The organism is Gordonia sp. UBA7599 (assembly GCA_002477755.1).
GTDB lineage: Bacteria > Actinomycetota > Actinomycetes > Mycobacteriales > Mycobacteriaceae > Gordonia.
This window is the reverse complement of sequence record DLKD01000054.1, coordinates 1-55,681: the sequence shown is the minus strand read 5'-3', so window position 1 is coordinate 55,681 and position 55,681 is coordinate 1. Positions and strand designations below refer to the sequence as shown.

General features: G+C 66.9%; 61 protein-coding genes (1 of these 61 cut by a window edge). 35 read left to right on the top strand and 26 right to left on the bottom strand.

The features are described from left to right. The 4 genes in view from B4L26_RS06945 to B4L26_RS06930 are tightly spaced (each overlapping or abutting the next) and all read right to left on the bottom strand, a layout consistent with a single transcriptional unit that may run on beyond the window. Positions 1-631 carry the 5' portion of a M20 family metallopeptidase gene (locus B4L26_RS06945; RefSeq protein WP_290717414.1) on the bottom strand. 533 nt of this gene lie to the left of the window's left edge, so only the first 631 of its 1,164 coding nucleotides appear in the window; it begins with the start codon at positions 629-631; its stop codon lies off the left edge, out of view. After that, on the bottom strand, positions 628-1,302 hold the full coding sequence (locus tag B4L26_RS06940) for a DUF1028 domain-containing protein (protein WP_290717412.1): 675 nt from the start codon (positions 1,300-1,302) through the stop codon (positions 628-630). The genes B4L26_RS06945 and B4L26_RS06940 overlap by 4 nt, the downstream gene beginning before the upstream one ends. Further along, on the bottom strand, positions 1,299-1,733 hold the full coding sequence (locus B4L26_RS06935) for a RidA family protein (protein WP_290717410.1): 435 nt from the start codon (positions 1,731-1,733) through the stop codon (positions 1,299-1,301). Before B4L26_RS06935 ends, B4L26_RS06940 begins: the two co-directional genes overlap by 4 nt. Further along, entirely contained in the window at positions 1,730-3,139 is a 1,410-nt protein-coding gene (locus B4L26_RS06930; RefSeq protein WP_290717408.1) for a purine-cytosine permease family protein, read from the bottom strand. Before B4L26_RS06930 ends, B4L26_RS06935 begins: the two co-directional genes overlap by 4 nt. A gap of 261 nt (positions 3,140-3,400) precedes the next feature. Here B4L26_RS06930 and B4L26_RS06925 point away from each other — a divergent pair, with 261 nt between their 5' ends. Next, positions 3,401-4,891 carry an aldehyde dehydrogenase family protein gene (locus tag B4L26_RS06925; RefSeq protein WP_290717406.1) on the top strand — a complete coding sequence of 497 codons (1,491 nt, stop codon included), beginning with the start codon at positions 3,401-3,403 and terminating at the stop codon, positions 4,889-4,891. Between the two features lie 21 nt (positions 4,892-4,912). Here the strand turns inward: B4L26_RS06925 and B4L26_RS06920 are convergent, their stop codons facing one another. After that, on the bottom strand, positions 4,913-6,169 hold the full coding sequence (locus tag B4L26_RS06920) for a flavin-containing monooxygenase (RefSeq protein ID WP_290717404.1): 1,257 nt from the start codon (positions 6,167-6,169) through the stop codon (positions 4,913-4,915). Between the two features lie 143 nt (positions 6,170-6,312). On the opposite strand from B4L26_RS06920, the gene B4L26_RS06915 reads away from it, so the two are divergent. Further along, positions 6,313-7,260, top strand: coding sequence for a LysR substrate-binding domain-containing protein (locus B4L26_RS06915; RefSeq protein ID WP_290717402.1), 948 nt, complete (start codon positions 6,313-6,315; stop codon positions 7,258-7,260). A 6-nt stretch (positions 7,261-7,266) separates the two neighbouring features. Here B4L26_RS06915 and B4L26_RS06910 read toward each other — a convergent pair whose 3' ends face one another. The 3 genes from B4L26_RS06910 to B4L26_RS06900 all read right to left on the bottom strand — a co-directional run bounded on the left by B4L26_RS06910 (position 7,267) and on the right by B4L26_RS06900 (position 9,563). Further along, on the bottom strand, positions 7,267-8,043 hold the full coding sequence (locus tag B4L26_RS06910; protein WP_290717400.1) for an amidohydrolase: 777 nt from the start codon (positions 8,041-8,043) through the stop codon (positions 7,267-7,269). Next, positions 8,043-8,912, bottom strand: a complete 870-nt coding sequence (locus tag B4L26_RS06905) for an amidohydrolase (protein WP_290717398.1) — start codon at positions 8,910-8,912, stop codon at positions 8,043-8,045. The genes B4L26_RS06910 and B4L26_RS06905 overlap by 1 nt, the downstream gene beginning before the upstream one ends. Positions 8,913-9,020: 108 nt before the next feature. After that, entirely contained in the window at positions 9,021-9,563 is a 543-nt protein-coding gene (locus B4L26_RS06900; RefSeq protein ID WP_290717396.1) for a TetR/AcrR family transcriptional regulator, read from the bottom strand. Between the two features lie 98 nt (positions 9,564-9,661). Between B4L26_RS06900 and B4L26_RS06895 the strand changes: the two genes are divergently transcribed. Both B4L26_RS06895 and B4L26_RS06890 read left to right on the top strand, forming a co-directional pair. Then, positions 9,662-10,948: a lipase family protein gene (locus B4L26_RS06895; protein WP_290717394.1), complete on the top strand. Its 1,287-nt coding sequence runs from the start codon at positions 9,662-9,664 to the stop codon at positions 10,946-10,948. Positions 10,949-11,006: 58 nt separating this feature from the next. After that, a complete protein-coding gene (locus B4L26_RS06890; protein ID WP_290717392.1) occupies positions 11,007-11,810 on the top strand; it encodes an SDR family NAD(P)-dependent oxidoreductase in 804 nt (267 codons plus the stop codon). Between the two features lie 78 nt (positions 11,811-11,888). Here the strand turns inward: B4L26_RS06890 and B4L26_RS06885 are convergent, their stop codons facing one another. After that, positions 11,889-12,797 carry an alpha/beta fold hydrolase gene (locus B4L26_RS06885; RefSeq protein ID WP_290717390.1) on the bottom strand — a complete coding sequence of 303 codons (909 nt, stop codon included), beginning with the start codon at positions 12,795-12,797 and terminating at the stop codon, positions 11,889-11,891. Positions 12,798-12,898: 101 nt separating this feature from the next. Here B4L26_RS06885 and B4L26_RS06880 point away from each other — a divergent pair, with 101 nt between their 5' ends. After that, on the top strand, positions 12,899-13,570 hold the full coding sequence (locus tag B4L26_RS06880) for a hypothetical protein (protein ID WP_290717388.1): 672 nt from the start codon (positions 12,899-12,901) through the stop codon (positions 13,568-13,570). A gap of 13 nt (positions 13,571-13,583) precedes the next feature. Here the strand turns inward: B4L26_RS06880 and B4L26_RS06875 are convergent, their stop codons facing one another. After that, positions 13,584-14,030: a hypothetical protein gene (locus B4L26_RS06875; protein ID WP_290717386.1), complete on the bottom strand. Its 447-nt coding sequence runs from the start codon at positions 14,028-14,030 to the stop codon at positions 13,584-13,586. Positions 14,031-14,118: 88 nt separating this feature from the next. Between B4L26_RS06875 and B4L26_RS06870 the strand changes: the two genes are divergently transcribed. Then, the gene (locus B4L26_RS06870) at positions 14,119-15,075 is read left to right on the top strand and encodes a calcium/sodium antiporter (protein ID WP_290717384.1); all 957 of its coding nucleotides are present in this window, start codon (positions 14,119-14,121) and stop codon (positions 15,073-15,075) included. Positions 15,076-15,097: 22 nt separating this feature from the next. Here the strand turns inward: B4L26_RS06870 and B4L26_RS06865 are convergent, their stop codons facing one another. Continuing rightward, positions 15,098-15,724, bottom strand: coding sequence for an alpha-ketoglutarate-dependent dioxygenase AlkB (locus B4L26_RS06865; protein WP_290717382.1), 627 nt, complete (start codon positions 15,722-15,724; stop codon positions 15,098-15,100). 73 nt (positions 15,725-15,797) lie between these two features. Here B4L26_RS06865 and B4L26_RS06860 point away from each other — a divergent pair, with 73 nt between their 5' ends. From B4L26_RS06860 to B4L26_RS06845, 4 genes are read left to right on the top strand one after another with little or no spacing between them, the layout of a single operon-like run. Beyond that, a complete protein-coding gene (locus B4L26_RS06860; RefSeq protein ID WP_290717380.1) occupies positions 15,798-16,118 on the top strand; it encodes a 4a-hydroxytetrahydrobiopterin dehydratase in 321 nt (106 codons plus the stop codon). Positions 16,119-16,140: 22 nt separating this feature from the next. Beyond that, on the top strand, positions 16,141-16,785 hold the full coding sequence (upp, locus tag B4L26_RS06855) for a uracil phosphoribosyltransferase (protein ID WP_290717378.1): 645 nt from the start codon (positions 16,141-16,143) through the stop codon (positions 16,783-16,785). Between the two features lie 45 nt (positions 16,786-16,830). After that, positions 16,831-17,103, top strand: coding sequence for a DUF2277 domain-containing protein (locus tag B4L26_RS06850; RefSeq protein ID WP_290717376.1), 273 nt, complete (start codon positions 16,831-16,833; stop codon positions 17,101-17,103). Beyond that, positions 17,100-17,501: a DUF1622 domain-containing protein gene (locus B4L26_RS06845; protein WP_290717374.1), complete on the top strand. Its 402-nt coding sequence runs from the start codon at positions 17,100-17,102 to the stop codon at positions 17,499-17,501. Before B4L26_RS06850 ends, B4L26_RS06845 begins: the two co-directional genes overlap by 4 nt. A 14-nt stretch (positions 17,502-17,515) precedes the next feature. Here B4L26_RS06845 and B4L26_RS06840 read toward each other — a convergent pair whose 3' ends face one another. Both B4L26_RS06840 and B4L26_RS06835 read right to left on the bottom strand, forming a co-directional pair. Then, positions 17,516-18,733, bottom strand: coding sequence for an oxygenase MpaB family protein (locus B4L26_RS06840; protein WP_290717372.1), 1,218 nt, complete (start codon positions 18,731-18,733; stop codon positions 17,516-17,518). A 76-nt stretch (positions 18,734-18,809) separates the two neighbouring features. Continuing rightward, a complete protein-coding gene (locus B4L26_RS06835; protein WP_290717370.1) occupies positions 18,810-19,415 on the bottom strand; it encodes a TetR/AcrR family transcriptional regulator in 606 nt (201 codons plus the stop codon). A gap of 257 nt (positions 19,416-19,672) precedes the next feature. On the opposite strand from B4L26_RS06835, the gene B4L26_RS06830 reads away from it, so the two are divergent. From B4L26_RS06830 to B4L26_RS06785, 10 genes are all read left to right on the top strand, one after another. Beyond that, the gene (locus B4L26_RS06830; protein WP_409563453.1) at positions 19,673-20,389 is read left to right on the top strand and encodes an MlaE family ABC transporter permease; all 717 of its coding nucleotides are present in this window, start codon (positions 19,673-19,675) and stop codon (positions 20,387-20,389) included. Further along, positions 20,389-21,255, top strand: a complete 867-nt coding sequence (locus tag B4L26_RS06825; RefSeq protein WP_290717367.1) for an MlaE family ABC transporter permease — start codon at positions 20,389-20,391, stop codon at positions 21,253-21,255. Before B4L26_RS06830 ends, B4L26_RS06825 begins: the two co-directional genes overlap by 1 nt. Next, positions 21,252-22,130 carry a mammalian cell entry protein gene (locus tag B4L26_RS06820; RefSeq protein ID WP_290717365.1) on the top strand — a complete coding sequence of 293 codons (879 nt, stop codon included), beginning with the start codon at positions 21,252-21,254 and terminating at the stop codon, positions 22,128-22,130. The genes B4L26_RS06825 and B4L26_RS06820 overlap by 4 nt, the downstream gene beginning before the upstream one ends. A 135-nt stretch (positions 22,131-22,265) precedes the next feature. Then, positions 22,266-23,318 carry an MlaD family protein gene (locus B4L26_RS06815; RefSeq protein WP_290717363.1) on the top strand — a complete coding sequence of 351 codons (1,053 nt, stop codon included), beginning with the start codon at positions 22,266-22,268 and terminating at the stop codon, positions 23,316-23,318. Next, positions 23,306-24,322: an MlaD family protein gene (locus B4L26_RS06810; RefSeq protein WP_290717361.1), complete on the top strand. Its 1,017-nt coding sequence runs from the start codon at positions 23,306-23,308 to the stop codon at positions 24,320-24,322. Before B4L26_RS06815 ends, B4L26_RS06810 begins: the two co-directional genes overlap by 13 nt. Then, the gene (locus tag B4L26_RS06805) at positions 24,316-25,419 is read left to right on the top strand and encodes an MlaD family protein (protein ID WP_290717359.1); all 1,104 of its coding nucleotides are present in this window, start codon (positions 24,316-24,318) and stop codon (positions 25,417-25,419) included. Before B4L26_RS06810 ends, B4L26_RS06805 begins: the two co-directional genes overlap by 7 nt. Next, on the top strand, positions 25,416-26,453 hold the full coding sequence (locus B4L26_RS06800; RefSeq protein WP_290717357.1) for an MlaD family protein: 1,038 nt from the start codon (positions 25,416-25,418) through the stop codon (positions 26,451-26,453). Before B4L26_RS06805 ends, B4L26_RS06800 begins: the two co-directional genes overlap by 4 nt. Then, positions 26,450-27,406, top strand: coding sequence for an MlaD family protein (locus tag B4L26_RS06795; RefSeq protein ID WP_290717355.1), 957 nt, complete (start codon positions 26,450-26,452; stop codon positions 27,404-27,406). Before B4L26_RS06800 ends, B4L26_RS06795 begins: the two co-directional genes overlap by 4 nt. Positions 27,407-27,479: 73 nt before the next feature. Beyond that, positions 27,480-28,313: a serine/threonine protein kinase gene (locus B4L26_RS06790; protein WP_290717353.1), complete on the top strand. Its 834-nt coding sequence runs from the start codon at positions 27,480-27,482 to the stop codon at positions 28,311-28,313. After that, entirely contained in the window at positions 28,310-28,846 is a 537-nt protein-coding gene (locus tag B4L26_RS06785) for a hypothetical protein (protein ID WP_290717351.1), read from the top strand. The genes B4L26_RS06790 and B4L26_RS06785 overlap by 4 nt, the downstream gene beginning before the upstream one ends. Here the strand turns inward: B4L26_RS06785 and B4L26_RS06780 are convergent. The 6 genes from B4L26_RS06780 to sfnG all read right to left on the bottom strand — a co-directional run bounded on the left by B4L26_RS06780 (position 28,782) and on the right by sfnG (position 34,697). After that, the gene (locus B4L26_RS06780; RefSeq protein WP_290717349.1) at positions 28,782-29,228 is read right to left on the bottom strand and encodes a hypothetical protein; all 447 of its coding nucleotides are present in this window, start codon (positions 29,226-29,228) and stop codon (positions 28,782-28,784) included. The two genes, B4L26_RS06785 and B4L26_RS06780, sit on opposite strands and share 65 nt — an antisense overlap. After that, a complete protein-coding gene (locus B4L26_RS06775) occupies positions 29,225-29,746 on the bottom strand; it encodes a flavin reductase family protein (RefSeq protein WP_290717347.1) in 522 nt (173 codons plus the stop codon). Before B4L26_RS06775 ends, B4L26_RS06780 begins: the two co-directional genes overlap by 4 nt. Positions 29,747-29,763: 17 nt before the next feature. Further along, complete coding sequence (locus tag B4L26_RS06770) at positions 29,764-30,972, bottom strand: LLM class flavin-dependent oxidoreductase (protein WP_290717345.1); 1,209 nt, start codon at positions 30,970-30,972, stop codon at positions 29,764-29,766. A gap of 36 nt (positions 30,973-31,008) precedes the next feature. Beyond that, a complete protein-coding gene (locus tag B4L26_RS06765) occupies positions 31,009-32,250 on the bottom strand; it encodes an SfnB family sulfur acquisition oxidoreductase (protein ID WP_290717343.1) in 1,242 nt (413 codons plus the stop codon). Between the two features lies 1 nt (position 32,251). Next, positions 32,252-33,460 carry an acyl-CoA dehydrogenase family protein gene (locus B4L26_RS06760; RefSeq protein ID WP_290717341.1) on the bottom strand — a complete coding sequence of 403 codons (1,209 nt, stop codon included), beginning with the start codon at positions 33,458-33,460 and terminating at the stop codon, positions 32,252-32,254. A gap of 70 nt (positions 33,461-33,530) precedes the next feature. Beyond that, positions 33,531-34,697: a dimethylsulfone monooxygenase SfnG gene (gene sfnG / locus B4L26_RS06755; protein ID WP_290717339.1), complete on the bottom strand. Its 1,167-nt coding sequence runs from the start codon at positions 34,695-34,697 to the stop codon at positions 33,531-33,533. A gap of 194 nt (positions 34,698-34,891) precedes the next feature. On the opposite strand from sfnG, the gene B4L26_RS06750 reads away from it, so the two are divergent. Beyond that, positions 34,892-35,887 carry an AraC family transcriptional regulator gene (locus tag B4L26_RS06750; RefSeq protein ID WP_290717336.1) on the top strand — a complete coding sequence of 332 codons (996 nt, stop codon included), beginning with the start codon at positions 34,892-34,894 and terminating at the stop codon, positions 35,885-35,887. Positions 35,888-35,988: 101 nt separating this feature from the next. Then, complete coding sequence (locus tag B4L26_RS06745; RefSeq protein ID WP_290717334.1) at positions 35,989-37,179, top strand: serine hydrolase domain-containing protein; 1,191 nt, start codon at positions 35,989-35,991, stop codon at positions 37,177-37,179. A 49-nt stretch (positions 37,180-37,228) separates the two neighbouring features. On the opposite strand, the gene B4L26_RS06740 is transcribed toward B4L26_RS06745, so the two are convergent. The 5 genes from B4L26_RS06740 to B4L26_RS06720 all read right to left on the bottom strand — a co-directional run bounded on the left by B4L26_RS06740 (position 37,229) and on the right by B4L26_RS06720 (position 41,585). After that, positions 37,229-37,528, bottom strand: a complete 300-nt coding sequence (locus tag B4L26_RS06740) for a DUF503 domain-containing protein (RefSeq protein ID WP_290717332.1) — start codon at positions 37,526-37,528, stop codon at positions 37,229-37,231. Positions 37,529-37,561: 33 nt separating this feature from the next. Next, complete coding sequence (locus B4L26_RS06735) at positions 37,562-38,410, bottom strand: transglutaminase family protein (RefSeq protein WP_290717330.1); 849 nt, start codon at positions 38,408-38,410, stop codon at positions 37,562-37,564. Between the two features lie 2 nt (positions 38,411-38,412). Next, positions 38,413-39,378 (bottom strand): alpha-E domain-containing protein, encoded by a 966-nt coding sequence (locus B4L26_RS06730; RefSeq protein ID WP_290717328.1) that lies wholly within the window; start codon positions 39,376-39,378, stop codon positions 38,413-38,415. Next, positions 39,375-41,027 (bottom strand): circularly permuted type 2 ATP-grasp protein, encoded by a 1,653-nt coding sequence (locus B4L26_RS06725; RefSeq protein WP_290717326.1) that lies wholly within the window; start codon positions 41,025-41,027, stop codon positions 39,375-39,377. Before B4L26_RS06725 ends, B4L26_RS06730 begins: the two co-directional genes overlap by 4 nt. Positions 41,028-41,132: 105 nt before the next feature. Further along, on the bottom strand, positions 41,133-41,585 hold the full coding sequence (locus B4L26_RS06720; protein ID WP_290717324.1) for a hypothetical protein: 453 nt from the start codon (positions 41,583-41,585) through the stop codon (positions 41,133-41,135). Positions 41,586-41,605: 20 nt separating this feature from the next. Here B4L26_RS06720 and B4L26_RS06715 point away from each other — a divergent pair, with 20 nt between their 5' ends. From B4L26_RS06715 to B4L26_RS06655, 13 genes are all read left to right on the top strand, one after another. Further along, complete coding sequence (locus tag B4L26_RS06715; RefSeq protein ID WP_290717322.1) at positions 41,606-42,241, top strand: hypothetical protein; 636 nt, start codon at positions 41,606-41,608, stop codon at positions 42,239-42,241. Between the two features lie 164 nt (positions 42,242-42,405). Continuing rightward, positions 42,406-43,215 (top strand): MlaE family ABC transporter permease, encoded by an 810-nt coding sequence (locus B4L26_RS06710; protein ID WP_290717320.1) that lies wholly within the window; start codon positions 42,406-42,408, stop codon positions 43,213-43,215. Between the two features lie 19 nt (positions 43,216-43,234). Continuing rightward, positions 43,235-44,080, top strand: a complete 846-nt coding sequence (locus B4L26_RS06705) for an MlaE family ABC transporter permease (RefSeq protein ID WP_290717439.1) — start codon at positions 43,235-43,237, stop codon at positions 44,078-44,080. A 3-nt stretch (positions 44,081-44,083) separates the two neighbouring features. Then, entirely contained in the window at positions 44,084-45,409 is a 1,326-nt protein-coding gene (locus tag B4L26_RS06700) for an MCE family protein (protein ID WP_290717318.1), read from the top strand. Further along, a complete protein-coding gene (locus B4L26_RS06695; RefSeq protein ID WP_290717316.1) occupies positions 45,406-46,425 on the top strand; it encodes an MlaD family protein in 1,020 nt (339 codons plus the stop codon). Before B4L26_RS06700 ends, B4L26_RS06695 begins: the two co-directional genes overlap by 4 nt. Before the next feature lie 15 nt (positions 46,426-46,440). Next, positions 46,441-47,478, top strand: coding sequence for an MlaD family protein (locus B4L26_RS06690; RefSeq protein ID WP_290717314.1), 1,038 nt, complete (start codon positions 46,441-46,443; stop codon positions 47,476-47,478). After that, complete coding sequence (locus B4L26_RS06685) at positions 47,478-48,632, top strand: MCE family protein (protein WP_290717312.1); 1,155 nt, start codon at positions 47,478-47,480, stop codon at positions 48,630-48,632. The genes B4L26_RS06690 and B4L26_RS06685 overlap by 1 nt, the downstream gene beginning before the upstream one ends. After that, the gene (locus tag B4L26_RS06680) at positions 48,629-49,726 is read left to right on the top strand and encodes an MCE family protein (protein ID WP_290717310.1); all 1,098 of its coding nucleotides are present in this window, start codon (positions 48,629-48,631) and stop codon (positions 49,724-49,726) included. The genes B4L26_RS06685 and B4L26_RS06680 overlap by 4 nt, the downstream gene beginning before the upstream one ends. After that, positions 49,723-50,958 (top strand): MlaD family protein, encoded by a 1,236-nt coding sequence (locus tag B4L26_RS06675; RefSeq protein ID WP_290717308.1) that lies wholly within the window; start codon positions 49,723-49,725, stop codon positions 50,956-50,958. Before B4L26_RS06680 ends, B4L26_RS06675 begins: the two co-directional genes overlap by 4 nt. After that, the gene (locus B4L26_RS06670) at positions 50,948-51,631 is read left to right on the top strand and encodes a hypothetical protein (RefSeq protein WP_290717306.1); all 684 of its coding nucleotides are present in this window, start codon (positions 50,948-50,950) and stop codon (positions 51,629-51,631) included. The genes B4L26_RS06675 and B4L26_RS06670 overlap by 11 nt, the downstream gene beginning before the upstream one ends. Before the next feature lie 120 nt (positions 51,632-51,751). Next, on the top strand, positions 51,752-52,678 hold the full coding sequence (locus tag B4L26_RS06665) for an oxygenase MpaB family protein (RefSeq protein ID WP_290717437.1): 927 nt from the start codon (positions 51,752-51,754) through the stop codon (positions 52,676-52,678). Positions 52,679-52,768: 90 nt separating this feature from the next. Further along, positions 52,769-53,473 carry a GntR family transcriptional regulator gene (locus B4L26_RS06660; RefSeq protein WP_290717304.1) on the top strand — a complete coding sequence of 235 codons (705 nt, stop codon included), beginning with the start codon at positions 52,769-52,771 and terminating at the stop codon, positions 53,471-53,473. Positions 53,474-53,558: 85 nt separating this feature from the next. Then, positions 53,559-54,188, top strand: a complete 630-nt coding sequence (locus B4L26_RS06655) for a hypothetical protein (RefSeq protein ID WP_290717435.1) — start codon at positions 53,559-53,561, stop codon at positions 54,186-54,188. 3 nt (positions 54,189-54,191) lie between these two features. Here the strand turns inward: B4L26_RS06655 and trxA are convergent, their stop codons facing one another. Beyond that, on the bottom strand, positions 54,192-54,557 hold the full coding sequence (gene trxA, locus B4L26_RS06650; RefSeq protein ID WP_290717302.1) for a thioredoxin: 366 nt from the start codon (positions 54,555-54,557) through the stop codon (positions 54,192-54,194). Positions 54,558-54,564: 7 nt separating this feature from the next. Next, positions 54,565-55,681, bottom strand: a 1,117-nt coding sequence (locus tag B4L26_RS06645; RefSeq protein WP_290717300.1) for a lycopene cyclase family protein, incomplete at its 5' end; no start/stop codon positions are given.

The following is a 55,681-nucleotide window of genomic DNA, read 5'->3' as shown; positions in this document are numbered from 1 at the left end:
ATTGCTGGCGCAGCAGCCCGATGGCGACCTGCGCCAGGGTGAACGCGTCGGCGGCGTTGATGCCCCGGTCGGGGTAGGCGGCTGCGTGGGCGGACTTGCCGAGGTACTCGATGTGGCTGTGGGAGACGGCAAACGGTCGGGCCCTGGCGACGTCGACGGGACCTGGGTGGACCATCGCGACGGCGTGCAGGCCGTCGAATCCACCGCGCTCGAGCATCTCGATCTTGCCGCCCCCGCCTTCTTCGGCGGGCGTGCCCAGGACGTGCAGGGTGATGCCCAGGTCATCGACGAGCGGCGCGAGAGCGCACGCCGCCCCGACGGTGATCGCCGAGATCAGGTTGTGGCCGCATGCATGACCGAGTCCGGGTAGGGCGTCGTATTCGGCGCACAGCCCCAGATGCAGGTCACCGGTACCGATCGTCGCGGAGAACGCCGTCGGCAAGCCGCAATACTCAGTGGTCACCGTGAGCCCGCTGTCGGCGAGCTGGTCGGCGACACGTTGCGCCGAGCGCACTTCTTCCCAGGCGGTCTCGGGATGGTCGTAGAGGTCGCGGGAGAGACGGACGAGGCCGGCGTCTGCCGCACTGATTGTCGTGGTCACGGCGGCATCCAGCGCGGCAGTGGTGCTCATTCGTCCCCCGGAACGCCATAGGAGGGCGCACTCGTCGGGTCGACGCCCCGGACCCGGTAGTCGTCCTTCTGTGGTTTCCACAGCTCCCACAGGGCAACCAGATCGTGGAACGGGTCCTCGCTGTAGTCCACCCGCAGATCAGTCACCGGCCACGGCACATCGTCGACGACGAGCATTCCGGCTGAATGCAGGGGGCCGGCCTCACCGCCGGCGGCCAGTGCGGCGCGGAATCCGTCGAGCAAACGTTCTTCGAATGCCGGTGCCGCGCTCGTCGCGTAGCCGGCGAGCAATTCGGCGATCACGCGCTCATCGGCGAGCAGGTTGCCCGCCGCTACCGCCTGCTCGCCCACCAGATGGGTGTTGATACCGAGGCTGTTGGCACCGGAATGGACCGCAGTGCGACCTGCGGAGTCCACGACGGTTACCTGCCGGAACTCGACGAAGCGCTCTTGCGTCAGAGCGGCGGCCAGTGCGGCGGGTGCATCGGCGCCATCGGTGAGCGCATCAAGCACCGTTGGACCCAGTGCCGGATTGGTCACGTTCTGCGAGGCCACGACTCCGACGCCGGCGCGCGGGTGGGCACATCGCGCCGCCACCGCGGGGCTCGACGAACTGATGATGATTCCGAAGGCGCCGGTCGCAGCGTCGCGGGCCACCAGGGAGAACGTCATGACGATGCTCCGGCAGGACCGCTGAGCACGGCGGTCGCGTCGATCTCGACCAACCATTCGGGCCGTGCCAGCGCCTCGACGACGAGGCCGGTTGACACCGGGTACACGCCTTTGAGCCATCGGCCCATGACGGTGTAGACGGTCTCGCGGTAGCGGATGTCAGTGAGATACACGGTCACCTTGACGATGTCGGCGAGCGAGCTGCCCGCCTCGTCGAGCAGCATGGCGATGTTGGCCATGGCCTTCTCGGTCTGTGCCGCCACGTCGCCGATACCGACCGATTCCCGGGTGTCGAGGTCCTGACCGATCTGACCGCGCAGGTAGACCACGCCGCCGGCGACGACCGCCTGGCACAGGTCGTTGTCCAGGTTCTGTTCGGGATAGGTGTCTTTGGTGTTGAACGGGCGGATCCGCTGGTGGGTCGGGCTCATGCGGTCACCGCCCGAGGCGTCACCGGGTTGTCTTTGACCTTCGATTTCATGAGGAAGTAGTAGAGCGGACAGATCACCGCGAGGCCGACGATCCACGAGATGTCGACGCCGTCGATGGCTCTTGCCGCGAAGCCGGTGAAAATGGTGGTCGACAGGAACGGGATCTGGATGAGGATGCCGAGGAAGTAGCAGGCAATCGCAGTCCAGTTGAAGGTTCCGTACTCGCCGCCGTCACGCTCGAACAGTGACGGGATGTCGTACTCGCCGTGGCGGAGGAAGTAGTAGTCGACGAGGTTCACCGCGGTCCAGGGGATCAACACGCACAGCAGCAGGGCAAGGAAGTTGGCGTAGTTGGCCAAGAAGTTCTCGGCGCTGAGGAGCGCGGGGATCATGGCGATACCGAACAGGACGACAGCTGTGACGGCACGGCTGATGGCGGCGGGTTTCCACCGCGGGACGAGGTTTTGCCCAATGGTGATGGTCGACAGCGAGCCACAGTAGAGATCCATCGAGTTGGTGGCCGCCACGCCGACGGCGAAGATGATGAAGACACCCGTGGTGACGCCGTGGGTCAGCGTCCCCATCCCGTCGAGAGTGTCCGAGTTCGGCAAGGCCGCGCCGACGAGGGCACCGAGCAACATGGGCAGGGTCGAGCCAAGGACGCACCCGGCGTAGGTGGCCCAGAACGCCGCGCGGACCCCGGTGTCCTTGGGCATGTACCGCGTGTAGTCAGAGACATATGGCGCGTAGGCGATTTGCCACAGCGCGGCGACGGAGATCGTGGCCATGAACCCGGCGAGAGTGAAGCCGTTGGTGTGGAAGGTTCCCTCGGGCAGGCCGTTGACCCACACCATCCACACGAGGGCGACGATCAGGGCGCCGCCGGCGACGACTGAGAGGAAGGCTGCGAGTCCGTGAATCAGTTTGTAGCCGATCATGGTCGCGGCCACGCTCACACACCCGATCAGAAAGGTCGCAAGATTGGTGGGCATCCCGGTCACCGAGGCCAGCGCTTTGCCGCCGAGAACGGCGTTGGACGCGAAGAACCCGAGGTACATGAAGACAACGAGGACGACGACGAGAAGGCTTCCGTACGACCCGAATTGGGCTCGAGTCTGCAGCATCTGCGGAACGCCCATCTGGGGTCCCTGGGCGGCGTGCAACGCCATGACGACGCCACCGACGATGTTTCCGATGAGCACTCCGATGACGCCGGCCCACAGTGGTAGGCCGAAGACGGTCGTCGAGAGGGCTCCGGTGATGATGGTGAGCAACATGATGTTGGAGCCGAACCAGACCGTGAAGAGGTCTCGCCCTTTGCCGTGTCGCTCGTCCTCCGGGATGTGGTCAATGGTGCGGCGCTCCACCGTTACATCTGGATGGGGAGCCGGTGAGGTTGTGGTCATGGCGGACCTTTCGCTTGTGGCGGAAATGTACGCCACGACACCGGGGCGACAGGAAAAGTCTGACCGATCAGCGGTGAAAGATAAATCAGAAAGAATGGGTCTAGTGCATCAGTTTTTCTGATGATTAAGTGCTCGTGTCCCGCTGGCTCGCAGCGCACAGGGATGGCCATTCGAAATCCTGATGCAGTGGATCAATAACACAACGCCAGGTTTCACCTTGGTTTTACACATCCCGGTCGATGTTCCGTTCAGTATGGAGTCATGAGCGACCCAAGCGAACCCACCGCCGACCACTGGCGCCGCCGCGCCGCGGAGGCCACCCTCCCCACCCAGTCTTTCATCGGCGGGGCATGGTGTCCTGCGGCATCGGGGGAGAGCTTCACGGTCGTCAACCCGGCCACCGGAAAACCGTTGGTCGAAGTGGCCGCCGGTGACACTGCTGACATCGACGCCGCGGTGGCGGCGGCAGCGGAGGCGTTTCCCGGGTGGTCGGGACTGTCCGCGACCGAGCGTGGAACGCTGTTGTGCCGGTTCGCCGACCTCATCGGCGACCACATCGACGAACTCGCCCTGCTGGTCACGCTGGAGATGGGCAAGCCGATCGGCGACTCCCTCACCGTCGAGGTCCCCGGCGCGGCGGCCGTGTTCCGCTACTACGGCGAGGTCATCGACAAACTCGCGGGAGAACTGCCACCCACCTCCGACGGCAGCGTCGCAATGGTGCGGCGAGTGCCGCTGGGGGTGGTCGGCGCGGTGGTCCCGTGGAACTTCCCCCTCGACATCGCCGCATGGAAAGTCGCCCCCGCGCTGGCGGCCGGCAACACGGTGGTCCTCAAACCCGCCGAGGAATCACCCCTGTCGGTGCTGCGGCTCGCCGAGCTCGCCATCGAAGCGGGGATTCCGCCCGGGGTGTTCAATGTCGTGCCGGGCCTCGGCGCGACGGCGGGCCGGGCTTTGGGTCTGCACCCAGGTGTCGCATGTCTGACATTCACCGGATCAACCGAAGTGGGAAAGATGTTCCTGCGCTATAGCGGCGAATCCAATATGAAGCAGGTGTGGCTGGAATGCGGAGGAAAGAGCCCCAATGTGGTCTTCGCTGATTGCGCCGATTTGGACAAAGCGGCCACCATGGCGTGCTTCGGGATCTTCGGCAATTCCGGTGAAGTGTGCTCGGCCAACAGCAGACTTCTCGTTCAGCGAGAAATCGCCGACGACTTCGTCGCCAAGATTGTCGAACATGCCGCCCGTTACTCCCCGGGCGATCCGCTCGATCCCGCGTCGGCGGCGGGACCCATCGTGTCAGGCAAACAACTCGACCAGATACTGCACTACGCACAGGTGGGTGCGGCCGATGGAACACTCGCAATGGGCGGCAACCGTATCGGGAAGAGCGGGTACTTCATGGAGCCGACGGTCGTGACTGATCTCTCTGCCGACTCGGCGGTGGTGACCGACGAGATCTTCGGACCGGTTCTTGCGGTAATTCCGTTCGACTCCGAGGAGGAGGCCATCGCACTGGCCAATGACACTCCCTACGGTCTGGCCGCATCCGTGTGGACGTCGAACCTCGACCGCGCACTGCGGGTCTCCGAGGCGCTGCACGCGGGCACCGTGTCGGTCAACACCGTCGACGCCCTCTCTACTGGCACCCCGTTCGGGGGCTTTGGGGCCTCGGGATTCGGACCGGACCTGTCGGTTCACGCGATCGACAAGTTCACCGGTCTCAAGACCACCTGGCTCGCCAAGGGTTGACCCCCGCGAGTCCCAGTGGCGCTAGTCGGCGGCCGGCGCCTGGTAGGCGGCGTACGAGCGCTGGATCGCGATCTGATCCGCGAGGTACTTCGCGTCGTGCCAGACCCCCCAGATAAAGCTCGATCCGCGTCGCGACAGCCAGGGCAGCCCGAGGAAGTAGACGCCCGGCTCCGACGACACGCCGCGTTGATGACTGGGTTGGCCGTCGTCGTCGAACGCGTCCACCTGCAGCCAGTCGTAGTCATTACCGAAACCGACGGCCCAGATGATCGTTGTGACCCCCGCTGCGACGAGGTCGAGCTCCAGTATCGGATTGGTCATGCATTCCGGGTCGGGGCCGATCTCGCGGGCGGCCGGCTCGAGGGGCAGATCGAGCCCGTTTCGCTCGATGTAAGCATCGGCGGCATCGAGCATGCCGAGGTAGTTGGCGTCGCCGGCGTCGACGTTGGCCTTGAGGTCGGTACCGAACCGCATGATTCCGGCGTCGCACTCGTTGGCGCGCCCGACGAGGATGACGCCCTCTGCCGCCAGTTCTCGGAAGTCGACGGTGGTGCCGCCATGGGCACCGCTGACCGCGATGGTGACGTGTTCGGCTCCCACAGGCGGGGTGGCGGCGTCCCAGAGTCCGAGGACGCCGAGCCACCAGCAGAAATCGCGGCCGCGGTAGCTGCGCGGCGGACGGTCGTGCGGCCCGACGGCGAGGTAGACCTGCTTGCCGGCACGCTGCAGCTCATCGGCGATCTGCACACCCGAAGACCCGGCGCCGATGACCATCACCGCGCCGTCGGGGAGTTCCTGCGGATTGTGGTAGTCGCTCGAATGGATCTGGGTGATCGGCGCGGACTCGGGGACGAGCGGGGGAATGATCGGCTTCTGGAACGCGCCGGTCGCCGACACGATGAACCGGGCGTCGATCGTGCCGTCGGAGGTTTCGACGTGGAACCCGGGACTGCCCTCGTTCTTGCGCACTTTGGTCACCTCGACGCCGGTGCGGATCGGTGCACCGACCTTCTCGGCATGGGCGAGGAGGTAGTCGGCGACCTCCTCCTTACCGGCGAACGCATCGGGATCGCAGGTGAACTCGGAGCCGGGGAACCGATCGTGCCACGCGGGCCCGTTCGCGACCAGCGAGTCCCAGCGCCAGGAGCGCCAGCGCTCGGCGACGCGGTCTCGTTCGACGACCAGGTGGTCGATTCCCTGCTTACCGAGGTGCTCACTCATGGCGATACCGGCTTGCCCTGCCCCGATGACGAGGACCTCGACTGTCTCGTTGGCCACCGCAACCTCTTTCGCGATTGAAACCTGTTGTGTCGTTCTCGATAATCCCCGGCGACCGAGCATCCGTAAAGCTCATAGTATTGATGCATTGCACAATTTTTGATGATGTAGCCGAGTCCTACCGACGCGACTGAGAGGCGAGCATGACCGGCAAGGATCCCTCCTTCACGCTTGTTCAGCTCCGCTACTTCGCGGCTGCCGCCGACCTTGGCAGCATGACCGCCGCGTCGAAGGTCCTCATGGTGTCCCAGTCTGCCGTGTCGACGGCGGTCGCACAGTTGGAGAAGGAACTCGGGGTGCAACTCCTGATCCGACAGCATGCCCGGGGGTTGGAGCTGACGCCGGCGGGCCGCAACTTTCGGCAGGAACTGCGCAGCTTCCTCAACCATTCGGTGGAACTCGCCGATTCGGCGGCGCGCCTGGGCAATTCGCTGATCGGGGATCTGACCATCGGCTGCTTCTCGACGATCGCACCCTTCGGCCTGCCGACGCTGCTGGCCGCGTTCGAGCAGCAGTTTCCGCAGGTGCGGATGGGCGTGATCGAGAGTGAGCACGCAGATCTCACTCGGCTGCTTCGCGAAGGTCAATGCGAGCTGGCCCTCATGTACGGCTTCGACCGGGAGAGCGATATTCACTACCAGCCGCTGGCCATGGTGCGTCCATACGTGATCGTGGCCCTCGACCACCCGATCGCGCGCGCGGGCCGTCGGGAAGCCACGCTGAGCGAGTTCGCGACCGACCCGATGGTGCTTCTCGACCTGCCGCACAGCCGCGACTACTTCCTGTCTCTGCATCGACGTGCCGGCTTTACCCCGCGGATCAGGTTCCGCAGCACGGGCTTTGAAACCGTGAGATCGCTTGTGGCCCATGGCTTCGGATACTCCATCCTCAACCAGAGGCCGGCGCATGAACTGACCTACGGTGGACGTGCGGTCGCCACGATCGAACTCACCGACAGTGCACCGGCACTCGAACTGGTCCTCGCGAACCTGTCCGGGGTGAGGCTGACCAACCGTGCGTCGGCATTCCGAGAATTGTGCAAGCGCCACTTCACAGCGACCGAACGGGGCACCCGCGGCGCCGGCCGGTAGATGTTCTTAGCGCTCGAACACCATGGTGCCGCCGACCATGGTCGACTGCACCTCCATCTCCCCGATGTCGGGTGCGTCGGAAATATTGCCGTCGAGTACGACGAGATCGGCGTCTTTGCCGATCTCGATGGTCCCGGCCCGCTCAGCGCAATGGGTCACTCGGGCCGCGCCCGAAGTGTAGGCGTCGAGCGCCTGTCGCAGAGTGAGAGCCTGTTGGGCGAGTAGGGGGACGGTCCGTGCGTCGGGGCCGATGGCGTGCGGATCGGCCGTCGAACCGGTGCGGTGGATCGCGGTGTGAAGCGCCCACAGCGGATTCGGGTCGGTGACCGGCCAATCAGAGCCCATCGCCAATTGCGCACCGGCGGCGGCCAGGGAACCGAAGGGGAAATGCCATCGCTCTCGCTCCGGCCCCAGGAGCGGGAGCTTGCGCTCGACGATCTCGATGTCGCGCCGAGCCCACAGCGCCTGGATGTTGGCTGTAACGCCCAACTCGGCGAACCGGGGGACGTCGGCCGGATCGACGATGTCGAGGTGCGCGATCTGGTGATGGAGACCCGGGCGCTCGGCGTTTGCAGCAGTCAGGGCGTCGAGACACTCCCGGACGGCCCGATCGCCGACAGCGTGCATGTGGATGTGAAACCCGTGGCGGGCCAGGAGTCCACACACCTCGTCGAGCTCTTCGGGGTCGATGAAGGACATTCCCCGCGGATCTGCGTCGGTTGGCGCATTGCGATAGGGCTGCAGCATGGCGGCCGTGCAGTTCTCGCAGATGCCGTCCTGCATCACCTTGGCGGTGTCGATGTGGAAGCGTGGACCGCGTGCCGTCGCGCGTCGCTCCAGTATGGAATCGATCTGGTCGGGCCCGTCTTCTGGTGACCACCACAGTGCGCCGCACACCGCGCCGTGAGTTCGCCTGCGGCGTCGGCCGCCAGGTAGGTGTCAAGGGTGTCGGTGAGACCGAACGCAAGAATGCCCACCCCCGCGTCCTGCCAGCCGGTCACGCCCACCGAGTGGAGGCGTTGTTGCGCGGTGAGCAGCGCCTCGCGCAGTCGACCGGGACCGTCGGCCGGGATCAGCGCATTGACCGGGTCGAAGGCCCGCTCGAACAGGACACCGGTCGGTTCGCCGTGCTCGTCGCGGTCGATCCGGCCGCCCGGGGGATCGGGAGTGTGGGCGTCGATACCGGCGTGTTGCAACGCCTTTGAATTCGCCCACATTCCGTGTCCGTCGTGGCTGGACAGGACCACCGGGCGGTCGGCGACGACACCGTCGAGATCCTGCTTCGTCGGCAAACCCCCGGGAAACGCGTCGCCATACCAGCCGCTGCCGCTGATGACGGGTTCATCGGGATGGGTACGCGCGTATTCGGCAATGGCCGCGAGGTAGCCGCGACGGTCGTGGGCGAGTTCGGATAGGTCGCACCGCAGTGCGGCGAGGCCCCCGGCGACGGGGTGGGCGTGGGCGTCGATGAACCCGGGTAGCAGGCTTGCCCCGCCCAGATCGTGGATCTCGGTGCCGGGACCGACGGACTCCCGGGTGACGTTGGTGCCGATTTCCGTGATAGTGCCCCCGGTGACCGCCACGGTGTTAGCGGGCGCCGCGGTGGCCGGCTGCCAGACTGCTGCGTTGGTGAAGATGTGATCAGCGGTCATGTGAATCCCGTCGTGGCCTGCGGTGCGGGGTTGTCGTCCCACCGTATCGCGCCGGAGCTGTGAATGAGGGGCGGAACGATCGCCAGGTGGTCTGGGTGACGGTGCCTGCTATTGCAGCGCGCGCCGCACCAATGCCCAGCCGGTCTCGGCGGCTGCGCGTCGATTGCCCTCCGGGGTTGTGTAGAGCAGCGCGCCGAACATGTGGATCGCGACGATGAGTTCTCGCACGGTGATGTCGTCCCGGTATTCGCCGTGGCGCCCGTCGGCAAGGATCGCGCCGAACAGGTCTGCCACGCGGCTTCCCGGCCCCACCAATCCGGGGTTCGAGGGATTCGCTGCCGGTGCGACGACGGAAAGGAATCCGACCGACTCGACGAGCTGACGGGCTACCAGCTCGGCGACGGATGAGGCGGTGGCGCGCGGATCGGCGGCGGCCCGCTCCAGTTCGTCGACGTTGTCGGCGAAGACGGCGAGGATCAAGCCGGCGCGATCGCCGAATTGCCGGTACAAACTGGCCTTACCCACGCCCGCTTGCTCGGCGATCCGGGCCAGCGGCACCTGTACACCTTCGTCGGCGAACAGCGTGCGGGCAGCCGTCAGCAGGGCCGCACGATTCTCCGGTGCGGCGGCCGGTCCGCGATTGGATGCCATGTGTTCCGTCCTGCAATTGACTCTTCCGGAGGTGCCAGTCACAATCCTAACCGGACTGTCGAGTCCGGTTAGGGATCCACGACGAGGAGCGCAGACGTTTGGCACGCAGAGCAGTGATTGGCGCAGTACTGACCGGGGCGGTCCTGGTGTCCGGCGGCATGGCGGCGACGACGCCGACCGCGTTAGCCGATCCCACTAGCTTCTTCACCTACGGCGGATCGCTGGTGGGAGCGCCAGGGTCGGTGCTGAAGACTCGCGTGCTGTCGAATTCGAGTGTCAACGCCAAGGTGGTCCAGATCGTCTACCGCACCACTGATGCGCTCAAGCGGCCGACGTACAACACCACCACGGTCCTGGTGCCCCGAAGCGGTGCCGATTCGAACAAGGTGGTGTCCTACCAGTCGTTCTACGACTCGTTGGACCCGGCCGACGGTCCGTCGCGCTTCTTCGCGAACGTCCCCGGAGGCATGTCCCAGGCCGTTGAGGCAGACAAGCAGGCGATCGACCCGCTGCTCGACAAGGGCTACACCGTCATCGTCTCCGACATCGAAGGCCGCACCGCCGACTTCGCCGCGGGACCCGAGTACGGCATGGCCACCCTCGACTCCATCCGTGCCGCCGTCTCGACCCCGGTGACCGGATTGCGCAAGGACGCTCGAATCGGGCTGCTCGGTTACTCCGGCGGCGCGATCGGCACTGTGTGGGCGGCGGCGCTCGCGCCGGGATACGCGCCCGACGTCAATCGTCGGCTCACCGGTGCGGCCGCCGGTGGAATTCTCGTCAACCCGGCCCGCAACCTGCGGTATGTCAACGGCAGCCTGGTCTGGGCCGGGGTGATCCCGATGGCCGTCATCGGCGTCGGACGGTCCTACGAGGTGGACCTGATGCCCTACCTCAGCCCCTACGGCAAGCAGATCGTGAACAAGCTCCGCTATGTCCACATCAGCGAGGTGTTGGCGCAGTATCCGGGCCTGACCTGGCAGCAGCTGGCTCTCCCGCAGTACGCCGATCCGAACAAGGTCAAGCCGTTGATGGAGTCGGTGGCCAAGATCAATCTCGGCGCGGCAGGCACGCCGACCGCACCGCTGTATTTCGGGCAGGGTGCCAACGGCACACTCGAAGGCTCCAACAACGCGATCCCCGGCGTGGGGCCGGGAGACGGTGTGATGGTCGCCGGGGACGTCCGCACCCTGGCTCGCCAGTACTGCACCCAGGGCAATCGGGCCGTCAAGTACGTGCAGTACGACGCGCTCAGCCACGTTCCGACGATGGTCGCGTGGCTGCCGACGGCCATCGACTGGATCGCCGACCGCACGGCCGGACGTCCGGCGCCGACGAACTGCGGGCAGATCGCTCCCGGTAATCCGCTGATCCCGCGCTTCTGAGGGACGTGGCATACACTGACCGATCGCGCTACTGCGCTGGTCTGAGAGAGGCAATGAAATGAAGCTGCAAAGCAAGGTGCTCGTCGTCACGGGCGGTGGAGCGGGTATCGGCCGGGCGACGGTACTCGAGCTGCTGTCGCGGGGTGCGGAGGTCGCCGCCGTCGACATCTCCGAGGCGGGCTTGAAGGAGACTGCGGACCTGGCCGACGCCGGAGACCGGCTGAGCCTGCACCCACTCGACATCACCGACCGCGAGCAGGTGCTGGCGCTGCCTGCGTCGGTCGCCGACCAGCACGGGAAGGTCGACGGTCTGGTCAACATCGCCGGCATAATCCAGCCGTTCGTCGACATCATCGACCTGGACTTCGACGTCATCGAACGCGTCATCAACGTCAACTTCTGGGGCACCGTCAACATGGTGAAGGCGTTCCTGCCCATCCTCGTGACGCGGCCGGAGTCCAGCATTGTCAACGTCGCCAGCATGGGTGCGCTGGTGCCGGTGCCCGGCCAGAGCGCGTACGGCGCGTCGAAGGCCGCGGTCAGCCTGCTCACCGAGGGGCTTTACGCCGAACTGCGCGGATCGAACATCAGCATCACCGAGGTGTTCCCCGGCGCGGTGAACACCGGTATCACCGAGAACTCCGGTGTCGAACGGCCGGGCGACGTCAATGAAGGCCTGGCGGAGAAACTCGCCACCAGCCCGGAGGACGCCGCCATCAAGATCGCCACGGCGATCGAGAAGGAGAAGCTCCGCGTGCGCATCGGCAAGGATGCGGTGCTGTTCGACCTGCTCGGCCGCGTGATGCCACAGACCGGTATCAAGCTCGTCGCGAAGGCGCTGGGCTCCTTCCTGAGCGATTAGCACCTACGCCGACTAGCACTTGGGCCGACGGTGGTGACCAATACTTGGTCACCACCGTCGGCCTTGTGCGTGTTTGTCTCAGGTCTGCGCGAAGTGCCCGGTCAGCGTGCCGACGATCTCATCCCACAGTGGCTCGGGTAGGTCGTGGGCCATTCCGTCGACCATGTGCAGCCGGGAACCACGGATGGAGCGGTGCACCGATTTGGCACCGGTGGGCCGCATCAACTTGTCGTGCGTGCCATGCAGCACCAGGGTGGGCGCGGTGGTGCGCTCGTTGAACCGCTGAAGTGAACCGGTGCCCTGGATGGCCGCGAACTGACGGAGGAACCCGGCCGGGTAGTAGCTCCGGTCGTAGTACTCGGTGCTGCGCGCGAGCGCTTCTTCGCGACTGACCGGATAGACCGGGCTACCGATGATGCGGGCGACTCCGGCGGTATGGGCGATGATCGCCTCGCGGTCGGCATCCTTGGGAGGCGCGCTGAGGAGTGCCTGCAGTTGCTTGGGGCCGGGCGGCGGAAGGAAGGCGCGGTTGTTGCTGGACATGATGACCGTCGCAGTCTCGGTGCGGTCGGCATGCTCGGCCGCGAAAACCTGCGTGATCATGCCTCCCATCGAGGCACCCACGATGTGGGCGCGCTCGATCCCAAGGTGGTTCAGGACCGCCTCCGCATCGCCGGCCATGTCGACGAGCGTGTACGGCGCCCCGGCCACGGCGCGACCGACCGCGGACTGGCCCAACCGCAACGGCAGTGCTGGGCCGCCGACGTGGGCGCCATCGAGTTTGGTGGTCAATCCGATGTCGCGGTTGTCGAAGCGGATAACGCGATAGCCGGCATCGGCGATCTGCTGGCAGAATCCCTCGCGCCAATAGACCATCTGCGCGCCCAGTCCCATGATCAGCAGGACCGGCGGTGCATCGACGTCGCCGAACTCGTCGTAACAAATCTCGAGGTCGCCCGCCGGCGCGGTGCCACTGCGTTGAGTCATGTCGACCATCATGCACCGACAACGCGGGGGGATACGCTCCGGGGGCGCGGCGACGCGGGATAACATCGCCGCACCCGATTCGCCGAAGGAAAGTTCGCCAAATGCCGACGACCGATCAGACACTGGCCTTCAGCCGCGTCTTGACACCCACCGCAGTCAAGCAATGCATCGGCTTCATGATCGGATCCGCGCTATTCGCCGTCGGCGCCGGGATCGCGATATGGGGAAACGCCGACCAGGGCACGCTCGCCAACGTCCTCTACTTCATCGGCTCGTGGTTCTTCACCGCAGCCGGAATGGTTCAGCTCGTATTGAGCGGGGCGGTGACGGTGCCCGTCGACTTCGCACCGGGCAAGATGTTCCGGGCTGAATGGCTCGCCGCGTCCACCCAGTCCGTCGGCACGGTGCTCTTCAACGTCAGCACCGGCGCGGCGCTCATGAGCCACACCATCGCCGCGGAGAAGGACTACATGTGGAACCCGGATGCTGCCGGGTCGGTGGCCTTCCTCCTCAGTGGAGTCTTCGTCCTCATCGCGTTCGTCCGCGTCGACCGGTTCTGGGATCCCGGCAAGGTCGATTGGTGGTCGGGGCAGATCAACTTCGCCGGCTGTGTCGCCTTCGGCGTTGCGGCCGTCGCTGCGTTCATCACGGCCGCGGGATCGTCGCTGGACCCGAGTGTGGCGAATTGGGGCACCCTCATCGGTGCGATCTGCTTTTTCTTGTCGTCGGGTGTATCCCTGCCCGGGGCACTGCGGGCGTCGGCATCGTCGTAGAGGGCTCCCTGGCCTAGCCTCGCGCACCCCACAGCACAGCCTCCGTCGACGTCGCCACGAGGTGCGCCACCACGAATTGCGGCTCATCAGCGGACCCGAATTCATACGGTACGAGGAGAGTCACCGCGACGCCGTCGCGATGCTCAAGGTGGACTTGGAACGCATCCCGGCCGTGATGGGCTGCTCCGTCGACGGCGATGGCAAACGCCCGCAGTGCGCTTCGATCGTCCCTTGCCGGATCGTCGCGAACGAGCAACGACTCGCGGACTTGACGATCATCGCCGGACGTCTCGGCCATGCGGGTCACCCTGTTGCCATCTTCCTCAATGGCCACCAAGAAGGGGGTGAACAGACCGAGGCTGGACAGTTTGCCGTGCGCGACTGCCAGCACGTCGTCGAACAACGAGTCCACATCGTCGGTGGCGGTCGCGGGAACCAGATCACGCCATGCCGCGGTCACCTCAACAGGATACGGACGCTCAGTAGTTCCTTCCTGGCGTCGGGCGTATCCCAACCCGCAGCGCTGCGGTCCCGGTAGCGTTCGGGCGGTGAACGCCTACCTCCTCGTCGGCATCGGACTGTTCGCGCTCATCGTCGGCGCCGAAGCGCTGGTCGCGGGCGGGTCGGAGCTGGCCGCACGGATGGGCGTGTCGCCGATGATCGTCGGCATGACTGTCGTCTCCATCGGCACGAGCCTGCCGGAATTGGCAGTGGGCATCGACGCGGCGCGCAGTGGGTCGGGGCCCCTGGCGGTCGGCAATATCGTCGGCACGAACATGGTGAATCTCCTGTTGATCCTGGGCCTGTCGGCGGCGATCGTTCCGCTGGCTCTGCGCCGACGGACGATCAAGATCGACTTGCCGACGATCGTCGCCTGTGCTGTTCTGCTGTGGGTTCTCGCCGCCGACGGCGAGTTGACGGCTCGTGACGGCCTCGTGCTGCTGGCCGTGGCCATCGCCTATACGGCGGTCGTGCTGCGGGTGGAACTGCGCGGCCGGGGCGACCCCGGTGCAACCGACATCGAGATCGAGGAGGATGACCGCCGACATGGATCGGTCGCTTGGGATGCCGGTCGGCTGATCGTCGGGATTGCCATCATCTTGGTCGGCGCCGTCTGGCTCGTCGACGGTTCGGTCCGAGTCGCTACCGACCTTGGGGTCAGCGAAGCGGTGATCGGGCTGACGGTGGTCGCCATTGGGACCTCCGCGCCCGAACTGGTCACGACGATGGTCGCGACGGTGCGCGGCGACCGCGACCTTGCGATCGGCAACCTCTTCGGGTCGAGCATCTACAACGTCGCCCTTATCCTCGGTGTCACCGCGCTGGTGGCGCCGATCGGCGTCACCGATGAGCTCGTCAACGTCGACATCCCGCTCATGATCGCGGTCACCCTGGTGCTGGTACCCGTCTTCATCACCGGCCGTCGCATCTCGCGCGCCGAGGGGATCGGATTCGTCACCGCGTATCTCGTCTACCTCGGCGCGGTCATCCTGTTCCAGGCCTGACGGCGGTCACCCACACGGCGGCTCACCACACGCCTGTCGGCCGGAATTGAATACTGATTCGCGGCGCGCCGGCCTTCTCCTTCGGCACGGCGTGGTCCCAGGTGCGCTGGCAGGAGCCGCCCATTACGAGCAGGTCGCCCGAACCGAGGGGGAACCGTAGCGAAGTGCCACCGCCGCGCGGGCGCAGGTGCAGGGTCCGGGGCGAGCCCAGTGAGACGATCGCGACGAGGGTGTCGGTGTGCGCGCCGCGGCCGAACCGATCGCCGTGCCAGGCGACGCTGTCGGACCCGTCGCGGTAGCAGCACAGCCCCGCCGTAGCGAATCCGCCGGGCAACTCGTCGCGGTAGTGCTCGCTCAATTCGTCGCGCATGCGCACCAGCAGCGGTTCGGGAAGCCGGTCGTTCTCGGTGAAGTGGGCGACCAGGCGCGGCACGTCGACGACTCGGTCGTACATCTGGCGCTGCTCGCGGCGCCACGCCACCCCGTCGAGAAGGGCATCGAACAACCCCGCCGAACCGGTGAGCCATCCGGGGCGCAGATCGACCCATGCGCCGTGGTCGAGGTGGGTGCGCGTCGCCGACGACAAGGGCTGCAGTGCGGGTGCGGTGTCTGCCGCCCCGAAAAGGGTGTCTTGAAATGCCGTGCTCACAGCACCAGACTACTCCATTAATCGAACACATGAGCTATTCCTGGTCGGACGGGTCGCTGGTAGAACGGAGATTATGAGCGGAGCCCGGTACGAGAAGCTGACAACGGCGCAGGCCGACGAGCGTAAGCCCGATTCGTGGCGGATCGTCGACGGTGTGCTCGTCGGTCGGTACCGGTCGGCGACGATGGTCGGCGGACTCGCGTTTATCACCGACGTCGTCGCGGCCGCGGAAGCCGCCGACCACCACCCCGACATCGAATTCCGCTATGGCACGGTCGCTTTCGCGCTGACCACGCATGCGGTGGGGCAGTTGAGTGATGCCGACGTGGATATGGCGCACGCGATCAACGCCATCGCCGACGACCACGGCATCGCCCCGATCGCCTCGGAGTGACGCCGCCGCTAGGGTGCTCGCTATGGACGATGGCGATTTCGACCCGACGGTGGTCACGCATCCGCTTCTGGCAGCCCGACTCACTGCGCTTCGGGACGAGCGGACCGGGGATGCCGGGTTCCGCCGCCTGTTGACCGAGGTGACCCAGATGCTCGTCTACGAGGCACTTGCCGGGGCGGAGACGATTCCGACGCCGATCACGACGCCGGTCGGTCCGGCCGACGGCGTCACCCTGGCCGCCCCACCCCTGTTCGCGCCGGTACTGCGTGCGGGCCTGGGGATGCTTGAGCCGGCGCTGCGCCTGGCCCCCGAGGCGCGGGTCGGATTCATCGGCGTCGCGCGCGACGAGGAGACGGCCCTTCCGTACGAGTACATGGTGTCGCTACCCGACGACCTGAGCGGCCAACCGGTGTACTTGCTGGACCCGATGCTGGCCACCGGCGGCTCGATGCGCCACGCAATCGACGTGGTGGCCGCCCGTGGCGCCACCGACATCACCGCGGTGTGCGTCGTCGCCGCCCCGGAAGGAGTCGCGGCCATCGCCGCGGCCGGATGTCCCGTACGGCTGGTGGTCGGGGCGATCGACGACGGCCTCGATGAGAACCACTACATCGTGCCCGGGCTCGGCGACGCTGGCGATCGGCAATTCGGACCGCGTTACCTGTGACGAGAAGTGCTGCTGCACACGGGCTCTCCGCGTACCGTTGCGATCATGTGTCGCAACATCCACACCCTGCACAATTTTGACCCGCCGGCGACCTCTGACGAGGTGAGCGCGGCCGCGCTGCAGTACGTCCGCAAGATCGCCGGAACCACCAAGCCGTCGAAGGCCAATCAGGACGCCTTCGACCAAGCAGTGGCGGAGATCGCGCACAGCACCCGTCACCTCCTCGACGCTTTGGTGACCACTGCGCCCCCCAAGAACCGCGAGGAAGAAGCCGAGAAGAAGCGCGCTCGCGCCGTGGCGTCCGGACGATACGCGTGAAGATGCACGAAGTGTTCGACGCCGTTGCCGACGGCTTCGAACTCACCGGCGTCGTCGCGATGGTGGTCGGGTTCCTCGTCTCGTTCGCGCTCGCCGGGCGGCGTCTGTGGCGCGGTCAGGACGGTAGCTTCGCGCTCCTGCGGACGACGATGGGAGGGGCGATCCTGCTGGGCCTGGAGATCCTCGTCGCAGCCGACCTCGTCCGCACGATCACCTCAGAGCCGTCCTTGGAAAACGTTGGCGTCCTCGCCATCATCGTCGTACTGCGAACGGTCCTGAGCATGTCGATCTCGATCGAAATCGAAGGCACCTTGCCGTGGCGGCGGGCGCTGACCCAATCCGGCGGCGCTGTCCTCGCGCAGGCTGTCGCGAACGAGCGGGCCAACGGCGAAGACTGACGCGCAGGGTGCGGTTAGCGGCGCAACTGCTTACCCGCGTCGAAGCGTTCCTCGCGCTGACCGATGTGCCACGTGTGCCACCGGCGCCAGCGGCGCATCTGCCCGTCCTGCCACCGGCGATCGATTGCCGGCGACAGGCGTCGTGCGATCTCGATGACGGCGACGAACGGCGCGCGGCTCACCAACAGCAGCAGGCCCGGGATCCCCGACGGCAAACGGTACTTGCGCCGGTTCCACGGCAGCATGATCAGTCGCGTGTACCCGGCCTGCAGGTGTAGGTGGTACAGCGCGCGCAACCGCGACAGACCGTGCACGTCGTCGGCTGGTTCGAAGGACGGGACGAAACCCTCGACGAGTTCGGGTCCCAGGGGGCCGGAGTCGTTCTTGCGGGTGGCGTCGAAGTAGTACAGCAGTCGCCAGCCGTCGGCGACCGTCGTCGGATACATCTCGTCGACCTGGCAGCCGACGAGATGGCCGAGGTAGCGATTGAAGTGCAGCACCGCGCGCATCTCGGCCGGTGAGGTGAGGAATCCGAGGGCGAACAGTCCGAACGCCGGGCCGACACTCCCGCCCAACAGGGTCAGCATCATCTCGCTCTGACTGATGGGCAGTCCGTGCTCCTGTGCGTCCCACTCGGGGTGGCGCGCCACCCGGGCACGCACCGACACGTGCATGACCCGGACTTTCAGCGATACTTCACGCGCCAGCGACCCCGGGGTCAGTGCAGCACCAGGCTGGCAGACCTCCAGCCACCAGCGGCTCGTCTCCAGGTAGCGGTGCAGCGCGCTGGCACCGGCGTAGCCGCCCGACAGCGACAGCGGAACGGCCAGCGACGCCTCGGTGTAGGTGTCCATGGTCCCGGCGTTGCCCACCGCGCCCAGACTGTAGGCCCAGCGCCGCCATACTGCGGCGCCCTGCTCGACGAGTTCGGGATCCACCCAGTCCGGGATCGTCTCGAACTCGGCGAACAGTGCGCGCATCGACTCCGGTGCGTCCGCGACGTTGTCGACGCCCACCCGCAGCGCCTCGTCGAGGAGTTCGCGGGACCGTTCGGGGCCGAGATCGCCGTGGTAGGTCTCCGCGACGAACCGCTCGGCCACCGGGTCGCCGGAGGTGTGATCCCGGACGAATACGCGCTGCACTTCCTCGGAGGGTAAGAGGTCGACGCGGGTGAAGCGCTTGACCCGATCACGCAGCTTCTGATGGGTGGGGGAGACCGCCAACTCGACCATGACTACCGACGGTAGTACCCGAGATGCTGCGAGCGCCCGAGACCCTCGAACAACAGTGAGCCGGGGTTAGTGCCGTCTACCAGATCATGGGCGCGAGGAACGTGCCCGCGAATGCTCGTACGGCCGACTCTTTGTCGGTGTCGAGGGTGGTCGATCGCGCCGACATCAGGGAAATGGCGAGTCTGACGAGGACCTCCGCGGCCTGGCGCAGCTCGGCGTCGGGCATGGCGGCGCCGGCCGAGCGCAGCGTGACGGCGATCCGCTCGCCGAACTCGTCGATCATGTCCTGGACCTGCGGGCTGGACAGGCCGAAGAGCGCGTCGACGGTCTCGGGGGAGTCCCCGAGGATCTGTTGCAGCAGTGCGTCGTGGCGGATGTCGATCATGGCGAGGGTGAACGCCTCGACCACCACAGACTTTGCGTCGAGTCCCTCGACCCGGTCGGCGACCTTCCCGAGCAATCGTCGGCGTACGCGCGCGATGACTTCTGCGAGCAATTCGTCGCGATTGGCGAATCGCCGGTAGACCGTGGCGCGACTGACACCGGCATCGCGCGCGATCCGTTCTATGTCGGCCTGCTTGACCCCGGCGCGGCGGAACTCGGCCGCGGCTGCATCGACGATGCGCGACTCCTGTTCGCGCAAGATGGTGCGGCGTCTGGACTCCCGCGTTGCTGTGTCCACTGCGCGAATGCTCCGACTGTTGTGGGCCCGATCGCCCGATTCCAAGGGTGGCCCTGTGCCCGTTTTCGTACTCCGTTCAACTGTGCCACACCTGCGTGATTGCAATCACTATCGCTAGTGTGCAATGCTCAGTGTCACTTTTGAGATTGGCAGGCGCAAGTCGTCTCAATTCCGATCGCTCACGAGGGGGAGAGTTGGCGATAGCAGCTAGTCTGCACAGCCTTGGGCAGACCGTCCGGCTGGGTACGAGGACTCCTGTGATCGCCGTCGTCGACTTGGTGGCGGGCCGCTTCCCGCTGCGTGAGTTGGTGATACAGGCGTGGTTCTTGTTGAGCATCACGGTGCTGCCCGCCCTCTTGATGGCCATTCCCTTCGGCGTCATCGTCGCCGTCCAAATCGGTGGTCTCACCAGTAACCTCGGTGCGACGTCGATGGCCGGCGCGGTCGGCGGGATGGGGGTCATCCAGCAGGGTGCGCCGATGGCCACCGCCCTGCTGCTCGGCGGAGCGGGCGCATCGGCGATCACCGCGGACCTGGGGGCCCGCACTGTGCGCGAGGAAATCGACGCGATGCGCACGCTCGGCGTCGACCCCACCCGTCGGCTGGTGGCACCGCGGATGGTGGCCATGGTCCTGGTGGCTCCGGTGCTGTCGGTGCTGATCATCGTGATCGCCGTCGCGGCGAGTTTCGTGGTGGCGATCGTCGGCCAGGGAGTCGTCGCGGGCTCTTATTGGCAGTCGTTTGGCGCCTACGCCTCGATGACGGACCTCGCGATCTGCATCCTCAAATCCGTCGCCTTCGGATTCGTCGTGGTCATCATCGCGGCCCGGCGCGGCCTCGACGCGAGCGGCGGCGCACGGGGTGTCGCCGACGCGGTGAACGCGTCAGTCGTTCTCGGGATCGTGGCTGCGATGGTGATCAATCTGATCATCACCCAGATCGTCGCGCTGTTCATCCCGGTGCAGGTGATCTGATGGCCGCACAGTCGTCGGGCGCCTACGTGCCCAGCGAGTACCGTCCGACGCTGCGCCGTGCCGGACGGACGGCGGGGCGGCCGTTCGAGAACATCGGCCGCATCGTCACCTTCATCGGGGATGTCCTCGCGGGGCTGCCGCACACGCTGCGCGCGTATCGGAAGCAGACGATGGCCGCGTTCACCGAAGTGACGTGGGGTAACGGCTCGATACTGGTCGGCGGTGGGATCGCGACCGTGATGGCAGTCCTCGGCGTGACCGTGGGCGGCATGATCGGCATCTTGGGCGTCACCAGTCTGCAGTCGCTGAACCTGTCGCCGATGGCCGGACTGATCACCGGCTACGCCGCCACGCGCGAGATGGCCCCGATCATCGCGGCCGTCGGGTTCGCCGCACAGGCGGGGTGCCGCATGACCGCGGAGATCGGCTCGATGCGGATCTCCGAGGAGATCGACGCGCTCGAAGCGCAGGCGATCAGGCCGATCCCGTTCGTCGTCGGCACGCGAGTCATCGCCGGCGTCACCGCGATCGTGCCGTTCTACCTCGTCTCCCTCTGCGTCGCCTACCTCACGTCGCGGCTGGTCGTCAGCGGTCTGTACGGGCAATCGGCCGGTGCGTACGACCGCTACGTCGAGGCGTTCGTGAGTCCCGTCGACGTCATCTATTCCACCATCAAGGTGGTCGTGTTCGCCCTGGTCATCATCATCGCGCACACCTACTACGGCTTCTTCGCCTCCGGTGGACCGGAGGGGGTCGGCGTCGCATCGGGCCGGGCGATCCGCGCCAGTCTCGTCCTCATCGTCACCTTCGACATGTTGCTGTCCCTGCTGTTCTGGGGCCTGAACTCCGGATTGAACTTCGCATGAGCGCCCGCGAACCCTCGACCCAACAATTCATCCGCCGCGGCATCGTCGCGACCGCGGTGCTGGCCGCGGTAGTGACCCTCGTGGCGGTCAACCCGTTCGCCCGCGGCGACGACACCGCGGAGTTCTCGATCGTCGCGCCCGCCATGCCGGACGGCGTTCAGAAGGGAACGCCGGTCGACATGCGCGGCGAGACCGTCGGGGAGGTGTGCAACGTCGACAACTCGCAGGCCGGCTCCACCCGCATCGGCCTGTGCATCAAGACGACGGCGATGGGGGCGCTGACCCCCGACACCGCGGCCAGCTTCGTGTCGCGCAACCTGTTCGGGTCCGATGCGCTGCGCTTGATCCCCGCACCCGGCCAGGGCCGCCTCGCAGCGGGGGCAACGCTGATGCTCGCCCAGCCCCCCGCGGACTACACGATCACTGCAGCGGTCCGCAGCGCCGGCGGTTTCACGCTGCCGGTCCTCACGCCCAAGCTGACCGAGCTGGTCAACGAGGCCAGCGACGTCGCAATCCGCATGGCGCCGTTCCTGACCGCCGGGCTTGTCGCGATGCAGACCATGGAACGAGGAAACATCACCGCCCTGACGCGGCAGATGCCGATGATCGCCGACGAACTCGACGGTGTCGCCGCGGCCGGTGCGGGCGCGGTGGGTGCCCTGGAGACCATCATCGCCAACAGGCTCCTCGAGGACACGGTCTACACCGGCAAGGTCGCCACGATGATCGCCGACATCGGCGGCCTGTTCACCGACCTGGGGTCGCTCTTCAACGGGATGAGTGGCCTTGGGGCGACGATGGACCTGATGACGGCCTTCACCACGCCGCTGACCCACTCCCTGCAGGGGTCACTCCCGGGCAGGTCAACCAGCTGATCCGCCGTTTCGGGGGCGCCTTCCACACCGACAGGCAGACGGGCCGGACCACGCTCAATGTCCAGGTGAATCTGGAGATGGTGCCGGCCGTGGCGACCCCGTTGAGCCAGCTGCTGGCGGGCAAGGAGGTGCGTCGTGCGCACACCCGGTGAGGCGATACGCCGCCTTCTGGTGATGGCCGCAGTGGCGATCCTCGCCCTGTACACCGTCGTCCAGGCAATCAACCGCCCGGTTGCGGGCGACAAGGAGACCTACAGCGCAGAGTTCAGCGACGTGTTCGGCCTCCGGGCCAACAGCGACGTCCGCGTACGCGGCGTCCAAGTCGGCAAAGTCGTGGACATCGAACTGCAGCCGACGGGCACCGCGCTGGTCACCTTCACCGTTGCCTCCGACGAAAGGCTGACCGAGGACGACCGACTGGCAATCCGCTTCCAGAACCTGGTCGGGCAGCGGTACCTCGGCATCGTCGGGGCGCAGGAAGACGTGCCGGGCGCGGATCGGACCTCCGGGGACCAACGGCACAAGGGCGCCCTGTTGAACCCGGACACCGTCATCCCCGTCGCCAAGACATCTGGATCATTCGACATCACGGCGCTGTTCAACGGCTTGCGGCCCATCCTGCAGGGCGCCGACCCGGCGGTATTCAACAAGTTTGCGCAGAACATGATCGACCTGCTGCAGGGGGATGGCGGCGTAGGCATCGGCGACGTCCTCGGCGACGTGGAGCGGTTGACGGACTTCGCGACGAACAAGAACCTGATGATCCGGACGATCATCAACAACCTCGGCGTCATCGCAGATCAGCTGCAGGGTAAGTCGGCGATCATCAATGCCCTGATGGAGAACATGGGCATGTTGTTCGACACTCTCGAAGTCAACCTCGAGTTGCTCAAGGGGGCGTTCGGGCAGGGCGCGAAGGTCTTTCCGCCCATCGTCGAGGTGATGAAGCATGCCTTCGACTTGTCGCTGGGCGGGCACGACCACGTGCGCGCGAGGCTGATGGAGCTGATCCCTGACACCGACCAGCTGGCCGAGATCATGAAGATTGTTCCGACGATGCTCGCGAACCTGAATGCACAGATGACCAAATGGGGCGTGCCCCAGGCCTGTTCCAAGGGGGAGGTGGCGCTTCCCGTGGTCGGAGAGGTGCTGCTCGGTGCAGGAAAGGTAAAGCTGTGCAAGGGCTGAGGCGCTTCGAGGACTTCGCGGTGCGCGACGAGGTCGAGACGAGGACGGCGACATGGTGGGCGCTGGTGGCTTTGGCACTCACCGCCGTGCTCGTTGTCGTGCTTGGGTTCCTGTACCTGCGTCCACCCGGCCGTTCCGAACTGCGGGCTCTCATGAACGAGAGCGGCGGGATCATCTCGGGTACCGAAGTGCGCATCGCCGGTATCCCGGTGGGGAACGTGACCAAGGTCCGTCTGGTCGATGACAAGGTCGAGGCGACGCTCGAGGTCAAGACCGACGTACCCATCGGCGATCAGACGTCGATGGATGTGCGGATGCTCACCATCGTCGGCGGTGCGTTCGTCGCCCTTCATCCGGCCGGGTCGGGGCGGCTCGGCACCGATCCGATCCCGCCGGACCGGATCACGGTGCCTTACTCGTTGTCGGAGGTGATGGATTCGGCGGCGAAGACCGCGACCGAGATCGACGCCACGGCGATGCGCCGGGTCGCCGTGACGACCGGTGACATGTTGAAGTCCAAGCCCGGTGCGGTGCGGTCCATCCTGTCCGACGTCGAGAAGCTGACCGCCACCCTCGACCAGCAGCAGCGGCAGGTCTCCCGCGTCGCGGCACTCGGCGCCGAGTACACCACCCAACTGGCGGCCCAGCAAAAGACGCTCGAAGAGATGATCCGCCGGATCCGCGCGGTGCTGCCAGTCATGATCGGGTACAAGGACCGCGGAATCCTCACCTACGACGCCCTCGGCGAGATGGTGCTGTACGTCGGCGACATCCTCGGTGAGCCGTACGAGAAGCGGTTCAAGAAGCCGCTGCACGAGCTCGTCAACTCCGCGTCGGGCGTGCAGGAGACGGTTAAGCGGATGGGTCTGGCCATCGACCAGCTGAAGAGCATGGTCAACCGGATGTCGGCCGCAGCTCACCCGAACGGGATCAACCTCGACTTCGGCGCCCAGGTCATCGACGACTCGGTGATTTGCATCCCGATCGCGGGGCGCACATGCTGACCCCTCGGCTGCGGGCGATGATTGCCGCCACCGTCGTCGCCGTCCTGGCCATCGGCGCCGTGTTCATCTACCTCGCCCGGGCCGACCGCGGTACCCGTGCGCTGTGTGCCGACCTCGCCGACTCGGCCGGGTTGTACGCCGGCAACGCCGTCAACATCCGCGGGGTCAGGATCGGCACGGTGACCGGTGTGTCGCCTAAAGCCGGCGGCGTGACGATCCGGATGAAGGTCGCCGACCAGCCGATGAGTTCCGCGCTGCGAGTCGTCGCGGTCAACAACTCGGTCCTCGCCGACAGACGCATCGAACTGGTCGACACAAACCCGCGCGGCGGAGCCGAACTGGGTGTCGAGACCTGCGTGCCGTCGAACCAGACGTACACCCCGATCTCGGTGAGCACTGCGTTCCAGTCGTTCACGACCCTCTTCGAGAAGCTCGGCGGCCCCGGAGACGACTCGGCGGCACCCGTCGGTTCGCTCATCGCGGAGGCGGACAAGCAGCTGGTCGGCACCGGCGGTGACTTGAACCAGACGATCAAGAACATCGCCGGGTTCATGTCCGATCCCGACGAGTTCCTCTCCCAGATGCGCGCGGTCTTCGACAACCTCGCGGTGCTCACCGACGTTGCCGGACGCAACTGGGAGGCGATCACCGACATCGGGAAGAACGCCGCGGACCTCACCTACTTCATGGGGTCGTTGTTCAAGAGCTTCGTCTACATCTTCGACGGCCTGGGAGAGGCCGGCCCGGGGATGGATGACCTGCTGAGCAACGTGGTCCCGCCGTTGATGTCGATCACCGACGATATGAAGCCGGTCATCAACTTCGGTCTGGCACAGCTGGACGAGTTGACGGCGATGATCAAACAATTACCCGGGATTGCCACCTCCCTGCAGAAGTCGGTGAGCAGTCGCACCGGCGGGATCCGCGTGAACGTACGTGCACCGCGCGTTGCCGCACGTATCCCGGGTGGAAGTGCGGTGCTCTGCGCGGCGATGAACCAGGCGAAGAAGGGCAGTTGCGATCCGCGTGCGCCCGAGCGCGCCGTGGTCGATCTCGGGGCGCTCGTGACGCAGGCCATCCAGGGAGGTCCACGATGAAGCGGTTCAGTTCCTCCGCGCTGAAACTGGGCCTGAGCCTGGCGACGATCGTCGTCGCCCTCATCGTGGTCATCGCGGGGCATTCACAGAACCCGGCCAACTTCTTGCCCCGGCTGACGTCGTCGTCGGACTATTCCAAAACGCTGTACGTGGATTTCATTTCCGCGGTCAACCTTCCGCTGGGCGCGCGGGTGCTGTCGCGGGGTACCCCGATCGGCGCTGTCGAATCGATCGGTCTGCAACCCGACGCCGCGCGGTTGAAACTTAATATCGATCCCCGGGTCGAATTGCGTGAGGGCACCACCGCCGAGTTGCGGCAGTTGACGATGCTCGGTGACATCTACGTCGCGCTGACCCCGCCGGCGGCTGGATCCGGCGGCCCGCCGTTGGGCGACGGTGCGGTCATCGGGCTCGACCATTCCGACCCCGGACCCCAGGTCGAGGACATCCTGACCAATCTCGCCGACTTCATGTCCGGGGGATCCATCATGCGGGCGCAGGACGCGGTGCGGAAACTGAACAGCTCGGTCGACGTCAAGGACGGCAACCTGCGCTCGGCGTCGCGCAGCACCGCGATGGCCGTGACCGACCTGGCCGCCCAGACCACCTCCCTCGACGCCATCATCGATTCGCTGTACAGCGAGACCGGTGAGATGGCCGCTGATCCCGCCGCTCTGGGCTATGCCTTCGGTCCGGCCGGGATCAACGGCTTGAAGCAGGTCTTCAACGCGGTCAACGAGGGCTTCAAGCTCGTCGCGGGGTCGAGCCGCCTTGCCTACGGACTGAGCTGGCTGACACCGCGGCTGGCGCAACTCAACCCCTTCCTTGCCGAGCTCGTGCCCTTGCTGCGCAGCTATTCGGTGCATTCGACGCAGTTCAACGGCACCATCGGAACCCTGATAGACGTGACCAAGACCAAACTGATCCCCTTTGCGCAGAACCCGTCGGTGTCGATCTCCCGGGTTACCGCAGGTGACGGCGACGTGACCCGATCGGTCTCGGCGGTCCTGCGCATGATCGGGGCGCTGCGATGAGCCGGCGGTTCGTCCTCGCCCTGCTGGCCACCATCGCCGTGCTCATCGCATCGGTGTGGTACCTGGCGATCGGGGTGTTGAATACGCGGACGCTGACGTCGATGACGACAGTGACGATCACCGCGCCCAAATCCAACGGATTGCACGCCGGTTCGGCGGTGTCCTTGCGCGGGGCGGTGATCGGTGATGTGCGCCAAGTACGTTTCACCGGCGAGAACGTGGTCATCGATGTTGCCTACGATGCCGCCCACCAGATTCCCGTGGACAGCGAGATCATGATCTCCAACCAGTCGATGCTGGGGGAGTCCGCGCTTGTGTTCCTTCCGCGGACCGGGGAGGGGCCGATGATCGGCAACGGCCAGAAGTTCTCCGCCGGCGTCGTCGACATTCCGGCCTCGGTTCCCGAACTGTTGGGCTCGACGCAGACACTGCTCGACCAATTTGATCCCGCACAGGTGAATAACCTGGTGGACACGCTGCGCGTGGCGCTGGCGGGAACCGGCGGGGACGTGCAACGCCTGACCCCGGCCGCCAAGGTGCTTGCGGCGACGATGATCTATTCGGAGCCAGCCCTCGTCAAGATCATGCGGAATGCGACGCCGATGATCAGCGACGGTTCTTGGATGGGCCCGTCGCTGCGGGCGACCAAGCCCCAGCTGCTGATCGCCGGTGCCAACCTCTCGGAGGTCATCACACACGTGAAGCCGTTCGCCGATTTCACCGACGGCGGGCGGATCATCGGAGAGCGCTGGAAGCCCTCGTTGCAGAAGTCTGCGGCCGTGGTCGGCGAGTTGGTGCCACCCATCGCACGTCTGGCCGAGGCGCTGGTTCCTACCGCCCGTCTGGCCGGTGCGTCGATATTCGATTCGGTGAGTATCTCCGCGCTGATGGAGCAGGCCATGCAGTCACTGCCGGGCGATGCGCTGCGATTGACGATCGTGATGCCCAAGTAGGATCCGTTTCAACGACCGGCCTGCTGGGCCGGTGTGCCCGTTGAGCAGGCAATAGTAGTAGTGAGGACCCCTGATGAGCGACGATTCGACGTCGAAACCCGACCCGTCGGAGGCCACAGCGCCCGATACGGGCGCCGCTGACGCGGCGGCCCGGGAGGCGAAGCGGCTCAAGAAGGAGAAGAAGCGGCAGCAGCGGGCGATCGAGGCGCGCATCGAGGCGGCTCGCGAGGAGGCAGACGCGCAGGCGGAGGCCCGTGTGCGGGCCGAGCTGGGTACCTCCGACAAGTGGACGGCCTACCTGGATCCGCGCAGGCACCGCGTGACCGCCGCCCTCGCGCTCGTGTGTGCCCTGGCGCTGGTCTCCACCGCGGTGCTGGCCGCGCTTTTTTACAGCCGCAACAGTCAGCTGCACGATCTGCGCACCCTCGATGCCGACAAGCAGGCGGCGGAGACCGTCGCGGGCGACTATGCCGTCCGTGCCGCGACGTTCAACTACAACGACCTCAAGCCGTGGTCGGAGGCCCTGAAGAAGGGGACCGCGCAGCCCCTGCACGCGCGCTTCGACGTTGCAGTGAAGACCTTGACGCCGCTACTGCAGGAAGTCCAGTGGACGCAGACCGCCACCCTCGTCGCCGCGAAGACGGTCGACATCCGGGCTGACCGACAATTCGTCGTCCAGGTCTTCGTGTCCACGCGCATGATCAGCACGCAGAACCCGACGGGGTTGAACACCATCACCCCGTACACGATCACCCTGGACCGCGACGAGAACTGGTTGATCACCGACGTGGCCGGCATCGGTGGCGTGCCGCAGGATGGCACGTCGGTACCCGGCGTCGGTGGCACGTCGGGCCGTCCCACGCCACCACCTGCACCCGCGCCGCCCGCACCCGCTCCGACCCCGTGACTCCGCGGCGGCCTGGGGGAGGCTGGTCGGCGGTCCTCCTGCTGCTGGCGCTTGTGGCCGGTGCCGCCGTGTTCGCCACCTGGGTTCGCGGCGTCGGGTCATCGGTGCCCGACAGCGTCGACCTCCCGCGAGTCGACGTCGACCGCCCCGGACAGGACCGCGCCGTGAGTGCCGCCGGAGCCAGCGGCAGCCTGGGCGCGATTCTCCTCATCATCATCGCGGCGCTGACGGTGCTCGCGTTCAGCCGGCTCAGCCCCCGCTACCGGGCGTTGTGGGCGGGGTACCTGACGATCACGTTCTCGTTGGCGGCGGTGGCACTTGTCCTGTGGTTCGTGCGCGACCCGGCCCGCCAAGAGGCGGCCTTCGGCGCTTCGTCGGTGCAGCTGCGCGCCGACAGCGTCCACCTCACCTGGTGGCCGTGGGTCGCACTCGCTTGTTTTATTGCGTCGACGTTGGTCGGGGTCCTTCTCATCCCGGGATCGCCCGCGGCGGCAGTGCGACGGTTACGCCGCGCGCGGCCAGAAGTGGAATGATCTGCTCGGCCAATCTCGGTTCCAGAGCCGCGGGTTCGATTGGGCGCAGCGTGACTCCGTGGGCGACCTTCACCGACCAGATGTCGGCCAACAGGCCCGCCAGGGTGGCCGGTGTCCCGGCGTGGACGAGGGTGCCCTCACGACGTCCCGGAACCCACCCCGGCCGCTGCCGGGCAAGACCGGCGAAGGCGGCCGGAACCGAATCGGCGAGATAGACGTCGAGATCGACGAATGCGGCGGCGGCGCAGCGGGCGGTCTTGTCTGCGGCATCGCGTAGGGCCGGGGCCCGGAACCGCTCGACGCGGCCCGGGCCGGCCGCGGTGAGTTCCCGCCATTGCCCGTCGGCCTCGACCGCGAGGCGCAGCGCCGGCGCCCCGCTCACGCCGCCCCCTCGGACTCGATGCGGCGCAGTCGGCTGCGGTGGAACACCAGCGGGGTGCTCTCCAGCGTCGCGAAATGATCGGCGACCTCCAGGATCGCGATCGAGTGGTCGCCCGCGGGGATCAGGCGGTTGAGACGGGTGGTGAACCCGGCGGCCGCGCCGTGCAGGTGGACGGCCCCGTCGATAGTCGAGCTCCAGCCGAGTCCGGCGAAGCGCTCGTGTGCCGGGCGCCGGAAGCGCTCGGTGACCGACTCCTGGTCTTGGCCCAGGATGCTGATGCCCCAGTGGGGCTGATTGCGCAGTTGCGGCAGCGTCGTCGACGAATGGCCGATATTCACCGAGGCCAGCGGTGGGGTGAGGGACACCGAGGTGAAGGAGGCGACGAGCAGGCCGATCGGGCCGTCGGGACCGAGCGTGGCGACGATCGCCAGCCCGGACGGGACGTGCGCGAACGCCCGGCGCAACTCATCCGGGTCGGTCGGTGCCGGGGCTGCTAGGGCCACGGTAGGTGTGGACACGGTGGTTCCTTTCTCAGTCACGCCGTCGGGGCGGCGGGTGTCGGTGGCAGGAAGGGGGACCCGAAGCCGGAGCCCGCGAACCGCGGGTCGTCGGCGTGGCGGCCGGGGCCGCCGTCGAACAAGCCAGCCAGGCGCAATTGGGGGATGACGCCCTCGCCGAACCAGTAGAGCTCCTCGAGGTGCGGGTAGCCGGACAGGACGAACTCGTCGATGCCGAGTGCCGCATACGCGCCGATTGCATCGGCGACTTCGCGGTGACTGCCGACCAGTGCAGTCCCGGCCCCGCCGCGCACGAGTCCGACTCCTGCCCACAGATTGGGTGCGACCTCCAGTGAGCGTGGATCGCGCCACGAGCCGTTGGACCGGTGTGCGGCGTGTAGCTCGCGCATTGCGGCCTGACCGGCGGATTCGCTGCGTGCCAGTCCGGCCTGGGCGGCGGCGACGGTCTCGTCGTCGAGGGCCGACAGGAGGCGCCCTGCCTCGGCCCAGGCCGCCTCTGACGTATCGCGGGCGATCACGTGCAGGCGGATGCCGAAGCGGACCTCGCGGCCGCGCTCCGCTGCGAGCCCCCGGATCCAGGCGATCTTTGCCGTCACGGCATCGTGCGGCTCACCCCATGTCAGGTAGACGTCGGTGTGCTTGGCCGCGACCGGTCCGGCCGGTGCGGACGAGCCGCCGAAGTACAGCGGGGGTGAGGGAACCGGCAGCGTGGGTAGCGTCGCGCCCTGCACCTGCAGATACTCGCCCGCAAAGTCCACCGTCTCACCGCGCCACAACGCGGTCACGATGTCGAGGAACTCATCGGTGCGTGCGTAGCGGCCGGCCTTGTCCAACGAGTCGCCGTAGGCCAACTGGGTCGAGGTCTCCCCGCCGGTGACGACGTTGATGAGCAGGCGTCCGGGGGCGTGCTTGGTGAAAGTGGCGGCCATTTGTGCTGCCAGCGTCGGACTGATCAGGCCGGGTTGCAGTGCGAGCAGGAAGGCGAGGCGATCCGTTTCGCGCGCCACCATCGCCGTGGTGATCCACGCGTCCTCACACCACGGCCCGGCCGGGGTGAGTGCACCGGTGAACCCGAAGTCCTCCGCCGCGCGGGCGATCGCGGAGAGGTACCCGATGCTCGCGTCCCGATCACCTCCGGCCGTTCCGGTCGGGACGCCATGGCCCCCGCCGACGATCGATCGGGAGTCGCCGTAGGTCGGGAGGAACCAGTGCAGTTTGACGGTCATCGTGCGCTTTCGGTGTTCAAGGGTTGATGGTGTTGGTCAGAGGGAGGTGTGGGTGGGTGGCTGGTGCCGTCCCAGGGCCCACCGGCCTAGGTGGTGGAGTTTCCAGCGCTCCGGGTCGTGCAGGGTGTGCGTGCGGGCATCGCGCCAGAAGCGCGACAGATTGGCCCGTTCCGACGCCGAGCGGGTGCCGCCGAAGTCGAAGAGCTCGGATCCGGCGCGGCGTGCCGCTCGACCGGCCGCCACCTTGGCGGCGGCGGTCGCCAGCGATGCCTCGGCGATCCGGTCACGGACCGACGAGGATGTGCCACTGGTCGGGTCAGCGGTCGCCTCCCGGTCGGCGTCTTCGATGCGCTGCGCCGCGGTCAGCAGTAGCGACTCCGCCGACCGCACTGCTAACTCGAGATCGCCGGCCTGGGCGATCAGGTAGGGGTCGTCGGCCGCTGTGGGTCCGACCGATTCGAACCAGGGGCGCGCGGCGTTGACAGCCGGAACGATTGCGTCGAGCGCCCCGCGGGCGATTCCCACGTCGATGGCGGCGTGGATCAATTGCGCCCGGGCACCATAGGTGCCGGGCTTCTCGAGCAGCGCGGTGAAGTCGAGGACCTGGTCCTCACGCACCGCCACGCGGTCGAATCCCACCGTGCCACTGCCGGTGGTGCGCTGACCAAAGCCGTCCCAATCGTCGACGATGGTGATCCCCGGGGCGTCGGCGGCCACGTACGCGACGACCTTGCGGCCCGTCACGTCGACGGCGCGCACCGCCAGAATGTCGGCGTGCAGGGCGCCGGTGCAGTAGTACTTGACCCCCGACAACAGGAAGCCGCCGGGCGTGGTGCGCAGCGTCGTCGCATCGTCGGTGACGGTCTTGCCGGCACGTTCGGTCTGCGCGTTCGCCAAGCGGGCACCGTCGAGGATTCGCGGCCACACGCGACCAGAAAGTGCCGCAGAACCGTTGCGCCGCAGGGCTTCCAAGAACGTGAAGTGGCTTTGCGGGATCTGGGCGAGCGACGGGTCGGCGGCCGCGAGGAGTGCGACCACGCGTGCCAGCGTCGTCGGCGTGACGTCGGCACCTCCAAACGCCGCAGGGACGGTAATGGCCAAGAGTCCCGACGCGGAGAGCGCCGCAACCTCGTCGTGAGGGTGTACGCGCACCGCGTCGCGGTCACCCGCGCCCGCCGCGAAGGCGGACGCGAGTGACCGTGCGACGGTGATCGCCTCGGCATCGTCGACGATGCGTGCGTCACCCGATTCCTGATCGGTGCTGAGCAGTTCAGTCATCTCAGCTGTAGAGGCTGAACTGTGGTGCGCGCTGGTTCAGCGTCCAGTCGCCGACCTCGCGCGCCTTGTAGGCGACCGGGTCGTGCACGGTGTGGGTGCGCAGGTTGCGCCAGTGCCGGTCGAAACCGTAGGCGCTGGTGGTGGCCCGGGCGCCCTGGATCTCGAAGAGGCGCGACGCCGCCTCGAGTGACACCTTGGTGGTGAGGTACTTGGCCTCGGCGATCGCCACGGCCACTTCGGCCCGCTGCTGCGCGGAGAGCTCGGGACCGAAGGCCAAGGCCTGCGCGAGCGCGTCGCCGGCCCGGTCGGCCAGCAGCGCGGCCGCCGTGATCTGCGACTTCAGTTCACCGACGAGTTCGAGGATGTACGGATCGTCGATGGCCGCTTCCAACCCGGAGGTCTCCCACGCGCTGGCGTTGAGCCGGGTCCAGTCCAATGCCTCGGCGAGTGCACCCTCGGCGGTGCCGATGTAGAAGTTCACAAAGGCGAGCTGCCAGTGCGGCGTGACCAAGGTCTGGTAGGCGGAGAACTCCTTGCCGGTCAGCGGGTCGTCGCCGAGGATCTGCGAACGAGACACCGGGGTGTTGACGAACTCGACCCCGCCCGAGTCCGTGAGCCGCTGTCCGATGTTGTCCCAGTCGCCGAGCGGCCGGAATCCCTCGGTGTCACGGGGCAGCGCCAGGAACACCAGATCGCCCTCGAAGACGGCGGTGACCGAGAGCCAATCGGCGACGCTGGCACCGGAGGCGAAGGTGCGCCGACCGTTGAGGCGGTAGCCGTCCCCGTCACGGGTCAGCTCCAATGCGGACCCGCCACGCGGATTCTGCACACCGCCCCAGAACGAGCGCTCCTGCGCGTTACGGCGGGAGATCTCCTGAGCCTGCTCGGGGGTGCCGAACAGGTGGGGGATGCGCTGCTGGGCGTAGTGGTAGCCAAGGAGGTGGGCGATCGATGTGTCGCCGCGGGCGATGCGCCGGGTGATCTGCTGGCTCTGGCCGTAGTCGAGGCCGGAGCCGCCGAACTCGACGGGCTCGCCCACCTGCAGGAGGTCGGCCTGGCGGAGAAGGTCGATCTCGGCGACCGGGTCGGCGTTGGCCCGGTCCCGTTCGGCGGCGGTGGCCCGCAGTTCGGCGGCGACCACGTCGGCGCGGCGCAGCGCGTCGGAGAATCGGGCCTGGAGGTCGGTGTCGTTGTCGAGGGTGACGGTCATCATGTGTCCTTTGGTTGGTGGGATGGTTGGTTGGTTGGTTGGTTGGTTGGTTGGTTGGTAGTGCTGGGACTCAGGCGAGGATCCCGTTGGCGGCCAGCTCGGACTCGAGGCGTCCGCTGGTGGCCAGATCGGCCTCCAACTCCCGCACGAGCGGCAGGATCCTCGTCCCGAAGTACTCGACGTCCTCGAGGTAGTGCAGGAAGCCGAGCAGGAATAGGTTCACGCCACGGGTCTTGTAGGCGACGATCCGTTCGGCGATCTGTTCGGGCGTGCCGATCAGGCCGGTGCGGAATCCGTCGTTGTACTGGACCAGGTCGGCGAACTCGGAGTCCTGCCACATGCCCTTGCCGTTCGAGGTCGACTGACCGGCCTGCTTGACCGCCGAGCCGAAGCCGGCGACGGCCTCGGGATCGGCCTTGTCGACGATCTCGCGGAGCACGTCACGGGCCTCCCGCTCGCTGTCGCGACCGATGAGGAAGCCGTTGAGCCCGAACTTGACGGTGCGGCCGTGCAGCGCCGCCTCGGTATTGACGTCGATGACCTGCTCGGTGATGCCGTCGAAGTCCTTCCCGTTGCTGAAGTACCAGTCCGAGACGCGCCCGGCCATCGCGCGGGCGGCAGTCGAATTGCCACCCTGGAAGATCTCCGGGTGCCGCCTTCCGGCGACGTCGACGGGTTTGGGCTTCAGATCGAAGTCGTGCAGCCGATAGAAGTCGCCGTTGAACTCGGCGTGATCCGACGTCCAGATTTCGCGCAGGTAGGTGATGAACTCCTCGCTGCGGCGGTAGCGCTCGTCGTGTTCGAGCCACGGCTCACCCAGCTTGGTGAACTCGTCTTTGAACCACCCGCTCACGACGTTGACCGCGGCGCGGCCACCGGAGAGTTGGTCGGCGGTGGCGAGGAGCTTTGCCAGGACGCCGGGCTGCCAGAGGCCGGGGTGCACCGCCGCGATCACCTTGAGCCGTTCGGTGGCCAGCAGCAGTGCGAGCGAGAAGCTCGTCGACTCGTGCTGGTAGGCGGCCCCGTAGGAGGCGATATAGCGGACCTGGCTCAGCGCGTAGTCGAAGCCGTTGTTCTCGGCGAGCACGGCCAGCCGCCGGTTGTAGTCGTAACTCCAATCAGTGCGCTGCTCGATCGTGGAGACGACGAGGCCGCCACTGACATTGGGCACCCAATAGGCGAATTGCAACGGGGCCGCCGCGGCGTCGAGCCGCTCTTCGGTGCGGTTTTCGGACATGACGAAAGAGACCTCCTTGAAAGGCCGGGGATTTCGGGTGAAACGGGATGGGGCGAGTCAGATCAGAGACATCGCATGGCGCGGTGCATTCGGTGCGTCATGTCGACCATTCTGTGGCAGCACCGTCGGCCGCGGCACCCTTGTGCTCAGCGTGGTTCTTGTGTTCACCGTGGTTCTTGGGGAGACTCGAACCCGTGGTGGGCGACCTCGATCCTCGGCCGGTGGACCGGCGCGGTCCGCTGCGGCCCGAGTCGGACTGGGATGCGATCCGCGCTTGGACGGACGAGAAGTACATGCACTACGACGTCCGGACGGTTGGCCGCGGGGCGTTGCCGGCTTCGGCGATGTACTCGGTGCCGGTCGCCGAAATGACGATGACGCGCTTCAGCTACGGCGTCGAGGTCGACCTGCGCAACTTCGATTCCGACGCGGGCAACATCCTTGTACTCACCACGCTTCGAGGATGGACCCGGCACTCGACGGGCGCGCACCAGAACGCCTGCCTGACGACCGGGCAAACGTTCGTCGCCGACTGCAGCCGCACCGACTACCGGCTCGGCGCCGACCCCGACCATCTGCAGTTGAACCTGACGATCCCGCACCGGGTGCTCGCGGATCTGGCACTGCGCTGGTGGGGGACCGTCCCCGACGACCGGCTGTGGGCCCATCGGTGCGAGGTCGGCGGGCCGGACAGTCCCTGGTTGTCATTGCTGGCCTACGCCGCGCAGACAGCCGCGGTCGCGCCCGACGAGGTCGCGACCGGCCCGCTCGGCCGGAACCTGCAGGAGATGATCGCCGCTCATCTCCTCGACGACTGGGCGCGCCGCGCCGGCGTCGACTTGAGCGGCGCCCCCGGGGTCACCGCGCCCGGGTATGTGCGGGCCGCGGTGCACTACATCGACGAGCACGCGCGCGAGCTGCCGACGATCGCCGACGTGGCGACCGCGGCCGGGGTCAGCGTCCGGGCCCTGAGCGGCGCCTTCCAGCGCTACCTGGGCACGACGCCGCGGTCCTACTTGGTGGAGCGCCGGCTGCAGGGCGTGTACCGCGAGTTGTCCCGCGGCACGACGACGGTCGCGGCGGCCGCGCACGCGTGGGGCTACGTCAACATGGGCGTGTTCGCCGGTGCCTATCGTCGTCGCTTCGGCGAGAATCCGTCGGCAACACTGGCGCGGGGTTGCGGCGTCTGACGTGCCGATTGGAGACGTCGTATGCCGATTGGCGATAGCTGGCGGCGTCAGATCTGCCTACGTTGGGATGTGACACGCATCACCGACGATGGGAGACACTCATGTCCGAACTGACGCAAGCCCTGGACGCCGTTTTGGACGGCGTCGTCAATGCACCCGAACCCGCTGATCGCGTACCGGGCGTCGTCGCCACGGTGACGCGCGGCGATGCCACCGTCTACGAGGGCGCCGCGGGCGTGCGGTCCCTCGACAGCGACACCCCGATGACCACCGACACCGTGCTCGCGATCTTCTCCACGACCAAGGCGATCACCGGCACGACGGTCCTGCAATGCGTCGAAGAGGGGCTGCTCGATCTGGACGCACCCGCGTCGGACTATGTGCCCGAGATCGGCGAGATCGGGGTCCTGGAGGGCTTCGACGAGGCCGGTGCACCGGTCATCCGTGCCCCGAAGTCGCCGATCACCACGCGCATGTTGATGCTGCACACCGCTGGTTTCAGCTACTCGTTCTTCTCCGAGGAGTACCACAAGCTCAACGTCGACACCGGCCAGCCCAATGTGATCACCGCCTGCAAGGCGGCACTGACGTCGCCGCTGCTCTTCGACCCGGGCACCCAGTGGCACTACGGCACCAACATGGACTGGGCCGGGCTCGTCGTCGAGGCGATCCGCGGACAGCGCTTGGGCGAGGTGATGGCGCAGCGGGTCTTCGCACCCCTGGGCATGACGGACACGGCGTTCACCATGACGCCCTCGATGGCGGAGCGCCGTGCGGAGATCCACCAGCGCGGTGAGGACGGTTCGCTGACGCCGACCGGGCTGATCCTGCCGCAGCCGCCGGAGATCGACATGGGCGGTCACGGCCTGTACTCGACGATCCCGGACTACACCAAGTTCCTGCGGTTGTGGCTGGGCGACGGCAACGGCGAGCACGGCCGGGTCCTCAAGCCTGAGACGATTGCACAGGCGGTCAAGAACGATTTGCGCGGCGGACTGCAGGTGACGATGTTGCGCGGCGTCGAGCCGGAACTCTCGCACGACGCCGAGTTCTTCCCGGGACAGCGCAAGGGCTGGGCGCACACGTTCATGGTCAACGAGGAGCAGGCGCCGACCGGACGCACCGCCGGCTCGCTGGGCTGGGCCGGGCTGGCCAACCTGTACTACTGGATCGACCGCGAGGCCGATCTCGCCGGTATGTGGGGCACCCAGATCCTCCCGTTCGCAGACCCGGCGTCGATCGTGGGGTACCTGGAACTGGAGACGCAGGCCTACAAGTCGCTGCGCGCGTAGCTGCCGAACAAGTCATCGTCGTCGTCGACATCGTCGTCCGGGGAAGCGATCAGTCGATGTCTTCGGCGGCGATGATGCGGCGGCGCACGGCGACGAGTTGCACCTCGGGGCGGGAGGCGCCGAATCGCTCCACCTCGTCGAGGACCTCGGTGAGATGGGTGCGGTCGGGTCCGACGACGCCCACCCCGATCGCGGCCCGCCGGTGCAGGTCGAGGTGCCCGACCTCGGCGACACTCACGCCGTAGCGTCGTCGGATCTCGGCGACGATCGGTTTGACCACTGAGCGCTTCTGCTTGAGCGAGTGCACGTCGCCGAGCAGGAAGTCGAATTCACACCAGCCGATCCACATATCGGTATCAGCCTAGGGTCGGCGTCAAACGGTTTATGCCAGGCGCGTGATCCGCACCGAGACGTCGAGTTCGGATTCGCCGCTGCCGGTGTAGATGCCCTTGATCGGCGGTAGGTCCGCGTAGTCGCGGCCGGTGCCGACGGAGACATGGTGGTCGTCGATGAACTTGTTGTTGGTCGGGTCGATGCCCCACCAACCGCCAGTCCACACCTCGATCCATGCGTGGCTCTCACCCTCGACGGTCTCACCGATACCGGCGTCGTTGTGCGGGTGGAGGTAGCCAGAGACGTAGCGCGCCGGGATGCCGAGGCTGCGCAGCATGACCAGTGAGATGTGCGCATAGTCCTGGCACACCCCTTTGCGCTGGCGCCAGGCCTCAATCGCGGTTGAGTGCACCTCGGTGGTGCCGGCCTCGTAGGTGAGCGCGTCGTACACCCCGGTCACGACCGCCTCCGCAGCCGCCGCCGGCGTGAGTCCCGCGGCAGCCGCGGCGGCGAACTCGACGAGCTCGGGGTGGTGCGGCGTGTAGACGGTGGGCTGCAGCATCTCGTCGTATTCGTCGACGACCGAACCGTGGCGCAGCTGGACCCAGTCGACCGAGGCAGCCTCCTCGCTGCGCGCCTCGTTCTCCGTCTCCACGACGGCGGTCCCGACGACCTCGAGCCGGTCGTGGGGGGTGTGCAGGTCGAAGACGGTGACCTTGGTGCCCCAGTAGTCGGTGAACGTGAATTGTCGGGCACCGGGCGTGGTGTCGACGTGGTCGACGACGCTGGTCTGGCGCGAATCGTTGCGCGGCGTGATTCGTGCCTCGTTGAACGAGGTCATCACCGGGGCCGAATAAGTGAAGCCGGTGCTGTGCACCAGGCGCATGCGGGCACTCATGGCTAACCTCCGTACTCGGCGACGTCGTAGGCCAGACCGGTATCGGTCCACGTCACGTATGGCTCGATGTGGAAGTGCTCCTCGGCGATCGATTCGCTGACCGCGCGGCACGTCGCGTGGATGTCCTGCAGGTAGGCGGGCAGGTTGCGGACGATCTCGGCACGGTCGATGAACTCGATGGAGCTGCGCGCCCGGCCCAGCAGGGTGAGCGCGGTGGACTGCGATCCCACGCGGTCCGGTCGGTTGTCCAGTTCGGCCAGGTTCTTCTCGGCGACGCCCAGCGAGTGGAACACCGATCGGGGGAACAGGCGGTCGAGCATCATGAATTCGACGACGTTCTCGGTGTCGACCGCGCCGCGGTAGGCGCGGATGTAGGTGTCCTGGCCGCCCGCCGCGACGAGCAGGCTCATCCACGACAGCGCGTCGCGACGGTAGGCCGAGCGCGACATCAACAGGCGCACGGTCATGTCCACGCGCTCGATAGAACGTCCGACGATCAGGTAGCTGTACCCGTCGTCGTGGCTCAGCGTCGCATCGGTGAGGCCGGCGAACATCGCGGCGCGCTCCTTGACGTGCGCGAGGAACGCGTGCGGGCCCAACAGTCGGGCTCGGCGCTCGGCCTCGTCGAGACCCATGTAGGTCGCGTTGAGGCATTCCCACATCTCGCTGGAGATGACCTCGCGGGCACCGCGGGCGTTCTCGCGGGCGGTCTCGATGAGGCCGACGATGGACTCGGTGGAATCGCGGTCGTAGCCGACCTTGTCGACCAGCGACCACACCGACTGCGGCTTGTCGTCGGGCGTGAAACCGAGGATGGCCATGACGTGGCGGACCATCGAGTCGGTATCAACGGTGGCGTCTTCCAGCATCTGCTGGACTGCCACGTCGAGGATGCGGGCGATATCGTCGGCGCGTTCGACGTAGCGGCCGATCCAGTACAAGGAGTCGGCGTTGCGGGCGAGCATCATCGGGCGGCCTCCGCATCTCGTCCCTGTTGCTGTTGCTGTTGCTGCATCTGGCTGTCGCCGATCCGCGTGGGCGGCGGTTCGATTTCCGGCGCAGCCAGGGAGGCGGGCGGGATATCGGCGTCGACGAGCTCGTCGTCGTTGACCTCGCCCGGCGCGGCCGGGGCCGACGTCGCCAGCACCCAGGTGTCCTTCGAGCCGCCGCCCTGGCTGGAGTTGACGACCATCGAGCCTTCCTCGAGTGCCACGCGGGTCAGGCCGCCGGGCAGCACCCAGACGGACTCGCCGTCGTTGACTGCGAAGGGGCGTAGGTCGACATGGCGCGGTTGCAGGGTGTCGTCGAACAGTGTCGGGTTGGTCGACAGCGACACCAGCGGTTGGGCGATCCACCCGCGCGGGTTGGCCTCGATCCGCTTGGCGATGGCGTCGAGCTCCTCGCGCGTTGCGAACGGCCCGAAGACGATGCCGTAGCCGCCGCTGCCCTCGACGGGCTTGATGACCAACTCGTCCTTGCGGCGGAGCACCTCGGCGCACTCGTCGGGCAGCCAACACCGCAGGGTTTCCACGTTGCGCAGCAGCGGTTCCTCGCCGAGGTAGTAGCGGATGATCTCGGGGACGTAGGTGTAGACCAGCTTGTCGTCGGCGACGCCGTTCCCGATGGCGCTGGAGATGACGACGTTGCCGGCCCGTGCCGCATTGACCAGGCCCGCGACGCCCAGCATCGAGTCGGGCCGGAACTGCAGCGGGTCGAGGAAGGCGTCATCGATGCGCCGGTAGATGACGTCGACGCGGGTCTGGCCGTCGGTGGTGCGCATGTAGACGACGTTGTCGCGGCAGACGAGGTCGCGGCCCTCGACCAGCTCGATACCCATCTGCCGAGCGAGCAGGGAGTGCTCGAAGTATGCCGAGTTCGCGACGCCGGGGGTGAGCAGGACGATGTTCGGTTCCTCGGCCCCCGACGGTGCCGAGGCCTGTAGTGCCCGGCGCAGATGGCGCGGATAGTCGCGTACCGCGCGGACGCGGTGGGTGGCGAAGAGGTCGGGGAAGACGCGGGCCATGGTGCGCCGGTTCTCCATCACGTAGGAGACACCCGACGGGGAGCGGACGTTGTCCTCGAGGACCCGCAGCTCGTCGTTCTCATCGCGGATCAGGTCGATGCCGGCGACGTGGATACGGACGCCGTTGGGCGGCCGGATGCCCGACGCCTGGCGGTGGAAGTGCTCACACGAGTTGATGAGGCGGCGTGGGACGACCCCGTCGGCGAGGATCGCTTGCTCGCCGTAGACGTCGTCGAGGAACATCTCCAGGCCCCGGACGCGCTGCGTGATGCCGGCCTCCAGGCCGCGCCACTCAGCGGCGGAAATGATCCGGGGGATGGGGTCGAGGGGGAACGGCCGTTCCTTGCCCGAGAGGGAGAAGGTGACGCCCTGGTCGATGAAGGCGCGTCCGAGCGCGTCGAGTCGCGCGCGCAGGTTGGCCGGGGCGATCGAGCCGATCGCGTCGGCGATCCCGAGGTAGGGCTCGCGGACCGCGCCGTCGGGGTGGAACATCTCGTCGATGGCCCGCTGGTCGAATCCGGCGCTGTAATGGCTGAAAGTCGCACCGCTGGGGGAGGGGGTCGGACCAGGCTGTGGCGACGCGGTCGGCTTCATACGGGCATCGTCCTCATCGCGTGTTGACGGCTGGGGAAATCAGTGTTGCACAGGCGTTAACACCGCTGTGTCCGTTCCAGACGTCGCGAAGGGGTGAGCCGGGAATTAGTAGCCGAAGACGCCGGCGGTGCCGTTGGACAACCACGTCAGACCGTCGAAGATCTGGTTGCGCGGCGCGACCAACCAGATCGTCGGGCTCACCGAGCGGCCGCACCGGACGTGGACGCGGTGGGCGCCGGGGGTCACCCGGTCACCACGCAGAGTCAGAGAGGTGATCGCCGGTGGGGCGGCCTCGCGGGCGGCCGCTGCTTCGGCGTGCGCGGGGCGGGGCACCGGGGTGTTGAGCCGACGGTCGTCGAGGTAGGCGCGGCAGACGGTCGTGCGCTTGGCCGACGATCCGCGGTCGTAGGTGATCTGCCAGTCGGTGTCTCCGGAGCTGGTGACCGCGAGTGTGGGCATTGGTGCTGCATCTGCCGTGCCGATGCCCGGCCCGATGCCGAGCGCGAAGGCGCCGAAGGTTGCCAGTCCGATTGCCAGGTACTTCCGAGGGGCTGTCACGGGCAGATAATATCAGAAATATGACATTGGTTGAATGGATCTTGCTCGTCGTCGGTGTTCTTGCGGTGGTCGGATTGGCGGCGCTGATCGCCTTGGCGGTGGCCGTCGGCCTGGCCCGTCGCCCGGACCGTGCGGCGGTCGCGGTGATCGATCCGGACGGGCTCGACGAGTACTTCGACCGCGGTGCGGCGTTCGCTGCGACGGTCGTCGAGCGCACGCCGTTGTCGGCATCGGAGGTGTTCGGCCGACTCTCCGACCGGGCTTATCTGAGTAGCCTGCCGTTTCTGCAAGGGCCCGTTTGGTTGGATTCGACCACGTCGAGCGGCGTTGGCGTCGGCGCGCGACGAACCATGTCGGGAACCGTGTATTCGGTGTCTGAACAGGTTATTTGTTACGAGCAGGACTCCCAGATCGCACTGACTGGGACCGCGGTGTGCATCCCTGCGACGATTCGCTGCTTCGCCGAGCGCTTCACCGTCGCGCCTGCCGAGCGTTCCGGGGTGACCGAGGTGACGTGGACCGTGGCCGGCACGCCGGCCTGGGTGGGTTTCCTGCCGTGGCGCTGGGGTGCGCCGCTGGTCTCTCCGGTACTTGCGTTCGTCCTACGCCACATGCTGCGGCTCGGCACGTTCCGGGTTCCGCGCGCAGCGGGGTGAGTGCGTTCGACCAGTTCTTCAGGAGTGTCCAACGGGACCAAAGGCCCTGTTTCACATTTCATATATGAAACATGCTACGGTCAAGCTCGCTGTGACAGCAGCCACATGCCGAGGGTCTAGAGCCCCCGGTTCACCAGTCACGAGTCGACTATGGGGGTCAGCCGATGGCGTTTGAACTACCCGCCTCGCGCGGGCCGGTTCGCGATCTCGCCGTGGAGGCCGGGCACACGCTCGGATTCGCACTGCAGGCGATCGGTGCCCTGGTCGTGTCGATCCTGCGGTTCCGTCTGTCCATCACCGAGACGCTGAACCAGATCGTGTTCATCGGCCGGGTGAGCACCGGACCGTCGTTGCTCCTGATGATCCCGGTCGGCGTCTTCATCGCGGTGTCGGTGGGCGAGCTCGCCGGGCGTATCGGTGCGGGCGGCTACTCGGGCGCGGTCGTCGCCTTCGTCATCGTCGGGCAGGCGGCAGCACTGGTGTGCGCCCTGATGATGGCCGGTGTTGCGGGATCGGCGATCTGCACCGATCTCGGTTCGCGCAAGATCCGCGAGGAGATCGACGCCATGGAGGTGATGGGCCTCAACGTCATCGAGCGGCTCGTCGCGCCGCGGATCGCTGCGGCCATCGTCGTTTCGCTCGTGTTGTGCTCACTGATCACCGTGACCGGCGTCGGGGCGTGCTACGCGTACCACATCTACGTCCAGCACCTGCCCGCCGGCGCATTCATGTCGACGTTCAGCCAGTACGGGCGCATGTCCGACTTCGTCATGGCGCTGGTCAAGGCGACGATGTTCGCGCTCCTGTCTACCATCGTCGCCACCTTCAAGGGATTGCACGCCCGCGGCGGGCCCAGTGGCGTCGCGGACGCGGTCAACGAGGCCGTGGTCATCGCATTCGCGCTGGTGTTCATCTTCAACACGATCCTGTCGCAGGTGTACACGGTGATCGTGCCAGCGGTGGGGGCGTACTGACATGGTCGCGACAACAGATATGCGCCGCCGCTCGGCCCTGGGCTACCGCACGCGCGTGGCCCCGCTGGTCGACCACACCGTCCGATTCGGCGAGTACGTCACCTTCGTCTTCCGTGCGGTCGCCGCGATCCCGTACACGCTGGTCCACTACCGCAAGCACGTCATCCGCCAGATCGCCGACATGACCTTCGGAACCAAGTCGCTGCTATCGGGCGGCGGGACCATGGGCATCGTGCTGGCGATGTCACTGGCCGCGGCCATGATGCTCGGCGTCGAGACGTATCGCGGACTCCAACTGGTCGGCATGACGTCGCTGTCGGGCATGCTCGCGGCCATTGCCAACACACGGGAACTGGCGCCGGTGGTCGTCGCCATCGCGCTCGCGGCCAAGGTCGGAACCGGCTTCACCGCCCAGATCGGGGCGATGCGGATCTCCGACGAAATCGCCGCCCTCGACGTGATGGCGATCCGCTCCATCCCCTTCCTGGCTACGACGCGGATGATCGCGGCGATGGTCTGTGTGCTCCCGATCTACATGATCGGCCTGCTTGCCAGCTACATCGCCACCCGCGCCGTAGTGGTCTGGTACAACGGCGAGTCCTCGGGTACCTACGACTACTTCTTCCACCTGGCCCTCACCCCGACGGACCTGCTCTATTCGGCGATCAAGGCGGTTGTGTTCGCCGCCATCGTGACCCTGGTGCACTGCTCCTACGGCTACTTCGCCAGCGGCGGTCCCGAAGGCGTCGGCCAGGCGGCCGGACGGGCATTGCGTACGTCGATCCTGGCGATCGGGATCTTCGACGTCATCTTCACCTTCGGCCTGTGGGGCCTCGTCCCGCAGATCCCGGGATTGGGGTTGTAGTCGATGACGGTCATGCTCCCCGGTAAAACGGTGTCGCGCACCCGATATGCGCTGCGCGCCGTCGCAGCGGTCCTGGTGATCGCTGTCTTCTCGCTGTGGATGGTGTCGCGCAGCACCGGATCGTTCTCCTCCAACCCGTCGGTGTACGCGCAGGTGCCGGTCTCGGTCGGGCTCATCACCGCCGGCGCCCCGGTCCGCTACCACGGTGTCAAAGTCGGGGAGATCGGCTCGATCAAGGCGGGCACGACGTCGTCGCAGGTCGGGCTGACCATCGACCGGGACGCGATCGACAAGATCCCGTCGACGGTCATGGTCCGGGTCTTGCCGCGCACCTTCTTCGGCGACATCTACGTGCAACTCACCCCGACGCCGGGTTCGGCGCCCGAATCAGCCCCCGCGCTGACTCCCGGCGCCCAGATCGCCGTCGACAGCGGGCCCGACGCGATCAACCTGTACAACATCTTCGCCAAGCTGTCGGCGCTCATCGCAGAGATCAAACCCGACGAGGTGAACGTCGCCCTCGCCGCCGTCGACAAGGCGATCGGCGGCCGAGGGGCTGAGCTCGGGATGATGATCGACAACTGGTGGAGCGCCTCGCAGGAGCTCGAGTCGACGATCAACCGGTTCGTCGACGCCACGCCGACGTTCGCGCGCGTGGCCGAGTCGCTCAAGCGCGCCACGCCGGCCATGATGGACACCCTCGCCTCGGTGGCCAGCATCTCTCGCGGCATCGTCGACCACGCTGATTCGCTCGCCGACTTCTTCACCTCGGCCAGCGGTTACCTGGGCTCGGTCGGTCCGTTCGTGGCCAAGCAGCGCAAGAACCTGATCACCATCGTCGACTCCACCGGGATCATCCTGGGCACCGTTGCCGACAATCCCTCGGGGATCACGCGGACGGTGCTCGAAGCGAGCAAGTTCGGCAAGGCGGGCACCATCCTGTTCTCGTCGGGCCGATTCAACATCACCGCGGTGCCCACCTTCTCCGAACCGCAGCCGTATTCGGCGGCCGATTGCCCGACCTACGGGTCGATGCGCGGCGCCCAGTGCTTCGGTAAGCGGTCGCTGTGGGGCGCCGGGTCCCCGCGCGATGCCGGCCAGCGCAACGGGACGATCCTGCACCCGGCGAAGCCACGAACGGCACCCGCGAGTAGCACCGACCCGGCCGTGATCGACGGCACCGCCGAGGCGAGCTCCCTGCGGGGCCTGGAGGGCGTGGTGACCGGTACCGCCGGAAGGCCCGGCGCCACCGCCTCGGGGCGGCCCAACCCGGCGACGACGATGATGCTCGGACCGATGGTCCGTGGCGCGGAGGTGAGTGTCCGATGACCCGGCTGTCGATTTCGACGGTGATCAAGGCGGCGCTGTTCGTCGTCATCGGCGTCGTCGCGTTCTCGCTGATGAGCAACACGCTGCGATCCCCGGTGCGCGGCGCGACCTCCGACTACATCGTCAACTTCGCCGACGTCGAGGGCCTCGTGGCGGGCAACCCGGTCAAGATTTCCGGTGTCCGCGTCGGTCGCGTCGCCGACATCGACCTCGTCCCGCAGGAGGACGGGACCGCCCGCGCCCGCGTAAAGGTGAAGATCGAACGGTCCCAACCCGTGCCCGAACACGTGCACGCGGCGGTCCGTTATGGCGACATGCTCGGGGCCCGCTACATCGCACTGTCCGACGCGGGGCCCGATGCGCCCCGACGCAGCGGCAACGAGATCCCCGTCACGGCCACCACCGGTCCGGTCAATCTGACCGCCCTGATGAACGGGTTCGCACCGCTGTTCTCCGCACTCGACCCCAAGCAGGTCAACGACCTGGCACAGGGATTCGTCGATACGTTCGCCGGACGCACCAAGTCGGTGCACCTGCTGCTGCGCCAGATCGCCTCGATGGGGCAGAACCTCGCTGCCAATGGAGCGGTCTTCGGTCGGCTCGTCGCCAATCTGAACACGCTGATGTCGACGGCCGACATGCGCAGCGCGCAGCTCACCGAACTGTTCAACGGCCTGGGCCAGTTGACGTCGGCGGTCGTCGGCGGCGACGGTCAGTTGACCGCGCTGCTCGATTCAGGTGATCGGGCGGTCGCCTCACTGGCCCAGATGATGACGACCGCCGGCGACTCTTTCGCCAGGTCGTTGACCGGGTTGCGCGGGGTGACGAAGTCGTGGATGGCGAACACGCCGGCCTTCGAGACCTTCCTCGACCGCTTCCCGGTGATGGCCGACCGCATCAACCACAGTGGGCGCTACGGGGGCTTCATGATGCTCTACCTCTGCAACTTCACGCTCAAGGCGTGGGATCTCGAGGCGAACATCTTCGGTCCGCTGCACTCGCCGGTGTGCCGGTAGGGGGGTGACGCAGCAATGTTCCTAGTCCGACTCATCGACGTCTTCGTCGGCGTCCTGGAGTTCATCTTCAAGTCCGACAAGCGCGGCCAAGGCGCGTCGCCGGCGGTCCTGGGCACCGCCGGGATCGTCACCCTTGTCACGCTGATGCTGCTGGCGACCGGCCTGCCGCAGTGGCGCTACCTGGCCCGCACCGACTCGTATTCGGCCGAGTTGGCCAATGCTGCCGGTCTGACGACTGCCGACCCGGTCGTCATCGCAGGTGTTCCGGCTGGGCGGATCGAGGCCATCCGACTGGCCGGCGATCGGGTCCGCGTCGAGTTCCGTTTGGACCGCAAACAGCCGCTGGGTGATCAGACCCGGGCCACGGTGCGGCTGCGCACCGTGCTGGGCAAGCGCTTCTTCGAGGTGGTCCCGGCGGGCCGGGCGAGCCACAGCCGCACGATCCCGCTGGCCCGTACCGACTCGCCGTACACGCTCGATGACGTCTCCTCCGACGCGGTGCGCTCCTCGAACGAGGTGGACCCGACGGTGGTGCGGGCGATGCTGACCGCGATGGAGTCGATGGTGCCCAATCCGGATGACCTCTCGGGGGCGCTCGCGGGTGCGGGCGGGGCCGCTCTCGCGATCTCCGGGACGGGCGACCAGATCGACCAACTGCTGCGGATGTCCAAGCGCCTCGCGCAAGTTGGTGCGGCGCAGTCGGATTCCATCGCCACCGCGATGTCGAACACGCAGACCATCGTCCAAACACTGGTCGTGCGCCGCTACGTGCTGACCAGGCTGGCCGACAACCTGCGCCTCGTCCTGGCGAAGATGGCGCAGACGTTCCCCACCATTCCGATGGGGGAGTTGACGACCAACATCGTCAACGTCACCGGGACGTTGAAGAACAACGCCGCAACGATCGACCAGATCCTCAAGAAACTCCCGCCGTCGATGCGGACGATCACCGACGCCACCGGCAACGGCAACTGGGCCGACGTCGTATCACCGTCGGTCGTGATCCCCGACGGCCTGTTGTGCGTGCTCGGAACGATGCAGGGGTGTAGCTGATGGCTTTTCGTCAAGTCCGCGAAGTCCGGGTGCGCAAGCGCTACGGCGGCAAGGTCATGACCGTGCTGCTGCTGGTGACCGCCCTGGTCTACGGCAGCTGGTACTTCCTGCTGCGCGACCCGCAGATCCGTACCGTCGGTGCCGACTTCGCATTTGTGAACGGGCTGTACACCGGCTCCAAGGTGACCATCCTGGGTGTCCCGGTCGGGCGTGTGGAAGAACTCACGCCCAAGGGTGACCACGTGCACGTCCGGATGACGCTGCCGCGCGACATCGAGTTGCCGGCCGATGTGGGCGCTTACGTTCTCAACCCGTCGGTCATCAGCGACCGACACCTGGAACTGGCGCCGGTCTACACCGCGGGCCCGAAGTTCCCGCAGGACGGCACGATCCCGCGCGAGCGGACCAAAGCGCCGATCAGCTTCGACCAGCTGATGGGCAGCCTGGGCACCCTCACCAAGATCCTCGGGCCAAGCGACGCTCCCGGCGCCACGGACGTGGGGACGCTCCTGAACCGGACCGCGCAGGCGTGGCAGGGCAAGGGGACCGATTTCAACCAGGCGCTTACCGAGTTGTCGGTGGCCAGCGGAGTATTCGGTGCGCGTGCCGACGACATCGGCGGACTCATCACCAGCCTCAACCAGTTGATGACGACGTTCCAGGCCAAGCAGGTGTCGCTGGACGGCCTCATCCGGTCGATGGGCGATCTGTCGGCACAGTGGCAGGCGGCCAACCAGGATGTCGCCACGCCGATCAAGGACTTGCGCACCGTGTTCGACCAGATCAACGGATTCGTGATGGCGCACGGCAACGACGTCGGGACGGTCGCGGCCAACCTCGACGAGCTGGGCAAGGTCCTCGTCGCCAATCGCGCCGGGTTCGCCGAGTTCATGGATCTGGCGCCGCTGATGCTGCAGAACCTCTCGAGCACGATCGGCCCCGACCGTCGAGGTCGGATCCGGTTGAACGTGTCGACGACGCTGACGCAGTTCAAGACGCTCAAGCCGCTGTGCGACCGGTTCCCGATGCCACTGTGCATCGGTGCCGGGTTGACCAACCCGATCGGCTTCCCCATCTCCAGTTCCGATCCGTTGGGCATCGTCTCGGCGATCACCGGCGGCCAGCTGCCCCCCAAGCCGGGACAGCCGCGATGAGCGCGCACGGCTGGCGGCTGATCGTCGTAGCACTCGGGGGCATGCTCCTGCTGAGCGGCTGCGGCGTCGGGCTGCAGGACCTGCCGGTCGGCGGCGCACGCAACACCATCGACGTCGTCGCGCAGGTCGATACCGCCGACGGCGTGGTCGACGGTGCCGACGTGATCTCCGGCCAGCAGGTGATCGGACGGGTCACCGACGTCGCGCTGCGCGATGGGCGGCCGGAACTGACCCTGTCGCTGGACAAGACCGCCGATCTGCCGCAGAACGTGACCGCGACCGTCGAGATCCCGTCTGCCCTGGGCACGCCGTTCCTGCGGCTGCAGAGCCCACCGTCGCCGCAGGGCCGTCTGCAGGCGGGGGCGACGATCCCCGCGGATCGGACGTCGGTCGGCCCGCAGGTGGAGGGCACCCTCGCCGCCATGGGCAACGTCCTGTCGGGCAGCGGCATGACTCAGTTGCAATCGGTGATGGCCAGCCTCAACACGGCGTTCGCGAATCGGTCGGACAAGGTCGCCGACCTGATCGCCACTCTCAACCGGCTACTGGCCCGCTCGTCGCACTACAACGCCGACTTCAACCGGGCGATGCGCGCGGCTGCCGACGCGACGGCGCTGATGGCCTCGCGCCAGCAACAGGTCGAGGCGTTCCTCGGCGAGACACCGCGTGCGGTATCGGTCTTGGCTGGACAGCGCGACCGGATCGCCGCACTGATGACGCAGACGACGAATCTCGCCACCAACCTCGACGCCATCACCCGTGGTCGTCAGGACCGGCTCAACGCGCTGGTGCCCGACGCGGCCAAGCTCGTCGACTCGCTGGCCGCGTTCAACTCCGGCGTCGGCGCCACGTTGGCGAACATGAACTCGTTCATGGCGAATTTCTCGCGTGCCATCCGCGGCGACTACCTGGTCTTCGACGGTGCGCTGGACATCCCGGGCGGTATCGACAAGATCATCACCGGCGGATTGCTGGGCTCCGGTCAGCCGCTGCCGACGCCGGGTGAGATCGGCGACATCCTCTCGGGCGGGCTGTGGCGCGATCGCACCCACCCCGCCCCGACCGCTCGGCCCAAGAAGAGGGGACCGCGATGAAGCTGACCGACCGCCTTCCGACGGGCATGCTGCAGTTCCTTATCTTCCTGGTGGTGTCGGCCATCGTCATCCCGGTGGGGATCAATTACATCGCCGGACCGGAGGGCTTCGGCGCCAAACTGCGCTTGCATGCCCAGATGCAGAATGCTTTCGGCCTCACCGCAGGTACGGGTGTGACGCTGCGTGGCGTCGACGTGGGCACGGTCTCGTCGAGTTCGCTGGACCCCGACGGAGCCGGCGCTCGGGTCGACCTGGTGCTGCGCGGCGGCACCAGGGTGCCAGCGGACTCGTTCCTGCAGATCACGATGGCGTCGATGGCCGGTATCCAGAGCGTCGACATCATCCCCAGCAGCGACGACGGGCCGTACCTGTCCGACGGCGACTCGATCGCGGCGCCGGCGGAGAAGCAGCCGCTGCAGATGGACCAAATCATCGGCGAGGCGGCGAAGGTCCTCGAGACCTTCCACGGCGGATCGGTGGCGACCATCGGCGCCGAGCTCTACCGGGCGTTCGGTTCCGACGGCGAGCCGCTGGCCAAGCTGGTGGCCAATTCGTCGGCCTTGGCGAAGCTGGTCGCGACCAATGCACCGATGCTGCGCGGGATCCTCACCGAATGGCTCGACGTGCTCGACGCCATGGGCGCGACGACCGGAACCTTCGAATCGGGGATGGCCTCGGCGGCGTCGTTCACCGACCAGCTCGATGCGAACCAGCCGACGTTCGTCTACCTGCTCGACCGCTCGCCGCGCGCGTTGACCCACGCGCAGCAGCTGTTCGACAAGTACCGCGGTACGTTCGGCGGAGTGCTGGCCAACCTCGTCGTCGTCGAGCCGATCATCAGTGACCGCAGTGCGTCGCTGCAGACCGGGCTCAAGGCGATTCCCCAGGGTCTGATCGACCTCCGGTCCATCGTCAAGGGCAACCGTGCGGACTTCGCGTTGATCGCCACGCAGGGGCCGGTGTGCATGTTCTACGACGAACCGCGGCGTGCGGTCGGCGACCTGTCGCCATCAGCGCCGAACCTGGTGCGCTACTGCCCGCCCGGCGACGGGTTCGGCCAGCGCGGTGCCATCAACGCGCCGCGGCCCAACAACCTGGGCACCCGGGACTGGCGATCACCGGGGTCGCCGTCGGGGCCGCCGACGGTCACCGACCCGGCGCTGATCCCCAACGGTGCCGAACTCCTCCAGATGTGGGAACAACTCCTCGAAAGGACGCGAAATGGCAACTGAGACGCTTGCTGCGGACACCACCGAAACCACCGACGAGGCCGTCGTGGCTGAGACCACCGACACCGCCGAGACCGTCGAGGTGAAGCGCCGCGCCACCGCGGTGCGCTCGGCACCGGCCAAGCGCCGTGCTACCACCTCCGAGTCGGGCACCGGCACGCCCCGCGCTGCGTCGAAGGCGGTGTCGTCGGGCGGCCCGAGCCGTAAGAATGCGCTGCTCGCCGCGGTGATCGCGCTGCTGGTGGCCGCCACCGGATTCTTCGGGTACCACTACTTCACCGGTGCCGACCGGGCCGACAACCCGCAAACGCGATCCGAGGTGGTTTCGGTCGCCAACGACTACGCGACGAAGCTGTCCAGTTTCGACTACCGGGATCTGAACAAGAACCGCAAGTCGATCACCGCAATGTCGACGGCCGACTTCGGGAAGAAGTACGACGAGATGGTCAAGGCGCTGACCGAGATCGTCTCCAACGGCAAGGGGGTCGCCACCGCCGAGGTGACGAACTCGGCCGTGGAGTCGATCAACGGCGACAAGGCCACCGTCATCGCATTCGTCAACCAGAAGGCGCGCAACGTCGTCGCCCCCGACGGGAAGAACCAGCCATATCGGATGGTCGTGAAACTCGTGCGGACCGACGGCACCTGGCTCGTCGACGACGTGCAAACCGTGTAGCCGTAGAGCATTGTGGAAGGAACAAGGAGCACCATGACGATCAGCAACCATCCGATGAGCTCGGACTACCACGAGATGACTGCGGGCAGCAGCGCACTGGCGCCGGAAGGGCAACCGTCGATGACGGGGGGACACACGTTCAAGTACACGCCCGACCTCGAGTCGACGGTGCCGGAGCTGCGGACCTCCGACACGCGCATCGAGATCACCACGCGTCGGCGTCGCCTCACCAGCCTGCGCAAACCGGCACAGATCTCCGAGGCCATCGATTTCTGGTCGTTGGCCGGCGCTGCGGCAAATGTGGTGATGCAGCTCGGGTGGCCTGAAGTCGCGTACGGCGTGATGGAGAGCAAGGTCGAGTCCGGGTCGCTGATGAAGCACCCGTGGAAGCGGGCGCGCACCACCTCCCAGTACCTCGCCGTCGCCGTCCTCGGTACCGACGAGGAGAAGGAAGCCTTCCGCGAGGCCGTCAACTCCGCGCACCGTCACGTCAAGTCCGATGACCGGAGCCCAGTCAAGTACAACGCGTTCAACCGCGAGCTGCAGTTGTGGGTTGCGGCGTGCCTGTTCATCGGCGTCGAGGACAGTCACCAGCTGCTGCACGGCGTGATGAGCGAGGAGGATTCCGAGGAGTTCTACCAGTCGGCGAAGACGCTCGGCACGACGCTGCAGGTCCCCGACGACATGTGGCCGGCGACGCGTAAGGACTTCGACCACTACTGGAACGTGGCGTGCCAGCGGGTCGTCATCGACGACACGACGTGCGAGTTCCTCAACGACCTCGTCGACCTGAAGATGATCAACCCGCTGATCCGGTTGCCGTTCGTGAATCTGCTGCGCTTCCTGACCATCGGCTTTCTGCCACCGCTGTTCCACCGGCAGTTGGGCCTGGAATGGACCGAGGACGACCGTCGCCGGTTCCAGCACCTGTTCACCTTCGTGTCGATTGTGAACAAGTTCCTGCCGAAGTTCCTCCGCCAGGGTGCCACGCGCGTTCTCATGAAGGACTTGAAGTTCCGGATGAAGCACCAGCGGGACATGATCTGAGACCTCCGGGCCGGCAGGGCGTTCGAGGGGTGCGCCCCGCCGGCCCGGACATTTCGACAGGCGCAACTCCGGGTGCGTGGAAAGGAAAGGATGACCATGGCAAACCTGCGCAGGACACAACTGCCCGACGAGGTCGCCGCGGACCTGCGGGACCGGATTCTCACCGGACAGATCCGTCCCGGGGAGTTCATCCGTCTCGACGAGGTGGCGGCCGAACTCGGGTGCAGTGTGACACCGGTGCGCGAGGCGCTGGTCACCCTGCGCGGCGAGGGACTGGTCAAGTCGTCGCCGCACCGCGGATTCATCGTCGACGAGCTCAAGCGCAGTGACATCGTCGATATCTTCTGGATGCAGTCGCAGCTTTCTGCGCGGCTCGCGGTCCACGCGGCGGCGAATCCGGACCTGCCGGACTGTCTCGCCGATCTCACCGCGATCGTCGACGAGTTCGAGGGCGCACTTGCTGCCGGTGACGGCCGGCGGATCATGGACAGCGAATACCGCTTCCACCGGGCCATCCATCTGGCTGCCGACAGCAAGAAGCTCGCCTGGTTCCTGGTCGCCGCGGCGAGGTATACCCCTTACAGCCTCTACAGTGAGGACCGCGAATGGGGGGCGCAGGCGGTGGAGAGCCACCGCCGGTTGATCGGCCACCTCGCGCGAGGGGATTCCGAGGCGATTACCGCCGAAATCCACAGCCGTTTCGTCGATGCTCGTGAACGACTGATCCGGGAGCTCGAGTTGCGCGGGTTCTGGGAGGATTCGCCCGCACCGGCCGCAGAATCGGCCACCGCCTAGGGCGCGGCGTGTCGGAGCCGACATGCCGCACATAGGTTGAGACGACACCCGGGGGAGATGGCAGACTAGATCAGTGCCCGAATACATGAGCTATGAGGAGTTTGGCCGCCGGTTCTTCGAACTGGCCGTCACCGAGCCGCGCGTCGGGGCGGCATTTGCCTCGATCGCAGGCGAGAGCTTCGACGTCGGACCGCTGCCAACCGGACCGGGCGGAGTCGTGAAAGTCTTGGCCCGGGTCAAGATCGACGAGCCGGGGATCACGCGCTCGGTCGAGGATTTGATCCGGTTCACCGTGCAGATCCCGCTGCGGATCAACATCGAGATCGACCTGAAGCTCGATCGGCTGCGCTACGACGTCGACGGACTGATCACCCTGCCGCTGACCGTGCACGCCGTCGAGCCGCTGCAAATCCACTTCGACGTCGACCCGCCGAAACCGGGCGACGTGCACGTCGACGTCGCATCGCGCAATATGCGCGCGGAGCTGGTCCGGAACCTGGCCCAAGTCGACGACGAGGTGCGCCGCGTCATCGCCAAGCAGGTCGCCGAGGAGATCAACAAGCCCGAGGTCCGCGCCGCGCGCATCATCGACGTCGACGCGCAGCTGGCCGCCGCGATGGACCCGAAGTCGGTGGGCGAAGGAGAGGAAGAGCCCACCGACATCGAGGTCGTCGTGGTCGACGAGGACGAGCGCGCCTACGAGGGTCGCGTCTGACCGTCAGGACTGGTTGGCAGCCTCGTTCTCGGCGATGGCCTTGTCGATGTCGAGGTCGCGGATGCGGCCGATGAGGTCCTCCAGTGCTTCCGGCGGCAGCGAGCCGGGCTGGTTGAACACCATGTAGCCCTTCTTGAACGCCATCACCGTCGGGATCGACCGGATGTTGGCAGCCGCAGCGAGGTCCTGCTCGGCCTCGGTGTCGACCTTGGCGAACACGATGTCGCCGTGCTTCTCCGAGACGCGCTCGTAGATGGGGGCGAACTGTCGGCACGGGCCGCACCAGGAGGCCCAGAAGTCGACCAGCACGATCTCGTTGTCGGTGATCGTCTGATCGAATGCCGCTGCGGTCAGGTTTGTGGTTGCCATGACCCGTTCAACGCGATCGGTCGGCGATCTGTTCCATCCGTTGCCGATCTGGCCGTGCAGCGGCCCGCGTCGCAATGGTGCGACGCGTCGACCAGTCGGCGGCGGCGAAGGTCGCGGCCATGGCGCGCAGTACGCCGGCCAGGTCGTTGCGCGACCCGAGGTAGGCGCGCTGGGCTGCCGCGTCGGCGCTGAAGAACGCGGTGAAGAAGCGCTCGGTGCCGGATGCGTCGAGGTCGGCGAGCACCGCCAGCCCGCGGTGGCGCAGCCGGTACACCGCCCGGGCCCGATGCGGCCACAGCGCCGACCGGGGGTCGCGCCCGGTGATGATTGCCTCGACGACGGTGTCGGCGCAGCGCAGCGAGGCGGCCAGGCTGTACCCGGTTGCCGGGTGCATGAGGCCGCCGGCGGCGCCGAACCGCAGCGGCTGACCGTCGTCGATCCACGGCGGGCGCCGATCGTCGGCGAGGGGGAAGTCGACCACTTCGACCGGGGCGGTGTCGCGATCGCCAGTCCAGCCGGGCGGCGTGCCGCGTGCAGCCCAGCGACGTGCCATTTCGGTCACCGGGGGCGCACTGCCGGCCAGGAAGGTCTCTTCGACGAGGAAACGCCCATCGCCCAGAGGCACCCGATAACTGAACGTCGGCGGTGTGGGAGTCCCGGGCGCCGGTGGACGCCAATCCATGAGCACGGTCTCCGCGTCGGAGTCGAGGTGGCCGATGACGCCATAGGCGCGCTGGCGCGGGGCGGCGGTGTTCCAGGAGGCTCTCCGCCCGCTCGCGTCGACGACGACGTCCGCTGTCAACGTGCTGCCGTCAGACAGCGTGACCCGGCGGGCGTCGGCATGCACTGACGAGGCGGTGACTATCGTCACCTCCGACAACGACAGCGCGGCCCGAAGACGGGTGTTGTCGAGCGCCGCGTAGGGACGGGGAAGCACCTGCCGCTGCGGCGTGTAGGCCGTGATGGTCTCGCTGCGAGAGGCAAAGCACTCCGGGGAGAGCCAGTCGGGTAGCTCGTCGACGAAGACTCCGAACGTCTGTGACCAGGGGCGCAGCGGATCGGGGTCGATGAGCACGACGCGGAGGCCCGCCGCGGCGGCCCGGTGCGCCAGCGCGGTACCCGCC

Coding starts and splice junctions, on each gene's coding strand:
- B4L26_RS06940 (WP_290717412.1), bottom strand. CDS start 1,302: ATGACGTTCTCCCTGGTGGCCCGCGACGCTGCGACCGGCGCCTTCGGA.
- B4L26_RS06935 (WP_290717410.1), bottom strand. CDS start 1,733: ATGAGCCCGACCCACCAGCGGATCCGCCCGTTCAACACCAAAGACACC.
- B4L26_RS06930 (WP_290717408.1), bottom strand. CDS start 3,139: ATGACCACAACCTCACCGGCTCCCCATCCAGATGTAACGGTGGAGCGC.
- B4L26_RS06925 (WP_290717406.1), top strand. CDS start 3,401: ATGAGCGACCCAAGCGAACCCACCGCCGACCACTGGCGCCGCCGCGCC.
- B4L26_RS06915 (WP_290717402.1), top strand. CDS start 6,313: ATGACCGGCAAGGATCCCTCCTTCACGCTTGTTCAGCTCCGCTACTTC.
- B4L26_RS06910 (WP_290717400.1), bottom strand. CDS start 8,043: ATGCAGGACGGCATCTGCGAGAACTGCACGGCCGCCATGCTGCAGCCC.
- B4L26_RS06905 (WP_290717398.1), bottom strand. CDS start 8,912: ATGACCGCTGATCACATCTTCACCAACGCAGCAGTCTGGCAGCCGGCC.
- B4L26_RS06900 (WP_290717396.1), bottom strand. CDS start 9,563: ATGGCATCCAATCGCGGACCGGCCGCCGCACCGGAGAATCGTGCGGCC.
- B4L26_RS06890 (WP_290717392.1), top strand. CDS start 11,007: ATGAAGCTGCAAAGCAAGGTGCTCGTCGTCACGGGCGGTGGAGCGGGT.
- B4L26_RS06885 (WP_290717390.1), bottom strand. CDS start 12,797: ATGACTCAACGCAGTGGCACCGCGCCGGCGGGCGACCTCGAGATTTGT.
- B4L26_RS06880 (WP_290717388.1), top strand. CDS start 12,899: ATGCCGACGACCGATCAGACACTGGCCTTCAGCCGCGTCTTGACACCC.
- B4L26_RS06860 (WP_290717380.1), top strand. CDS start 15,798: ATGAGCGGAGCCCGGTACGAGAAGCTGACAACGGCGCAGGCCGACGAG.
- upp (WP_290717378.1), top strand. CDS start 16,141: ATGGACGATGGCGATTTCGACCCGACGGTGGTCACGCATCCGCTTCTG.
- B4L26_RS06850 (WP_290717376.1), top strand. CDS start 16,831: ATGTGTCGCAACATCCACACCCTGCACAATTTTGACCCGCCGGCGACC.
- B4L26_RS06840 (WP_290717372.1), bottom strand. CDS start 18,733: ATGGTCGAGTTGGCGGTCTCCCCCACCCATCAGAAGCTGCGTGATCGG.
- B4L26_RS06825 (WP_290717367.1), top strand. CDS start 20,389: ATGGCCGCACAGTCGTCGGGCGCCTACGTGCCCAGCGAGTACCGTCCG.
- B4L26_RS06820 (WP_290717365.1), top strand. CDS start 21,252: ATGAGCGCCCGCGAACCCTCGACCCAACAATTCATCCGCCGCGGCATC.
- B4L26_RS06805 (WP_290717359.1), top strand. CDS start 24,316: ATGCTGACCCCTCGGCTGCGGGCGATGATTGCCGCCACCGTCGTCGCC.
- B4L26_RS06800 (WP_290717357.1), top strand. CDS start 25,416: ATGAAGCGGTTCAGTTCCTCCGCGCTGAAACTGGGCCTGAGCCTGGCG.
- B4L26_RS06795 (WP_290717355.1), top strand. CDS start 26,450: ATGAGCCGGCGGTTCGTCCTCGCCCTGCTGGCCACCATCGCCGTGCTC.
- B4L26_RS06790 (WP_290717353.1), top strand. CDS start 27,480: ATGAGCGACGATTCGACGTCGAAACCCGACCCGTCGGAGGCCACAGCG.
- B4L26_RS06770 (WP_290717345.1), bottom strand. CDS start 30,972: ATGACCGTCAAACTGCACTGGTTCCTCCCGACCTACGGCGACTCCCGA.
- B4L26_RS06765 (WP_290717343.1), bottom strand. CDS start 32,250: ATGACTGAACTGCTCAGCACCGATCAGGAATCGGGTGACGCACGCATC.
- B4L26_RS06760 (WP_290717341.1), bottom strand. CDS start 33,460: ATGACCGTCACCCTCGACAACGACACCGACCTCCAGGCCCGATTCTCC.
- sfnG (WP_290717339.1), bottom strand. CDS start 34,697: ATGTCCGAAAACCGCACCGAAGAGCGGCTCGACGCCGCGGCGGCCCCG.
- B4L26_RS06745 (WP_290717334.1), top strand. CDS start 35,989: ATGTCCGAACTGACGCAAGCCCTGGACGCCGTTTTGGACGGCGTCGTC.
- B4L26_RS06740 (WP_290717332.1), bottom strand. CDS start 37,528: ATGTGGATCGGCTGGTGTGAATTCGACTTCCTGCTCGGCGACGTGCAC.
- B4L26_RS06735 (WP_290717330.1), bottom strand. CDS start 38,410: ATGAGTGCCCGCATGCGCCTGGTGCACAGCACCGGCTTCACTTATTCG.
- B4L26_RS06730 (WP_290717328.1), bottom strand. CDS start 39,378: ATGATGCTCGCCCGCAACGCCGACTCCTTGTACTGGATCGGCCGCTAC.
- B4L26_RS06725 (WP_290717326.1), bottom strand. CDS start 41,027: ATGAAGCCGACCGCGTCGCCACAGCCTGGTCCGACCCCCTCCCCCAGC.
- B4L26_RS06715 (WP_290717322.1), top strand. CDS start 41,606: ATGACATTGGTTGAATGGATCTTGCTCGTCGTCGGTGTTCTTGCGGTG.
- B4L26_RS06710 (WP_290717320.1), top strand. CDS start 42,406: ATGGCGTTTGAACTACCCGCCTCGCGCGGGCCGGTTCGCGATCTCGCC.
- B4L26_RS06705 (WP_290717439.1), top strand. CDS start 43,235: ATGCGCCGCCGCTCGGCCCTGGGCTACCGCACGCGCGTGGCCCCGCTG.
- B4L26_RS06700 (WP_290717318.1), top strand. CDS start 44,084: ATGACGGTCATGCTCCCCGGTAAAACGGTGTCGCGCACCCGATATGCG.
- B4L26_RS06695 (WP_290717316.1), top strand. CDS start 45,406: ATGACCCGGCTGTCGATTTCGACGGTGATCAAGGCGGCGCTGTTCGTC.
- B4L26_RS06690 (WP_290717314.1), top strand. CDS start 46,441: ATGTTCCTAGTCCGACTCATCGACGTCTTCGTCGGCGTCCTGGAGTTC.
- B4L26_RS06685 (WP_290717312.1), top strand. CDS start 47,478: ATGGCTTTTCGTCAAGTCCGCGAAGTCCGGGTGCGCAAGCGCTACGGC.
- B4L26_RS06680 (WP_290717310.1), top strand. CDS start 48,629: ATGAGCGCGCACGGCTGGCGGCTGATCGTCGTAGCACTCGGGGGCATG.
- B4L26_RS06675 (WP_290717308.1), top strand. CDS start 49,723: ATGAAGCTGACCGACCGCCTTCCGACGGGCATGCTGCAGTTCCTTATC.
- B4L26_RS06670 (WP_290717306.1), top strand. CDS start 50,948: ATGGCAACTGAGACGCTTGCTGCGGACACCACCGAAACCACCGACGAG.
- B4L26_RS06665 (WP_290717437.1), top strand. CDS start 51,752: ATGACGGGGGGACACACGTTCAAGTACACGCCCGACCTCGAGTCGACG.
- B4L26_RS06660 (WP_290717304.1), top strand. CDS start 52,769: ATGACCATGGCAAACCTGCGCAGGACACAACTGCCCGACGAGGTCGCC.
- B4L26_RS06655 (WP_290717435.1), top strand. CDS start 53,559: ATGAGCTATGAGGAGTTTGGCCGCCGGTTCTTCGAACTGGCCGTCACC.
- trxA (WP_290717302.1), bottom strand. CDS start 54,557: ATGGCAACCACAAACCTGACCGCAGCGGCATTCGATCAGACGATCACC.